58 protein-coding genes (1 of these 58 running past the window's edge) are annotated in these 55,253 nt (G+C 71.4%); 16 read left to right on the top strand and 42 right to left on the bottom strand.

The window, feature by feature from the left end; genetic code table 11:
* The 7 genes from FCN18_RS13135 to FCN18_RS13105 all read right to left on the bottom strand — a co-directional run.
* A protein-coding gene (locus FCN18_RS13135; protein WP_137095173.1) for a homogentisate 1,2-dioxygenase crosses the window boundary here: on the bottom strand, positions 1-1,000 show its 5' portion. It extends 200 nt beyond the left edge of the window; only the first 1,000 of its 1,200 coding nucleotides appear in the window; the start codon lies at positions 998-1,000; its stop codon lies beyond the left edge, outside the window.
* 93 nt (positions 1,001-1,093) lie between these two features.
* Positions 1,094-1,630, bottom strand: a complete 537-nt coding sequence (locus FCN18_RS13130; protein WP_112268702.1) for a MarR family winged helix-turn-helix transcriptional regulator — start codon at positions 1,628-1,630, stop codon at positions 1,094-1,096.
* A 41-nt stretch (positions 1,631-1,671) separates the two neighbouring features.
* Positions 1,672-3,015 (bottom strand): MFS transporter, encoded by a 1,344-nt coding sequence (locus FCN18_RS13125; protein WP_137095170.1) that lies wholly within the window; start codon positions 3,013-3,015, stop codon positions 1,672-1,674.
* A gap of 15 nt (positions 3,016-3,030) precedes the next feature.
* The gene (locus tag FCN18_RS13120; protein ID WP_137095168.1) at positions 3,031-4,449 is read right to left on the bottom strand and encodes an FAD-dependent oxidoreductase; all 1,419 of its coding nucleotides are present in this window, start codon (positions 4,447-4,449) and stop codon (positions 3,031-3,033) included.
* Positions 4,446-5,228, bottom strand: coding sequence for an SDR family NAD(P)-dependent oxidoreductase (locus FCN18_RS13115; RefSeq protein WP_112268696.1), 783 nt, complete (start codon positions 5,226-5,228; stop codon positions 4,446-4,448). Before FCN18_RS13115 ends, FCN18_RS13120 begins: the two co-directional genes overlap by 4 nt.
* Positions 5,221-6,057, bottom strand: coding sequence for an SDR family NAD(P)-dependent oxidoreductase (locus tag FCN18_RS13110; protein WP_112269568.1), 837 nt, complete (start codon positions 6,055-6,057; stop codon positions 5,221-5,223). Before FCN18_RS13110 ends, FCN18_RS13115 begins: the two co-directional genes overlap by 8 nt.
* An 86-nt stretch (positions 6,058-6,143) precedes the next feature.
* Positions 6,144-6,575, bottom strand: coding sequence for a nuclear transport factor 2 family protein (locus FCN18_RS13105; protein WP_137095166.1), 432 nt, complete (start codon positions 6,573-6,575; stop codon positions 6,144-6,146).
* A gap of 160 nt (positions 6,576-6,735) precedes the next feature.
* On the opposite strand from FCN18_RS13105, the gene FCN18_RS13100 reads away from it, so the two are divergent.
* A complete protein-coding gene (locus tag FCN18_RS13100) occupies positions 6,736-7,428 on the top strand; it encodes an IclR family transcriptional regulator (protein ID WP_228713919.1) in 693 nt (230 codons plus the stop codon).
* Here FCN18_RS13100 and FCN18_RS13095 read toward each other — a convergent pair.
* Positions 7,417-7,875, bottom strand: a complete 459-nt coding sequence (locus FCN18_RS13095) for a MarR family winged helix-turn-helix transcriptional regulator (protein WP_113644628.1) — start codon at positions 7,873-7,875, stop codon at positions 7,417-7,419. The genes FCN18_RS13100 and FCN18_RS13095 overlap by 12 nt on opposite strands.
* 162 nt (positions 7,876-8,037) lie before the next feature.
* Between FCN18_RS13095 and FCN18_RS13090 the strand changes: the two genes are divergently transcribed.
* A complete protein-coding gene (locus FCN18_RS13090; RefSeq protein ID WP_112268691.1) occupies positions 8,038-8,997 on the top strand; it encodes an alpha/beta hydrolase in 960 nt (319 codons plus the stop codon).
* 48 nt (positions 8,998-9,045) lie between these two features.
* On the opposite strand, the gene FCN18_RS13085 is transcribed toward FCN18_RS13090, so the two are convergent.
* The 10 genes from FCN18_RS13085 to FCN18_RS13035 form a co-directional block, all read right to left on the bottom strand.
* Positions 9,046-10,143 (bottom strand): ABC transporter substrate-binding protein, encoded by a 1,098-nt coding sequence (locus tag FCN18_RS13085; RefSeq protein ID WP_113644626.1) that lies wholly within the window; start codon positions 10,141-10,143, stop codon positions 9,046-9,048.
* Positions 10,144-10,175: 32 nt separating this feature from the next.
* Positions 10,176-10,988, bottom strand: coding sequence for an ABC transporter permease (locus FCN18_RS13080; protein WP_112268687.1), 813 nt, complete (start codon positions 10,986-10,988; stop codon positions 10,176-10,178).
* Positions 10,988-11,818 (bottom strand): ABC transporter ATP-binding protein, encoded by an 831-nt coding sequence (locus FCN18_RS13075; RefSeq protein ID WP_112268685.1) that lies wholly within the window; start codon positions 11,816-11,818, stop codon positions 10,988-10,990. Before FCN18_RS13075 ends, FCN18_RS13080 begins: the two co-directional genes overlap by 1 nt.
* Before the next feature lie 4 nt (positions 11,819-11,822).
* Complete coding sequence (locus tag FCN18_RS13070) at positions 11,823-12,821, bottom strand: dipeptidase (protein ID WP_113644625.1); 999 nt, start codon at positions 12,819-12,821, stop codon at positions 11,823-11,825.
* Between the two features lie 17 nt (positions 12,822-12,838).
* The gene (locus FCN18_RS13065) at positions 12,839-13,516 is read right to left on the bottom strand and encodes a hypothetical protein (RefSeq protein ID WP_137095164.1); all 678 of its coding nucleotides are present in this window, start codon (positions 13,514-13,516) and stop codon (positions 12,839-12,841) included.
* On the bottom strand, positions 13,513-14,259 hold the full coding sequence (locus FCN18_RS13060) for an IclR family transcriptional regulator (RefSeq protein WP_158303098.1): 747 nt from the start codon (positions 14,257-14,259) through the stop codon (positions 13,513-13,515). Before FCN18_RS13060 ends, FCN18_RS13065 begins: the two co-directional genes overlap by 4 nt.
* Complete coding sequence (locus FCN18_RS13055) at positions 14,256-16,001, bottom strand: hypothetical protein (protein ID WP_137095162.1); 1,746 nt, start codon at positions 15,999-16,001, stop codon at positions 14,256-14,258. Before FCN18_RS13055 ends, FCN18_RS13060 begins: the two co-directional genes overlap by 4 nt.
* 384 nt (positions 16,002-16,385) lie before the next feature.
* Entirely contained in the window at positions 16,386-17,336 is a 951-nt protein-coding gene (locus FCN18_RS13045) for a pirin family protein (RefSeq protein WP_112268674.1), read from the bottom strand.
* Positions 17,329-17,652, bottom strand: coding sequence for a GNAT family N-acetyltransferase (locus FCN18_RS13040; RefSeq protein ID WP_112268672.1), 324 nt, complete (start codon positions 17,650-17,652; stop codon positions 17,329-17,331). Before FCN18_RS13040 ends, FCN18_RS13045 begins: the two co-directional genes overlap by 8 nt.
* A 91-nt stretch (positions 17,653-17,743) precedes the next feature.
* The gene (locus tag FCN18_RS13035; protein WP_112268670.1) at positions 17,744-18,580 is read right to left on the bottom strand and encodes an oxygenase MpaB family protein; all 837 of its coding nucleotides are present in this window, start codon (positions 18,578-18,580) and stop codon (positions 17,744-17,746) included.
* 78 nt (positions 18,581-18,658) lie between these two features.
* On the opposite strand from FCN18_RS13035, the gene FCN18_RS13030 reads away from it, so the two are divergent.
* Complete coding sequence (locus FCN18_RS13030; protein ID WP_112269564.1) at positions 18,659-19,303, top strand: TetR/AcrR family transcriptional regulator; 645 nt, start codon at positions 18,659-18,661, stop codon at positions 19,301-19,303.
* Between the two features lie 135 nt (positions 19,304-19,438).
* Here FCN18_RS13030 and FCN18_RS13025 read toward each other — a convergent pair whose 3' ends face one another.
* The 7 genes from FCN18_RS13025 to FCN18_RS12995 form a co-directional block, all read right to left on the bottom strand.
* Entirely contained in the window at positions 19,439-19,972 is a 534-nt protein-coding gene (locus tag FCN18_RS13025) for a 3-hydroxyanthranilate 3,4-dioxygenase (protein WP_112268668.1), read from the bottom strand.
* Positions 19,973-19,981: 9 nt separating this feature from the next.
* Positions 19,982-20,425, bottom strand: coding sequence for a RidA family protein (locus FCN18_RS13020; protein WP_113644618.1), 444 nt, complete (start codon positions 20,423-20,425; stop codon positions 19,982-19,984).
* A gap of 10 nt (positions 20,426-20,435) precedes the next feature.
* Positions 20,436-21,896, bottom strand: a complete 1,461-nt coding sequence (locus FCN18_RS13015) for a 2-hydroxymuconic semialdehyde dehydrogenase (protein WP_206077883.1) — start codon at positions 21,894-21,896, stop codon at positions 20,436-20,438.
* Positions 21,893-23,215 (bottom strand): FAD-dependent oxidoreductase, encoded by a 1,323-nt coding sequence (locus FCN18_RS13010; protein ID WP_137095160.1) that lies wholly within the window; start codon positions 23,213-23,215, stop codon positions 21,893-21,895. The genes FCN18_RS13015 and FCN18_RS13010 overlap by 4 nt, the downstream gene beginning before the upstream one ends.
* A complete protein-coding gene (locus tag FCN18_RS13005; protein WP_137095158.1) occupies positions 23,212-23,820 on the bottom strand; it encodes a hypothetical protein in 609 nt (202 codons plus the stop codon). Before FCN18_RS13005 ends, FCN18_RS13010 begins: the two co-directional genes overlap by 4 nt.
* A gap of 153 nt (positions 23,821-23,973) precedes the next feature.
* Positions 23,974-24,555, bottom strand: coding sequence for a ClpP family protease (locus FCN18_RS13000; protein WP_137095156.1), 582 nt, complete (start codon positions 24,553-24,555; stop codon positions 23,974-23,976).
* Between the two features lie 102 nt (positions 24,556-24,657).
* Entirely contained in the window at positions 24,658-25,137 is a 480-nt protein-coding gene (locus FCN18_RS12995) for a DnaJ family domain-containing protein (protein WP_112268660.1), read from the bottom strand.
* Positions 25,138-25,197: 60 nt separating this feature from the next.
* Between FCN18_RS12995 and FCN18_RS12990 the strand changes: the two genes are divergently transcribed.
* From FCN18_RS12990 to rox, 3 genes are all read left to right on the top strand, one after another.
* Positions 25,198-25,806 (top strand): TetR/AcrR family transcriptional regulator, encoded by a 609-nt coding sequence (locus FCN18_RS12990; RefSeq protein ID WP_112268658.1) that lies wholly within the window; start codon positions 25,198-25,200, stop codon positions 25,804-25,806.
* Positions 25,807-25,880: 74 nt separating this feature from the next.
* The gene (locus FCN18_RS12985) at positions 25,881-26,591 is read left to right on the top strand and encodes a YwaF family protein (protein ID WP_228713917.1); all 711 of its coding nucleotides are present in this window, start codon (positions 25,881-25,883) and stop codon (positions 26,589-26,591) included.
* A gap of 192 nt (positions 26,592-26,783) precedes the next feature.
* Positions 26,784-28,208: a rifampin monooxygenase gene (gene rox, locus FCN18_RS12980; protein ID WP_137095151.1), complete on the top strand. Its 1,425-nt coding sequence runs from the start codon at positions 26,784-26,786 to the stop codon at positions 28,206-28,208.
* 21 nt (positions 28,209-28,229) lie between these two features.
* On the opposite strand, the gene FCN18_RS12975 is transcribed toward rox, so the two are convergent.
* The gene (locus FCN18_RS12975; protein ID WP_137095149.1) at positions 28,230-29,558 is read right to left on the bottom strand and encodes an MFS transporter; all 1,329 of its coding nucleotides are present in this window, start codon (positions 29,556-29,558) and stop codon (positions 28,230-28,232) included.
* Between the two features lie 135 nt (positions 29,559-29,693).
* Positions 29,694-30,971 (bottom strand): multidrug effflux MFS transporter, encoded by a 1,278-nt coding sequence (locus FCN18_RS12970; protein WP_137095147.1) that lies wholly within the window; start codon positions 30,969-30,971, stop codon positions 29,694-29,696.
* Positions 30,972-31,151: 180 nt separating this feature from the next.
* Here FCN18_RS12970 and FCN18_RS12965 point away from each other — a divergent pair, with 180 nt between their 5' ends.
* A complete protein-coding gene (locus FCN18_RS12965) occupies positions 31,152-31,865 on the top strand; it encodes a haloacid dehalogenase type II (protein WP_112268649.1) in 714 nt (237 codons plus the stop codon).
* Between the two features lie 10 nt (positions 31,866-31,875).
* Here the strand turns inward: FCN18_RS12965 and FCN18_RS40125 are convergent, their stop codons facing one another.
* From FCN18_RS40125 to FCN18_RS12945, 4 genes are all read right to left on the bottom strand, one after another.
* Positions 31,876-32,067, bottom strand: coding sequence for a response regulator transcription factor (locus FCN18_RS40125; protein ID WP_407675778.1), 192 nt, complete (start codon positions 32,065-32,067; stop codon positions 31,876-31,878).
* A 125-nt stretch (positions 32,068-32,192) separates the two neighbouring features.
* Positions 32,193-32,402 carry a DUF4177 domain-containing protein gene (locus tag FCN18_RS12955; RefSeq protein WP_112268645.1) on the bottom strand — a complete coding sequence of 70 codons (210 nt, stop codon included), beginning with the start codon at positions 32,400-32,402 and terminating at the stop codon, positions 32,193-32,195.
* Positions 32,403-32,407: 5 nt separating this feature from the next.
* On the bottom strand, positions 32,408-32,740 hold the full coding sequence (locus tag FCN18_RS12950; protein ID WP_112268643.1) for a putative quinol monooxygenase: 333 nt from the start codon (positions 32,738-32,740) through the stop codon (positions 32,408-32,410).
* Positions 32,741-32,804: 64 nt separating this feature from the next.
* On the bottom strand, positions 32,805-33,272 hold the full coding sequence (locus FCN18_RS12945) for a PPOX class F420-dependent oxidoreductase (RefSeq protein WP_112268641.1): 468 nt from the start codon (positions 33,270-33,272) through the stop codon (positions 32,805-32,807).
* A 100-nt stretch (positions 33,273-33,372) separates the two neighbouring features.
* On the opposite strand from FCN18_RS12945, the gene ligD reads away from it, so the two are divergent.
* The gene (gene ligD / locus FCN18_RS12940; protein ID WP_112268639.1) at positions 33,373-34,305 is read left to right on the top strand and encodes a non-homologous end-joining DNA ligase; all 933 of its coding nucleotides are present in this window, start codon (positions 33,373-33,375) and stop codon (positions 34,303-34,305) included.
* Positions 34,306-34,469: 164 nt separating this feature from the next.
* On the opposite strand, the gene FCN18_RS12935 is transcribed toward ligD, so the two are convergent.
* A complete protein-coding gene (locus tag FCN18_RS12935) occupies positions 34,470-35,303 on the bottom strand; it encodes an EamA family transporter (protein WP_112268635.1) in 834 nt (277 codons plus the stop codon).
* Between the two features lie 2 nt (positions 35,304-35,305).
* On the bottom strand, positions 35,306-35,830 hold the full coding sequence (locus tag FCN18_RS12930) for a MarR family winged helix-turn-helix transcriptional regulator (protein WP_137095145.1): 525 nt from the start codon (positions 35,828-35,830) through the stop codon (positions 35,306-35,308).
* A gap of 92 nt (positions 35,831-35,922) precedes the next feature.
* On the opposite strand from FCN18_RS12930, the gene FCN18_RS12925 reads away from it, so the two are divergent.
* Together FCN18_RS12925 and FCN18_RS12920 are read left to right on the top strand one after the other, a co-directional pair.
* A complete protein-coding gene (locus FCN18_RS12925; protein ID WP_137095143.1) occupies positions 35,923-36,117 on the top strand; it encodes a hypothetical protein in 195 nt (64 codons plus the stop codon).
* Positions 36,118-36,314: 197 nt separating this feature from the next.
* A complete protein-coding gene (locus tag FCN18_RS12920; protein WP_112268622.1) occupies positions 36,315-36,512 on the top strand; it encodes a PspC domain-containing protein in 198 nt (65 codons plus the stop codon).
* Positions 36,513-36,674: 162 nt separating this feature from the next.
* Here the strand turns inward: FCN18_RS12920 and FCN18_RS12915 are convergent, their stop codons facing one another.
* Positions 36,675-37,598 carry a LysR family transcriptional regulator gene (locus tag FCN18_RS12915; RefSeq protein WP_112268620.1) on the bottom strand — a complete coding sequence of 308 codons (924 nt, stop codon included), beginning with the start codon at positions 37,596-37,598 and terminating at the stop codon, positions 36,675-36,677.
* A 263-nt stretch (positions 37,599-37,861) separates the two neighbouring features.
* Here FCN18_RS12915 and FCN18_RS12910 point away from each other — a divergent pair, with 263 nt between their 5' ends.
* Positions 37,862-39,115, top strand: coding sequence for a Glu/Leu/Phe/Val dehydrogenase dimerization domain-containing protein (locus FCN18_RS12910; protein ID WP_407675775.1), 1,254 nt, complete (start codon positions 37,862-37,864; stop codon positions 39,113-39,115).
* Here the strand turns inward: FCN18_RS12910 and FCN18_RS12905 are convergent.
* The 5 genes from FCN18_RS12905 to ilvA all read right to left on the bottom strand — a co-directional run bounded on the left by FCN18_RS12905 (position 39,105) and on the right by ilvA (position 49,681).
* The gene (locus FCN18_RS12905) at positions 39,105-40,145 is read right to left on the bottom strand and encodes a ferric reductase-like transmembrane domain-containing protein (RefSeq protein ID WP_137095140.1); all 1,041 of its coding nucleotides are present in this window, start codon (positions 40,143-40,145) and stop codon (positions 39,105-39,107) included. The two genes, FCN18_RS12910 and FCN18_RS12905, sit on opposite strands and share 11 nt — an antisense overlap.
* Positions 40,146-40,207: 62 nt before the next feature.
* Positions 40,208-42,349, bottom strand: a complete 2,142-nt coding sequence (locus tag FCN18_RS12900) for an OmpL47-type beta-barrel domain-containing protein (protein WP_228713916.1) — start codon at positions 42,347-42,349, stop codon at positions 40,208-40,210.
* A gap of 111 nt (positions 42,350-42,460) precedes the next feature.
* On the bottom strand, positions 42,461-46,405 hold the full coding sequence (locus FCN18_RS12895) for a ThuA domain-containing protein (RefSeq protein WP_369973644.1): 3,945 nt from the start codon (positions 46,403-46,405) through the stop codon (positions 42,461-42,463).
* Positions 46,406-46,501: 96 nt separating this feature from the next.
* Complete coding sequence (locus tag FCN18_RS12890) at positions 46,502-47,563, bottom strand: multicopper oxidase domain-containing protein (protein ID WP_228713914.1); 1,062 nt, start codon at positions 47,561-47,563, stop codon at positions 46,502-46,504.
* A gap of 819 nt (positions 47,564-48,382) precedes the next feature.
* Positions 48,383-49,681 (bottom strand): threonine ammonia-lyase IlvA, encoded by a 1,299-nt coding sequence (gene ilvA, locus FCN18_RS12880; protein ID WP_206077882.1) that lies wholly within the window; start codon positions 49,679-49,681, stop codon positions 48,383-48,385.
* A gap of 69 nt (positions 49,682-49,750) precedes the next feature.
* Here ilvA and FCN18_RS12875 point away from each other — a divergent pair, with 69 nt between their 5' ends.
* Positions 49,751-50,488 carry an IclR family transcriptional regulator gene (locus FCN18_RS12875; protein WP_228713912.1) on the top strand — a complete coding sequence of 246 codons (738 nt, stop codon included), beginning with the start codon at positions 49,751-49,753 and terminating at the stop codon, positions 50,486-50,488.
* On the opposite strand, the gene FCN18_RS12870 is transcribed toward FCN18_RS12875, so the two are convergent.
* Together FCN18_RS12870 and FCN18_RS12865 are read right to left on the bottom strand one after the other, a co-directional pair.
* Positions 50,454-50,771: an NAD(P)-dependent oxidoreductase gene (locus FCN18_RS12870; RefSeq protein ID WP_228713910.1), complete on the bottom strand. Its 318-nt coding sequence runs from the start codon at positions 50,769-50,771 to the stop codon at positions 50,454-50,456. The two genes, FCN18_RS12875 and FCN18_RS12870, sit on opposite strands and share 35 nt — an antisense overlap.
* A 74-nt stretch (positions 50,772-50,845) precedes the next feature.
* A complete protein-coding gene (locus FCN18_RS12865) occupies positions 50,846-51,331 on the bottom strand; it encodes an AMIN-like domain-containing (lipo)protein (RefSeq protein WP_112268606.1) in 486 nt (161 codons plus the stop codon).
* A 160-nt stretch (positions 51,332-51,491) separates the two neighbouring features.
* On the opposite strand from FCN18_RS12865, the gene FCN18_RS12860 reads away from it, so the two are divergent.
* Positions 51,492-53,090: an alkaline phosphatase D family protein gene (locus tag FCN18_RS12860; RefSeq protein ID WP_137095131.1), complete on the top strand. Its 1,599-nt coding sequence runs from the start codon at positions 51,492-51,494 to the stop codon at positions 53,088-53,090.
* A 261-nt stretch (positions 53,091-53,351) separates the two neighbouring features.
* Positions 53,352-53,504 carry a response regulator transcription factor gene (locus FCN18_RS12855; RefSeq protein ID WP_137095325.1) on the top strand — a complete coding sequence of 51 codons (153 nt, stop codon included), beginning with the start codon at positions 53,352-53,354 and terminating at the stop codon, positions 53,502-53,504.
* A gap of 9 nt (positions 53,505-53,513) precedes the next feature.
* Here FCN18_RS12855 and FCN18_RS12850 read toward each other — a convergent pair whose 3' ends face one another.
* Positions 53,514-54,335 carry an IclR family transcriptional regulator domain-containing protein gene (locus FCN18_RS12850; RefSeq protein WP_112268600.1) on the bottom strand — a complete coding sequence of 274 codons (822 nt, stop codon included), beginning with the start codon at positions 54,333-54,335 and terminating at the stop codon, positions 53,514-53,516.
* A 117-nt stretch (positions 54,336-54,452) separates the two neighbouring features.
* On the opposite strand from FCN18_RS12850, the gene FCN18_RS12845 reads away from it, so the two are divergent.
* The gene (locus tag FCN18_RS12845; RefSeq protein ID WP_112268598.1) at positions 54,453-55,013 is read left to right on the top strand and encodes a flavin reductase family protein; all 561 of its coding nucleotides are present in this window, start codon (positions 54,453-54,455) and stop codon (positions 55,011-55,013) included.
* Between the two features lie 47 nt (positions 55,014-55,060).
* On the top strand, positions 55,061-55,253 hold a 193-nt coding region (locus tag FCN18_RS40120; protein WP_323808354.1), incomplete at its 3' end, for a 4-hydroxyphenylacetate 3-hydroxylase N-terminal domain-containing protein.

Genomic DNA, 55,253 nt, shown 5'->3' with positions numbered 1-55,253 from the left:
CCTGGCCGATGCCGGAGCCCTTGCGGGCCTCGTAGTCGCCGCCGCAGTAGAACATGATCTCGTCGGAGTCCACATTGGAGTGGTAATACGGCACCGGGATGGACAGCGGGTGGTAGTCCACCTTGCGCGGCACGAAGTTGCACACCACGAAGTTGCTGCCCTCGAACACCTGGTGCGCGGGCGGCGGCTGGTGCACGCGCCCGGTGATGGGCTCGTAGTCGTGGATGCTGAACGTGTACGGGTACAGGCAGCCGTCCCAGCCCACCACGTCGAACGGGTGCGTCGGGTAGACCATGCGCGTGCCCACGATCGCGCCGCCGGCGCGGTGTTTGACGAGCACCTCGACGTCGGCGCCCTCGCCGTGCACCAGCTCGGTGGGGCCGTGCAGGTCACGCTCGCAGTAGGGGGAGTGCTCCAGCAGCTGGCCGTAGCGCGAGAGGTAGCGCTTCGGCGGCGCGACGTGGCTGTTGGCCTCGATCGCGTAGGCGCGCAGCGGGCCCTCGCCGTGCGGCAGCCAGCGGTGCGTGGTGGACGTCGGGATGATCACGTAGTCGCCTGGCTTCGCCTCCAGCGTGCCGAACACGGTCTCCACCGTGGCCTGGCCGGATTCGATGTAGACGATCTCGTCGCCCACCGCGTTGCGGTAGAGCGGGGAGTCCTGTGTGGACACCACGTAGGAGATGCGCACGTCACCGTTACCGAGGATGAGCCTGCGGCCGGTGACCACGTCGGTCTCGGCCCATACCTCCTTGGGGAACAGCTCGTGCAGCTTGAGGTGCCTCGGCTTGAGCGGGTGGTTCGGCGTGGTCGTCTGGTCGGGCAGCTCCCAGACCTGCGAGTCGACGATCGCCGAGGGCAGGCCGCGGTGGTAGAGCAGCGACGAGTCCGACGAGAAGCCCTCCTCGCCCATCAGCTCCTCGTAGTAGAGGCCGCCCTCGTCGGTGCGGTGCTGGGTGTGGCGTTTCGGGGGCACGGTGCCGACCTGGCGGTAGTACGCCATGACTGCCTCCTCGCTGTCGGTCGTGGGCAGGAATCAGAAACCGCCCTGCCCATATAGTTCACGCATTTACTACCTCGCGTCAAGAGGTGGCCGTCAGTTGCGGCCGCGGACGTCGAACTGGTCCCGGTTGCTGACGAGCTTGTCCAGCAGCATGACGAGGATCCGCTGCTCGGCCTCGGTGAGCACGCTGGCCCACTCGTACTCGCGCTCGTTCTGCTCGCGGAAGAGCTCCACCATCTCCTCGGTGCCACGCTCGGTGAGCGACAGCAGCACCGAGCGTCCGTCGTGCTCGCCAGGGGTCCGGGCGAGCAGGCCGTCGGCGACGAGCGTCTTGGCGAGGTTCGACACGGCCGCCCTGCTCATGCCCGTGAGCTCGGCGGCCTTCTTCGCCTCCAGCGGCCCGGCCAGCCACGTGACGAACAGCAGCCGGAACCCGGACCACGACCGGCCGCGCGGCCGGTGGACCGACGCCTCGAGGTCGTAGGTGACGATGTTGGAGGCCCGGTTGAGGGTCAGCAGCAGCTCGGTGGCGAGCTGATGCCGGAATCCGTACTCGGTGGCGAGCCTGCGGTTGGCGAGCTCGACGAACGACCAGAAGTCCAGTTCGCCGTGCTCGCCGTCCGCCGTCATGGCCTCACCTTAACGTCGCCATCGAGTAGTACATATTGAAACTACTTTACCGCGGCAGTGGGAGCATCCGCGACATCCGCGACGCGGCGGTCCCGCGGCGCCTTGACGAACGCGAGCATCGCCGCGCACACCAGCAGGCAGCCGATCGGGAAGTACAGGCCCGCCGAGACGTTGTCGACGGTCGCGCTCTTGCCGATCACGTACGGGCCGAAGAATCCGCCCAGCGCGGCGATGGAGTTGATCGCGGCCAGCCCCACCGCCGTGTGCTCCTTCGACAGCACCCGCGACGCCATCGCCCAGTACGGGGCCATGTAGCCGAGCACACCGATGCCGACCATCGACAGGCAGCTCAGCGCGATCGCCGGCGAGTGCCGGAACTGGATGGTGCCGAACAGGCCGAGCGCCGCGAGCACCATCAGCGCGATGACGTGGCCCTTCCGCTCGCCGGTCCGGTCGGAGTTGCGGGCCACCAGCAGCATGCCCAGCGCGCCGACGAGGAACGGAATCGCGCCGAGCAGGCCGATGTTGGTCGCCGAGTACGACGGGTCCATCTGCTTGACGATCTGCGGCAAAAAGAACGTGAACCCGTACAGGCCGCACGCGGCGAACAGGTTGGCCACGGCCAGGTAGAGCACCTTGCGGTCCTTCATCACGCGCAGCTGCCCCAGGAAGGTCTCCTTCTCCTCGGGCCGGTACTCCCTGGCGATCTCGCCCTCCAGCCAGTCGCTCTCCTCCTTGCTGAGGAAGCGCGCCGTGCTCGGCACGTTCGGGAGGTAGAACAGCACGAGCACGCCGATGAGGACCGCGGGCGCGCCCTGCAGCACGAACACCCAGCGCCAGCTCGACAGGTCGAGCCAGTGCACGTGGTCCAGGATGAACCCGCCGGTGAGGCTGCCGAGGATCATCGCCACCGGCTGCGCCAGCGCGAGCGCCGCGATCGCGCGGCCGCGCTCCTTCGACCGGAACCACAGGGTCAGGTACAACAGCAGGCCAGGGAACAGGCCGGCCTCGGCGACACCAAGGACGATGCGGGCGATGTAGAGCTGCGTGACGTCGTGCACGAAGCCCGTCACCACGGTGACGATGCCCCACGAGATCGCGATCCGCGCGAGCCACAGCCGCGCGCCGACCCGCTTCATGATCATGTTGCTGGGGACCTCGAACACCACGTAGGCGAGGAAGAAGATCGCCGACGCGACACCGAACGTGGCCGCGGTGAGGCCGAGCTCGTGTTCCATGCCGAGCTGGGCGTAGCTGATGTTCGCCCGGTCCATGTAGTTGAACACGTACAACAGTCCGACGAGCGGCAGGATCCGCACCGACACCTTCCGGACGGTGCGGGCTCCCAGCTCGCCGCCCCCGGCGGCCGTGATGGGGTTGGGCATGCGTTCTCTTCTTTCTCAGCGTTGAGTCGTGGCTGCGTTGCGGCCGGCGATCCGGCCCATGGTGAGCGCGCCCGCGACGGCGTTGCCGCCGCCGACGTAGCGCTGCCCGAGCACGCCCGCGCCGGCCTCACCGGCGGCGAACAGCCCTGGGATGACCTCGCCCCGCTCGTCCAGCACCGCGGCGCCGGCGTCGATCTCCAGTCCCGCGTGCGTGCAGACCAGCTCGGCCGGGAGCACGCGCGCGGCGTAGAACGGGGCTTCGTCGATGGGCTCCGGGTTCTGCCGCGAGCCCTTGTTGGCCAGCGTGCGGTGCCGCTGGAAGTCGTCGTCACGCCCGTGCGGCAGCTGGTCGTTCCACCGCCGCACGGTGGCCTCGAGCGTCTCGCCCGGCACGCCGATCTCGGCTGCGAGACCGGCGAGCGTTGCCGCCCGCACGGTACGTCCCGCGTCGGCCTCGGCGGCCACGTGGTCGGCGTCCCAGTGCGCGTAGCCGGGCGGCAGCGAGCGCCGCGCCCGCTCGTCGAAGACGGCCCACACCGACCCGCCGTGTGCCTCGATGATGCCGGTGGACACGGCGTACGAGGCGTCCTCGTCCATGAACCGGCGCCCGCTCGCGTCGACGTACACGCGCGACTTCGGCGGGAAACCCGACTGCCAGTGGTGCAGCCGCTGGAAGTACGCAGTCGGCAGCATGAGGCCCCAGCCGTCGCCGGCCACCGACGCGCCCACGGCCTCAGCGAAGCGCAGGTGGTCGCCCCTGCTTCCCTCGGCGGCCACGACGAACAGGTCCTCGCCCGCGCGCAGCGCGGCCGGATAGTAGCGGGCCAGCAGCTCGCGGTCATGGGCGAACCCGCCGCTGGCCACCACCACGGCGCCCGCGCGCACCCCGAGGTCGTCGGCGACGACGCCGCACACGCGGCCGTCCTCGGTGAGCAGGCGCTGCACACGGGTGTTCAGCACCACCTCGACCCCGCGGTCGCGGGCGGCCTTGGCGAGCACCTGCACGAGCCCGTAGCCCTGGTCCTTGGGCACGTGCCCGCGCCAGACGTCCTCCACGCCCGCCTGGCACAGGCCCGGCATGTGCGCGTTGGCCGATACCTTGGCCGGGACCTCGACCCCGAGACCGATGAGCCACTCCAGGGTCGGGCCCGCGTGCTCGCAGAACGCCGAGATGAGCCCCGGGGCGAGCAGCCACTGGTTGAGGTCCATGTAGTGCTGGAAGAACCGCCCCGGGGTGTCCTCGATGCCGAGGGCGGCCTGCACGCTCGTACCCGCGGCGGTGAACAGCCCCGCCGAGAGCTGGGTCGAGCCGCCCAGCTCGCGCTCAGACTCGAAGAGCAGCACCGAGGCACCCTCCTCGGCGGCCGTGACCGCGGCGGCGAGCCCCGCTCCGCCGCCGCCGATCACGATCACGTCGAACCCGTCGCCGGTCACAGCCGTCCTCCCGCCTCGCTGGTGATCCGGTGGTAGAGGCCGTTCGACACCAGGCCGCCGTCCACGGTCAGCTCGCTGCCGGTGAGATAGGTGGAGCGGTCGGAGAGGAGGAACAGCACGGCGTCGGTGATCTCCTCCGGCGTGCCCACGCGGCCTGCCGGGATGCTGCGCACGGCGGACTCCACGAAGCCGCCGGAGCCTTCCAGCAGCGCGGTACCGACCAGCCCGGGGTGGACGGAGTTGACCCGGATGCCCCACGTGGCGAAGTTGCCCGCGGCCGATTTGGACAGTCCGGTGAGGCCCCACTTGCTGGAGGAGTACGCGGGCGAGAAGTAGCCGATCTGGCCGGAGATCGAGGAGATGTTGACGATCGAGCCGCCGCCGGAGTCACGCATGAGCCCCGCGACGGCCTTCATTCCGTAGAACGGGCCGTAGAGGTTGACGCGCAGCACGAGGTCCCAGATCTCGTCGCCGGTGTCGAGGAACTCCAGCCGCCGGGAGATGCCGGCGTTGTTGACGAGCCCGCCGAGCGTGCCCCGCTCTGACTCGATCTCGGAGACCACGCGCGCCCACGCCGGCGCGTCGGTGACGTCGAGCGCGTGCACCGACGCCGAGCCGCCCGCGTCACGGATGCGCTCCGCCACGGGTGCCGCGTCGGCGACGTCGGCGAGGCACACGTGCACGCCGCGCTCCCCCAGCGCCAGTGCGTGGCTGGCGCCCATGCCCGATGCCGCGCCGGTCACGAGCACCACCGAGGGGTAGCCGATCTCCTCAGACATGCCGCGAACCGCCGTCGACGGCGATGCTGTGCCCGGTCACGTAGCGGGCGCTGTCGGAGAGCAGGAACAGCAGCGGGCCCACGACCTCCTCGGGAGAACCGAGGCGGTGCAGGGGAACCGTGTCTAGCGCGTGCCGCAGCGCGGCCGGGTCCTCCCGCACCCAGCGGGTCATCTCGGTGTCGATGTAGCCGGGCGCGATGGCGTTCACGCGGATGCCCTTGTCGCCCAGCTCCACCGCGAGCGACTCGGTGAGGTGCGCGACGGCGGCCTTGGACGTGCAGTAGGCGCCGCGGCCCCGGCGCACGCGGATCGCCGACACCGAAGACATGTTCACGATCGCACCGCCGGGGCCCAGGTGCCGGGCCGCCGCCTGCGCTCCGAAGAGGACACCCTCGACGTTGACCGACAGCGTGGCGTTGATCTGTTCCGGCGTGATCTCCTCGACGAGCGCGAACGGGAAGATGCCGGCGTTGTTGACCCAGAAGTCCAGCCGCCCGAAGCGTTCCAGCGCGAGCCGGGCGAGCGCCTCGTGCTCGGCGGCCCTGGTGACGTCCACGCCCGCGCCCACGACCGTGCCCGGCTGCTCGTGCGACGCCAGCGTGGCGAGCGACGCGTTCAGCTCATCCGCCGTGGCGGTCATCTGCTCGGCGTTGAGGTCACCGCCGACGACGTGGACGCCACGGGCCGCCAGTGCCGCGGTGAAGCGGGAGCCCATCCCCCGTGCCGCGCCGGTGACCACCGCGACCTTGCCCGGGAACTCCGGGTAGACGGCGGTCATCGGCGTGTGCAGCACGCGCCCTTCTCCGGTGGGCTCGGCAGCGCTGGTCATGCGTGGGTACTCCTTGAGTGTCGTGGGGTTCTCGGTGGGCGCAGTGAAGGCCACCTTCACTGCGTCGAACGCAGTGAAGGTGGCCTTCACTGCGGCTGGTCGTCGCGGCGGACGACGCGGCGCCGGATGCGCCAGCCGTCGCCACACTGCACGAGGTCGTCGGTGATCGTCGTCTGGCGCACGAGCCGGGACGGCTCGCCGCCCGGGGTGGTGACGATCTGCAGGTAGGCCTGCACGGTCGCGTGCCGCTCCCCCGCCGAGCGGACGAACAGGTTGGTGAGCACGTGCCGGGTCACCTCGCCGCGGGCACGGGCGTCGGCCGCGAAGCGCTCCGCGAAGGCCGTGAGCGCGTCCGTGCCGGTGACCGGTGCGGGGTAACTGGGCGAGACGAACTCGCCGTCCGTAGTGAAGGTCAGCGCCCAGTCGCGCGCGTGGCCCTCGTCGATGAGGTGGCTCTGCTCGCCGTAGAGCTGCTGGACGGCGGCGAGCGTCTCGGGAGCCACGACGCTGGGTGACACGGGGAACCTCCGGTGCTGGGCACTGCCGGGCGGGTGGTGCCGCGCCGACTGGCGTGCTATTATCGCACGCAGCGTGCGATGTACGGAAACAGTAGGTTGGCCGCACGCGCCCTGTCAACGCCTGTTCATGCCCGCCCACGTCTGCCCAGGGGGAAGCCTCGTGTCCGCTGAGTCCGTGCCGCTCGACTCGGGAATGTCGAAGACGCTGCACAACGGGCTGCAGATCCTGGAGCTGCTCGTCCAGCACCCGCAGGGTCTCTCGCTCACCGATATCGCCGAGGGCATCGGCGTGCACCGCACGGTGGCCCACCGGCTCGTCCGCACGCTGGAGGCCCACCAGCTGTGCCGGCGTGACCGGTTCAAGCGGATCTCGCTCGCCGCGGGGCTGGTCCGGCTGGCCGAGCCGGTGGAGCAGGACCTGCGCACGCTGGCGAGGCCGCTGCTCGAGGAGCTGACCGACGCCACACAGGCGACGTCGCACCTCGTCGTCCGCGAGGGCCGGGATCGCGTGCGGATGCTGATGATCGTGGAGCCGAGGCAGGCGCGGATGCACGTGTCGTTCCGCGTGGGCCAGGTCGATCCGATAGACCGCGGCTCGGCCGGGCTCGCGCTGCTCGCGGCCGAGCCGCCGGTGGCGGGCGAGCGGGAGGAGATCGCACTCGCGCGCAAGCGCGGGTACGCCGTGTCCTACGGCGAGATCGCCTCGTCGGTCATCGGCATCACGGCGGTGGTGCCCCACCACGGCACCACGCAGGCCGGGCTCGGACTGTCCCTGTTCGAGGCACCCGACGAGGAGCGGCTGGGCGGGCTGGTGGTCGACGCCGCCCGCAGGCTCGGCGACCTACTGCGGTAGCGCGGCGCGGTAGGCGTTCACCGAGTCGGTGAGTTCGCGCAGCGTGGTGCGCAGCTCGTCCAGCCCGGCTCCGTCCAGGCCCATCGCGTCGCCGACCAGGCCGGGCAGCGGCACGGCCTTCGCGCGCAGGTCGTCGCCCTTCGCGGTGAGCGTGACCAGCACCGAGCGCTCGTCGTCGCTTCGCCGCTCCCTGCGCACCAGCTCCAGCTTCTCCAGCCGCTTGAGCAGTGGGGACAGCGTGCCCGAATCGAGTTGCAGGGCACGCCCGAGGTCCTTCACGGTCAGCTCGTCGCGCTCCCAGAGCGCGAGCAGCACGAGGTACTGCGGGTAGGTGAGGCCGAGGTCGTCGAGCAGCGGCCGGTACAGCGCGGTCACGGCGCGCGAGGCCGCGTAGAGCGCGAAGCAGACCTGGTCGTCGAGCACCGGTCCGGCCGGCTGTTCCGCCATGACACACCCTCCCTCCGGGCAGCCCCCCGATCCTTCCCCGGCAGCACCTGGCACGCAACCCGGCTGTGACAGATCCCATTTAGCCAAATTAAATTGCGCACAACTCAGTTATGCCCGATGAGCCTGGGGAGCCTCCCCGGCCGGACAGCACAGGAGCCAGCGATGACCGCCAACCCGCACGACCTCGCTCTCGAACCCGCCGCCCAGGCCTTCGCCGAGGCCACCGACAACCCGCCGTACCTGTACGAGCTCGCCCCCGAGGAGGGCCGCAAGACGGTCGACGAGGTCCAGGCGGGAGACATCGCCAAGCCCGGCACCGAACTGGAGGACCTCACCATCCCCGGCGGGCCGACCGGCGAGGTGCGCGTCAGGATCGTCCGCCCTCGGGGCGTCTCCGGCCCGCTCCCCGTGATCGTCTACCTGCATGGCGCGGGCTGGGTCTTCGGCAACGCGCACACCCACGACCGGCTCATCCGCGAGCTGGCCGCCGGAACCGGTGCCGCCGTGGTCTTTCCGGAGTACGACCGTTCCCCCGAGGCGCGCTACCCCGTGGCTGTCGAGCAGAACTACGCCACCGCGGTGTGGGTCGCCCGGCACGGCGCCGAGCGCGGCCTCGACCCGGCACGCATCGCGATCGCGGGTGACTCCGTGGGCGGCAACATGACCGCCGCCGTCACCCTGCTCGCGAAGCGGCGCGGCGACGTCGAGTTCCGGCAGCAGGTGCTCTTCTACCCGGTGACCGACGCGAACTTCGACACCGGCTCCTACGAGCAGTTCGCCACGGGCTACTTCCTCTCGCGCGAGGGCATGAGGTGGTTCTGGGACCAGTACACGACCGACGCCGCGCAGCGCGCCGAGATCACCGCCTCGCCGCTGCGGGCGAGCCTCGACGAGCTCGCCGGGCTGCCGCCCGCGCTCGTGATCACCGCCGAGGCCGACGTGCTCCGCGACGAGGGCGAGGCCTACGCCGCGAAGCTGCGCAGGGCGGGCGTCCCGGTCGTGGCCACGCGGTACCAGGGCGTGATCCACGACTTCGTGATGCTCAACGCCCTGCGCGAGACACACGCCGCCGGGGCAGCGATCGGCCAGGCGGTCGCGACCCTGAAGGCCGCGCTCGCCTGACCGCGGTGGGCAGGACCGGGCCGGCCGGGCCGGCCCGGTCCTCGCGCGTCAGCCCTTCCAGCTCAGCGCTTCCTGCTTCACGGCGTCCACGTCGAAGTCGTTGTAGCGGTCGGCGAGGCTGTAGTCGACGAGGCCGCTCGCCTCCAGGTCCACGGCCTTGTCGACCATGCCGTAGCGGGCGAGCTCGTCGACCGTGTGCTGCATCGCGGCCGCGTCCTGCACGCCGTACTCGCCCGACGGCCCCGGTCCGCCCGTGACGTCGAGCCGCATGCCGAGGATGCGCACCGCCTGCTCACGCGCCACCTTCTCGTCGGTCGCGGCCGGTTTGGACTGCGGGAACTCCGCCCAGTGCATCGCGATCGCCGCCTCGGGGTTCTCCTGTGCGAACACCATCGCCTTGAAGAACGCGCGCACCATGCCGACCACGCGCTCCGGCTCGTTCTCGATGCTCTGCTTGCGCACCACGAGCGCCGAGGTGCCGGTGAGGTCGTTGAGCGGGGTCTCCAGCTCGCGCAGCGGCGTGCCCAGCAGGTCGCCGATCACGACGTTGGGCCCGTCGTAGCCCGCGTAGGCCTGGACCTCGCCGCCGCGCAACGCCTCCGCGGCCTGCGCCCCATAGCCGACGGGCAGGTACTCCACATCTGCCTCGGGGTCCATACCTGCCTGCGCGAGCACGCCCTTGGCGTAGAGGTTGCTGATCGAGGTGAGCGTGCTCGACCCGATCGTCTTGCCCTTCAGGTCCCCCACCGTCCTGATCGGACTGTCCTCAGGCACGGCCACGCGGAAGATGTTGCCGTTGGTGAAGCCCACCACCGCGAGCCCGTCGTCCTTGCCCGCGGCCGACGCCACCGCGTTCATCGACGCGTACGTCATGAACGACTGCCCGGTGGCGACCGACTGCACGGCCGACAGGGCCGTGTCGACGGGCTGGATGGTGACGTCGAGCTTCTCGTCCTCGAAGTAGCCCGCCCGCAGCGGCACCGACGTGTACGACGCGGTGGTGGCGGTGAGGGACTTGTCGGCGACGGCGAAGATCAGGCTGTCGCCGCCCTGCGCGCCGGTGGTGCCGCAGCCGGCGAGCGTGACGGCGGTCAGCGCGGCGGTGGCGAGGCCGAGTAACCGCCTGCGCGGGATGTTGCTGGTCATCGGATCTCCTCGGGGTATGGGGACGGGGAGGGTCAGCGGTTGCGGCGCACGAGGCGCTCGAGGATCGTGAGGGCGCCGTAGAGCGCCAGGCCGAAGACGGACAACACGATGAGCGTGGCGTAGGTCGCGGCCACCTCACCGGTGGTGGTGAACTGCTGGATGGCGTAGCCGATGCCGGTGCGGGACGCCACGAACTCACCGACGATGGCGCCGATCAGCGCGAGCACGGCCGCGCTGTTGAGCGCCGGGAAGATGAACGCGAGCGCGTTGGGAATGCGCAGGTAGCGCAGTTCCTGCCACTTGCTCGCCCGCAGCGACCGGAAGAGGTTCACCTCGTCGTCACTGACCTCGGTGAGGCCCGCGATCGTGTTGGTGAGCACCGGGAAGAACGCCAGCAGCGCGGCCAGCACCACCTTCGGCGCGAGGTCGTAACCGAAGATCGCGACGATCAGCGGGGCGATGGCGACCTTCGGAAAGGTCTGCGAGATGAGGATGTACGGGTAGACGGCGTTGCGCACGATCGGCGAGAACGCGAACGCGGACCCCACCACGAGAGCGGCGACCACGGCGAGCACGAAGCCGAACAGGGTCTCCTGCACCGTGGCCGACAGATGAGGCCACAGGCTGCCGTCGGCGATCATCTGCCCGAGCGCCGCCAGCACGTCGCCGGGCGGGGCGAGCAGCAGCGGCGATACCGCGCCGGACGTGGCGAGCACGTGCCACGTGGTGACGATGGCGACGAAGATCAGCACGGCGAGCGCCGCCGACTTCGGACCGGCGCCGCCGCGCGGGCGGGGTGGTTTGGCCGTCTCGTCCGCGACGCTGGAGGCGAGCTGGGTGGCCATCAGTGTTCTCCCTTCCGCTCCCCGAGGCGCGCGTCGTCGAGCACCGCGCGCACGTGCCGGATCGCCTCGTAGAACTCGGGGGTGTTGCGCAACGCGCGCTCGCGCGGGCGCGGCAGCTCCACCGGGATGTTGGCGTGGACGCGGCCGGGCCGCGCGCTCATCACCACGACGCGGTCGGAAAGGAACACCGCCTCCGAGATGCTGTGGGTGACGAACACGACCGTCTTGGGCTCGTGCTGCCACACCCGCAGCAGCTCGTCGTTGAGGTCCTCGCGGGTGAACTCGTCGAGCGCGCCGAACGGCTCGTCCATGAGCAGCAGCGACGGCTGGGTGATCAGCGAGCGCGCGATCGCGACCCGCTGCTCCATGCCGCCGGAGAGCTCCTTGGGGTGGTGCTTCTCGAACCCGGCGAGCCCCATCAGGCCCAGCAGGTCCACCGCCCTCGCCTCGCCCTCGGCGTTCCGCGTGCCGTCGATGTCCAGCGGCAGGCAGATGTTGTCGAGCACATTGCGCCAGCGCAGCAGCGTGGGCTTCTGGAAAGCGACCCCGATCTGCGGCAACGGCTCGGTGACCGTGGCCCCGTCGATGGAGACCGTGCCGGTGGACGGTGTCAGCAGCCCGGCGATCATCTTGAGCAGCGTCGACTTGCCACAGCCGCTCGGGCCGATCAGCGAGACGAACTGGCCCGCCTCGATCTCCAGGTCCACATCGGACAACGCATGGACGAGCTTGCCCTTGCCCTCGAACGTCTTGGTCACGGCGCGAGCCGTGATGGCGGACGGCGCGGCGGTGGCGCGCGCGGGCCCGTCCGCCAGTGTGCGGGTGGCCATCGGATCACTCCTCTCGGCTGGGCTGGTCTGTGCCGCCACCGGGCAGCACCTCGGCGTAGAAGCGCAACCAGTTGCCGCCCATCACGGCGGCGACCGACGACTCGTCGAACCCGTGGCGGCGCAGTGCCTCCTCCTTGGCGGGGAACGCGCGGGTGTCGGGGAACCACGGCAGCGGCGGCTGCTTGCCCGGGTTGCTCGCGGAACCGGCGCCGTACTGCGGCTGCATGCTCCAGCGCCCCTGCCGCATCCACTGCAGGTGCTCGAAGGTCACCTTGCGGCCGAGGTCGGTGCCGATGCCGACGTGCTCGATGCCGATGAGGTCCACGGTCCGGGCGACCATCTCGGCCCACTTGTCGATACTCTCGGCATAAGGGCCGGAGATGTTGCGGTAACCGGATACTCCGAGCACGCCACCACGCGCGGCCAGTCCTTTGAGGACTTCGTCGGACTTGTTGCGGCGGTGAGGCACGAGCGACGCCGCGTTGGCGTGGGTGACGGCCACGGGCTTGGCCGAGTGCTCGATGGCCTCGATGCTGGTGCGGTCCCCCACGTGCGAGAGGTCGATGGCCATGCCCACGCGGTTCATCTCGGCCACGACCTCCCGGCCGAAGCGGGTGAGGCCGCTGTCGGGGTCGTCGTAGCAGCTGGCGCCGATGTCGTTCTGGATGTTGTAGGTCAGCTGCGCGACGCGCACGCCGAGGTCGGCGAACAGCTCCACGAACCGGATCCGGCCCGCGAGGAACGCGCTGTTCTGGAACCCGAGCAGGATCGCCGTCCTGCCCCCGGCCGCGATCCGCTCCACGTCGGCGGCGGTGCGCGCGATGGCGATCAGGTCGGCGTTCTCCCGCTCCAGCTGACGCCATGCGGCCAGGGAGTCCATCGACTCCAGCGCGTCGCCCCAGTATCCGCACGTCACCGTCACGCAGGCGAGCCCGCCCTCACGCAGTTCGGTGAACACCTCGCGGTCGAACTCGCTGCATTCGAGTCCGTCAACGTAATGCACTTGGTTCTCCTGTCGCTTCAGGACGCGGCCTCGGCCACGTAGTCGGGATCGGTCTCGGTGAGCCCCTCGCCGCCGGTGAGCAGGGCGGCCCCGGCGTGGTTGCGGGACAACGGCGTGTCGACGGTCAGCGCCTCGTTGGACCGGTGGTAGAGGCGCCACCACAGCGCGGCCGGGACGGTGAGCCCGTGCAGTGCGGCCTCGAGCAGGTGCTCGCCGCCCGCCATGGCCGCACGCGAGCCTGCCGGGACCGCGGCGGTGGCTTTCGTAGCCGCCAGCACCCGGACGCCGCCCGTACCGCTCACGCGCACCCTGGCGCCGAGCCGCGCGCCGAGTGGCTCGGCGGCTCGCAGGAGCTCGGCATCGGCCAGATCCGTCACGGTCACCGTCGCGGCATCGTGCTCGCTCACCGTCGCGACGGCCAGGTCGAGCAGGGCGGGCACGGCGAACGGCGCCGGGATTCCCCGTGCCGCCACGCTGATCCGGGGCCCGTCCTCCCCGGTGATCTCCGGGGTCGCCCAGCCGCCGGGGGCGCGCCCGTCGAGGAAGGCGAGACCTTCCAGCCCGAGCGCCTCGGCGGCGACGACGGCCTCCCTCACCGCGGCCCACGCGCCCTTGGGGACGCCGAGCAGCATCACGATCCGTTCGGTGACCAGGCGGGTCTCGCGCAGGCTCACCCGCAGCGTCTCCGCGCTCATCGAGCACCGCCCTTTCCGGAGAGCACCTCGTTGACCTCCTCGGCCCGCCGCAGCAGTGCGGTCGTGGCCTTCTCGACGTCGAGCCTGCTCGCCGGGCCCGCCAGGCTGAGCGCGCCGACGCAGCCGCCGTGCACGTCGAAGACGGGCGCGGCGATGCCGGTGACGCCGTCGAGCCAGCGCCCACTGGAGGTCGCGTAGCCCGCCTCGCGGATCGCCGCGAGGTCCTCGGCCGCGGGCACCTCGACACCGCGGTTGCGCAGGTCGTCGAGCTGACGCTCGGTGGCCCACGCCATGAGCACCTTCCCGGAAGCGCTGCGGCCCAGCGGCATCTGCGCCTCGGCGCGCAGGTCGACCTGCAGAGTGCGGCCGGGCTCGAGCCGCTGGATGATCGTGGCGGTGTCGCGTTCGAGAATCGCTAGCGAGACGGCCTCGCGGATCTCCTCGACGAGCCGTTCCATCGCGGGCAGCACGCGGTCGGCGAGTCCGGCCTGCCGCAGCGCCGACTGCCCGACCCACGCGGCGCGCAGGGTCAGCCGGTAGGCACCCTCGTCGGTCTGCTCCATCCACCCCGCGGCGGTCAGGGTCACCAGCTGCTGGTGCACGGCGGCCCGCGACCAGCCCAGCTCCCTGGCCAGCTCGGAAACGCGCACCGAGCGCTCCGCCTGCGCGACCGTCTCGAGCACGCCGAGGCTCTTCAGCGTGGTGGACAACGGCTGGGTGCGTGGCTTGCTCTCCTCGCTCACGCGCGGTCTCCTCCGTTCCGCCCGGCACCGGGCTCGGCCGGCCACCACCACACGCTCTCGTCGCCACGCGCGATGTCCTCGCGCGTGGGAGCGCCCTGGAAGATCAGGCCGCGCAGTGTCCGGTTGAGATAGTCCTTTGTCCGGTCCAAACCGTACAGTGCGCCGTTCATGAGCCGGATCAGCCTCGCTGGCACGAACTCCACGTCCAGTGCGTCCACATAGGGCTGTGCGTAGGGGTTGCCGCGCAACGCCTGGAAGCGCTCGATAGCGGCGAGCTGCTCGGGGTTGTCGAAGAGGAACCGTCCTACCCGGACCCGCGGATCATACGTGTCCAGCTGCGCGCGCAGCGCCCGCGCGAGCCCCGGCACGTCCACGGAGAGGTCGAACCCGCCGGGCACCTCCTCGCGGGGGCCTGACCTGGGTTCCTCCGACGACCGTGACTTGTACCAGATGCGCCTGCGGTCGTGCTCGCCCGCGATGGGCAACTCCAGCGCCCAGCGGTACTCCTCTTCGAGCAGGCGGCGCAGCTCGCCGATGGTCATCCCGGGCTCGCGCACCAGCTGCTCGTCCACGAGCAGCTCCTCGGTGAGCCGCGTGCACTCCTGCGGCACGAACTCGATCAGCAGCGCGTCGAGCGTCTCCTCGGTCTCCGCGGTGACCGTCCCGGCGATCTCCCCGCGCAGCTGCTCGAAAGCGGGCACCTCGGGACCCGCGAACCGTTCCCCGGCCTTCAGCCGGGTGACGAGGCCTCGGACCTTCTCCAGCTCCGCGGCGACGTGCTCGCTGGCCGGAAAGACGTTGTAGCTCATGGGATCCTGGCGCCGGTAGGTGATCGCGCGGTCCAGCAGCCCGAGCAGCGTGTCCCAGCGTCCGTCGGCTTCGGACGGATCGAGTCTGCGCGCCGCGAGCAGCGCGCGTTCGCGCAGGGTGAGCCAACGGTCGACGAGCCGGGGGTGGTTGGCGACGAAGAGCACGAGCCCGAGCGCGGAGCCGTTGCCGAGCCCCAGGTAGCGGCGGTACTCGGTCGCGAGGGGCACCGCACGCGACGACACGCCCCGCGCGAGGCGTTCGCACAGGTCGGCGCTGAACTCTCGCATGAGGTAGGCCGTGAGCATCTGCGCGTGGTAGGGCACGCGCAACGGGTGACGGTCGCCGTAGGAGATGAAGGTGCGGGTGCCGAACGTGCCGTTCGCGTCGAGACCGGTGTTGCGCATGAGGTAACCGATGCCCCGCAGCACGTGCGGGTCGGGCTGCCGGCCGTCGGCCAGCGCGCGGACGCTGTGCTCGAACGCCCTCAGGCTCCGGTTGGAGCGGCACCAGACGAGCGTGCCCGGCGCGGCGCGGCCGGCGTAGAGCTTCGGCAGCTCACGGCGGGTCTGCTCGATGCGCGCCTCGTCGGCCTCGCCCTCCCACAGGGCGCCGACCATGTCCCAGCTCTGGCCGATGATGCGCGGGGTGCGGTCGACCATCCTCGGCTCGGAACTGAAGGCGGCGAAGGAGAACACGTCGCTTCCGGTGTCCACCCGGTACACCGCGACGCCGTCGCCGGCGTCGGACACGTCCATCGTGGACAGTTCGATGTTCCAGCGTTCCCGGGTCATCTTCTCGATCAGTGACCGGCTCGCACTGAGCCGGGTCGGCTGCATGGCCGCCAGTCGCCGCGGATCCATCAGCTCGGCGGGATCGCGGAACGCGAGCCCCTCCGCCGTGGCCGCGGGGGCGGGTCTGCCGGCAGTACGCATCCACCCAACCTTCGCTTCGATGTGTGTCATGAATATCTTGACAGCGTTCGCTTTTACATGACACTATGTGCTCGAGGTTCCCCGCACAAGAGTTCCCGCGCAGTTGATCTGCTCGTAACCGATGCGCGAGTCGCGCACTCAGGACCGCGAGTTGCGCACTCAGGACCGCGAGTTGCGCACTCAGGACCGCGAGTTGCGCACTCAGGACCGCGAGTTGCGCGTTCGCGGCGGCGCGCCGGGAGCGGCGGGGCTACGGGAACAGGGAACCCGCGGTCGCGAACGCGGAACTCACCGTCGGGAATGCAGAACTCGCGGTCGGGAACGCGGAACTCGCCGTCGGGAATGCAGAACTCGCCGTCGGGAGCGCAGGACTCGCGCGGCGCGTCAGCGGCGGCGGCGCGGCGTCAGCCGGACGCCCGGGAGCCCGGGCGCGGGAATGCGCGCGTCACCGTGGCCGGCCACACGGCCGAACCGGGACGTGTCGCCGGCCTCCCAGCCGGCGCGGGCCTCGGCGATCTCGTCGTGGCCGCGGCCGACGAAGTTCCACCACATCACGAGCTCGTCGGGAAAGGGCTCGCCGCCGAGCAGCACCGCCCGGGCGCCACGCGCCGAGGACACCGGCAGCGACGTGCGCCCGGTACCGAGGTACAGCAACGGACCCACCGCGAGCGGGGTGTCCGCGACCACCGCCTCACCCTGCACCAGGAGCACCGCGTACTCGAAGTCCGGGCGCAGCGGCACCTCCGCCCCGGCGCCCGGCTCCACCGTGAGCTCGGCGCCGACGATCGGCGTGTACACCGTCGCCGGCGAAACCGCCTCCCCCAGCGAGCCGACCAGCACCGTCGCCCGCAGCCCGCCGTTCTCGTACGACGGCAGCGACACGTGCTGCTCGAACGCGGGCGCGACGCCGGTGCTCTCCCTCGGCAGCGCGACCCACAGCTGCAGGCCGTGCAGCATCGGCTCGGAGCCGAGCGAGAACTCCGAGTGCACCACCCCTCGCCCGCCGGTCATGAGGTTGAGCTGACCTGGCCGCACCACCACGTCGCTGCCAATGCTGTCGCGGTGCCGGATCTCGCCCGCGATCGGCCAGGTGACCGTCTGCAGCCCGATGTGCGGATGCGGCAGCACGCGCATGTCGGAACGTGCGGGACCGAACTGGTCGAGGAAGCACCAGGCGCCGACGGTCGGCAGTGCCCGCTGCGGCAGGACCCGGTCGACCTGGATCCCCCGCACGCCGCCGAGCGGCACCGTCCTCGCCCGCAGCAGCTCGGTCACCGCGCCGTGTTCCGCCGTGCGGCACGGCGTCACCTCCGGGCTGGCGTCGAGGTTACTCATCGGCCTTGCCGTTGCCGCGCCAGTGGACGTGCTCCTCGTACCGGTCGGAGTTCTTGCGCACGTAGCTCGCGATGAACGGGCACACCGGCACGATCACCCGGCCCCGCGCCACGGCGTCGTCGAGCGCACCGGCGGCGAGCACCTTCCCGAGCCCCTGCCCCGCGAAGGCGTCGTCCACCTCGGTGTGCAGGTACACCGTGCGCTCGCCCTGTTCGCGGTACTCGGAGAAGCCGGCGAGCCGCTCACCCGACCACACCTCGTAGCGGCTGAGCTCGTCGTTGCGGACCACCCGCGGCTGGGTCACCTGCTCGGTCATGTGCCTCATCCTTCCCGCGTCGCCTGTCCCTGCAACACGCTAGCCACCCGGGATCTTCCCCGCGAGCGGCGGCGGACGGCGAAGGCCGGGCTCAGACGAGGGGGCGGCCGGTGCGCAGCCTGCGCCGCAGGTCCCAGAGGTAGGCGTTGTAGGGGAACTCGCGCAGGGGCTTCGGCAGCGGTCTGATGACCCGCGCGATGGTCCGCATGAGCCGGTCCCAGCGGCGTTGCCGGCGCGGCGTCCAGGGCAGCCGCATCTCGTCACGGAACCGCTGCGGCAGGAAGCCCGTGGTGACGAACCGGTTGAACGGCCCGAGCAGCAGGCTCACGATGCGCGGCATGAAGCGCAGGGTCGCGATGCCGTAGAGGTACTCGCGCACGGTGTCGTCGATGTGGACCTGCTCGAGCGAGGAGTTCCAGTACTTCTCGAACGCGGCCCGGTCGGCGGGCCACATGTCCTCGCGAACCTGCAGCGTGGTGCCCAGCGGCGCGGCGGCGCGGTAGACCGCCTCCAGCTCGCCGGGCTCCAGCCTGCCCGCGAAGACGTGGTAGATGTCCTCGAAACCCTTGTAAAGGCAGGCGGCCACCCAGAGCTGCAGGCGAGGGTCCATCGCGCTGTACTTCACCGGGCTGTCCTTGGTCGAGCGCACCTGCATGTGCTGCTTGTCGACGGCACGCCGGTAGGCCAGCCGCTCCTCCTCGGTGCCCAGCGTGGCCACGGCGAGGTAGGTCAGCGTGGTCCGCGTCCGCTTGACCGGGTGCTTGAAGACGTTGCCGTCGTCGACTCTGCTCTCCACCACGCCGTACCCGACCCCGGGTCGCGCCAGCTGCATGATGATGTTCGCCGCGCCGGCCATCAGCCCCGCACCGATGACCATGTCGTCACGGACTTCCAGCATCGTCTCCGGCTTCTTCGCGGTGGTGTCCATCGGCGACCCCCTTCATCTGCTCACGCCCGTTAGCAGATATGCAACCGCGTCCTCCCCGGAGGTGTCAAGATGGTCGGCATGGACTCCACACCTCTGCGGACCTATGGCGGTGTCACGGGTAGTGACCGGCAAGCCGAGCGCAGGGCCCAGCTCATCGAAGCGGGTCTGGAGCTGCTCGGCGCGCGCGACGGCGAGCAGAACCTCAGCGTGCGCGGGGTCTGCAGGCAGGCCGGACTCGCGGCGAGGTACTTCTACGAGAGCTTCCCCGATCGCGACGCGTTCGCGATCGCGGTCTACGACCACGTGGTGGAGAACATCGCGGCGACCACCCTGGAGGCGGTCAACGCGGCTCCGCGGGACGCGCGCGCGAAGATCCGGGCCGGACTGGGCACGCTCGTGCGGACAGTCGCCGAGGACCCGCGGCGCGGGCGGCTGCTGTTCTCCCCCGCGCTGAGCGGCACCGTCCTCGGCGAGCGCCGCGTCGAGTCGACCCGCCTGTTCGTGCGGCTGCTCGGCCTGCAGGCGCGCGAGTTCTACGGCGTGCACACCAGCACGCAGCTCGAGATCACCGCCGAGCTGCTGGTCGGCGGCCTCGCCCAGACCCTCACGTCGTGGCTGGACGGCACGCTCTCGGCGAGCCAGGAGGAGATCGTCGAGTACTGCGGCGAGATCTTCCGCACGGTCGCGGAGCACACCGATCTCGATGCGTCCGCTGCGGACTGATCCGGCCGGAACGCGCAACTCGCCGTCCTGAGTGCGCAACTCGCCGTCCTGAGTGCGCAACTCGCCGTCCTGAGTGCGCAACTCGCCGTCCTGAGCGGGGGACTCGCGGGCTGGAGCGGGGGACTCGCGACGGCATCAGCCCTTGCCCGGGTGCTTGGTGCCGCACGCACGGCACACGCGCGCCTGCTCGTCGGCGTAGAACGCCTCGAACACCGGCGGCAGGTCGGCCACGATGTCGCGCACCTGCAGCTCGACCTCGTACACGAGCGCAGAGCAGTTCGGGCAGTACCACTGGAACTTCTCCAGCGTTCCCTCCTTGCGGACGCGCTCGATGACGATGCCGATGGAGCCGGCCTCGGGCCGCTGCGGCGAATGGGGCACGTTCGGGGGCAGCACCCACATCTCGCCCTCGCGGATGTGCACGGGCTCCACGCCGTTCTCGGTGACGATGTCGACGTGGATGTTCCCCTTGATCTGGTAGAAGAACTCCTCGTACGGGTCGACGTGGAAGTCGGTGCGCGCGTTGGGCCCGCCAACCACCATCACGATGAAGTCCTGCGACCCCGGGAACAGCTGCTTGTTGCCGACCGGCGGTTTCAGCAGCGCCTGGTTCTGCTCGAGCCAGCCGGGAAAGTGGACGGGAGCGGTGATGCCGGTCGTCTCGGTCATGTCGTCCTCCTACTCCATTGTGGACCGCGGCAGCACGGCCACGGCGGACATCTCGATCAGCAGGTGCGGATGCGGCAGCTGGTGCACCGCGACGGTGGTCCTGGCGGGCCCGTTCTCGTCGAAGAACTCGCCGTAGACGGCGTTGTAGCCGCCGAAGTCGTTCATCGAGACCAGATAGGTCGTGACCGACACCAGGTCCTCCAGCCCGGCGCCGACCTCGGCGAGCACATCGCGGAGGTTGCCGATGACGGCGCGGGTCTGCTCGCGGATGTCGAGCGCGGTGGTGCCCAGCTCGTCCACGTCGGCGCCCGCGATGGTGTTGTCGGCCCTGCGGCTGCTGGTGCCGGAGAGGAACGCGAACCCGTTCGCGACCTTCACGTGCGGGTACCGGCCGCGGGGCCTTGCCTTGCCCGCGACCGTGCGCGCGGCGCGTGTGCCGCCGTTGCCGTCCATGGGTCCCCTTTCAGCCGAGGTCGACGCAGACGTTGGTGGTCTCGGTGTAGAAGTCGAGCGAGCGCAGCCCGCCCTCGCGCCCGATGCCGGAGGCCTTGGTGCCGCCGAAGGGGCTGCGCAGGTCACGCAGGAACCACGTGTTGACCCACACCAGCCCGACGTCGAGCGCGGACCCGGCGCGGTGGGCCCTGCCGACGTCGCGGGTCCACACCGCCGCGGCGAGGCCGTAGTCGCTGTCGTTGGCCAGCGCATAGGCCTCGTCCTCGTCGTCGAAGGGCGCCACGTGGCACACCGGGCCGAAGATCTCCTCGCGGTTGGTCCTGGTGTGCTCGCCGAGCCCGGTGAGCACGGTCGGGCGCACGTACGCGCCGCCGTCGCGGGCGTCGCCGAACACCGGATGGTCGCCGCCCACGTGCACCTCGGCGCCCTCGTCGCGGGCGAGCCGGTAGTAGCCGAGCACCTTCTCCCGGTGGTCCCTGGAGATCAGCGGCATCGTGGTGAGCCCGGGGTCCGTGGGCCAGCCGAACACGGCTTCCCTCGCGCGGGCGGCGAGCCGCTCGGTGAACTCCTCGAACACGGGGCGCTGCACGTAGAGCCGCTCGGTGCACAGGCACACCTGGCCGCCGTTGGTGAACGCCGAGCGGACGGTGCCGGCCACGGCGGCGTCGAGGTCGGCGTCGGCGAACACGATGCCCGCGTTCTTGCCGCCCAGCTCGAACGACACGGCCTTGACGCCGTCGGCGGCCGAGCGGCCGATCGTGGCGCCCGTGGCGGACTCGCCGGTGAACGTGATCGCGTCGACACCGGGGTGCCGCACGAGGTACTCCCCCGCCGAATCCGGCCCGAATCCGTGCACGAGGTTGAACACGCCCGGCGGCAACCCGGCGTCGCGCACGATCTCCGCGAGCACCGCCGCGGAGGACGGCGTCTCCTCGGAGGGTTTCACCACCACGGTGTCGCCACACGCGAGCGCGGGAGCGACCTTCCACGTGAGCAGCAGCAGCGGCAGATTCCACGGCACGATCACGGCGACCACACCGACCGGTTTGCGCACGGCGTAGTTGAGGGCCCGGCCGCCGCCCGCGGTGCCGGTGAGGAACGACTCCCCCGCCGCCGCGCTGACGATGTCGGCGAACGCGCGGAAGTTCGCCGCCGCGCGCGGGACGTCGAGCGTCCGGGCCTGATCCACGGGCTTGCCGGTGTCGGCCACCTCCGCCGCCACGAGGTCGTCGAAGCGGCGCTCGGCCTCGTCGGCGACGCGGCGCAGCACCGCCGCACGCTCCAGCTCCGTGGTGCGCGCCCACGGCCCGCGCAGCGCCTGCCTCGCCGCCGCGACCGCATCGTCCACATCGGACTCACCGGCCTCGGCGACCCGGCACAGCATCTCGCCGGTGACGGGGCTGAGTTTGGGGAAGTCCTTGGCGGAGCCGGTGAACTCCCCGTCGATGAAGTGCCGCAGCGTGTCAGTCACGATCGCCTCCGGAGTGCGGTCACGGCGCCCGCGAGGCCGAGCGCGCCGGCCACCGCTGCGCCGAGCAGACGGTGTTGGGTGTGTACCCGGCGGCACACCGCCGAGTACGGGACGGTCGAGAACGACACGAGCTCGTAGCGGGAAGCGTAGCGTCCCGGCAGTGCCCGCTCCAGAGCGTGCTCGACGCGCTTGCCGAGTTTGAACAGCGGCGAGGCGACCTTGTCGCGCATCTCGACGAAGTTGGCCAATGCCATCTCCGCGATCGCCTCGGTGTCGGCGCGGCGTTCCCGGTCGAAGAGCGGCAGCGCCGCGCTCCAGTCGCCGCCGGTGTCGTCGAGGCACCGTTCGAGCACCACGACATCCTCGAACGCGCAGTTGGCACCCTGCCCGTAGAACGGCACGATGGCGTGCGCGGCGTCGCCGATCAGGCACACCCGGCCACTCGCGTGCCACGGCGCGCAGCGCACGGTGCCGAGCAGTCCGACGGGATTCTCGCGGTACTCGGTGACCAGGTGCGGCAGCAGCGGCACGACATCGGGGTAGTGCGCGGTGAAGTACCGCTCAACGGCGGCAGGGCTGCTCAGCGAGGCGAACGACTCGGTGCCGCTGGTGGGCCAGAACAGCGTGCACGTGAACGAGCGGTCCGGGTTGGGCAGCGCGATCATCATCGAACGGCCCCTCGGCCAGATGTGCAGGGCGCCCGGATCGAGCGCGAACTCGCCGCCCACGGCCGGGATGGTGAGCTCCTTGTAGCCGTAGTCGAGGAAGTCGAGCGTCTCAGCGGTCGCGGCGTGGCGCAGCAGCTCGCCACGCACGGCCGAGCCGGCCCCGTCGGCGCCGAGCACCACGGCGGCACCGGCGCGTAGCGGCCCGTCGGGCGTATCGAACGTCAATGCGCCCGTGGCGGGGTCGAGCCCGGTCAGCCGGTGCTCGAATCGCACCTCCACCTCCGGCAGCGCCTGCGCGGCGTCGAGCAGGACGTTGTTGAGCGCGCCGCGGCCGATCGAGTTGATCGCCCGCCGACCGTCGGCGCTGTAGGGCTGGAAGTCCAGTACGCCGTCAGCGGAGTGGACCATCCGGCCGCGCATGGGGAGTGCGTCGGCGAGCACCTTCCCGTCGAGCCCGACCCGGCGCAGGGCGTCGATGCCCCGTTCGGACAGCGCGAGGTTGATGGATCGCCCGCGTTCGGCCCCGGTCAGCCGAGGGTCGGGGCGACGCTCGTAGAGCACCACACGCTCGCCCCGGCGCGCGAGGTACCCGGCGAGCAGGCAGCCCGTCAGCCCCGCGCCGACGATCGCGACGTCTCCGCTCGCCGTCATGGTTCCTCCGCGACGAGCCGGGCGAGCGCGCCGGTGACCACGCCGCACTCCAGGCGCGTCCGCCGGGACGGCTCGTCAGCGCCCACCCGCTCGGCGCGCGGCGATGGCCGGGCGCCGAACCGGAGCGGCTCCCGCGGGGCGAGCGGGCGGGTCGCGGTGACGGCGTCGAGCAGCCCGGCCAGGTACCCGGTCGGCCGCAAGCCGCGCGCCCGGAGCGCTGGCATGCCGATCTGCTCGAAGGTCGAGAGCGACGTCCGCACCGGACCCATCGCGAGGATCGGCGGGCCGGAAACCCGCCACGCCTCCGCGGTGGCCACCGGGTGGCCCTCGCGGGCGAGCGGGTCGAGCACCTCCCCGCAATGGCCCAGGCGCGCGACGGTGGCGTCCGGGTCGAGGCCGTGGAAGCGGGCCTGACTGCGCACGGCGTGGCTGTCGAGGTCCTCCAGCGGCTCGGCCCTGGTCGCGGAAGGCCGCAGGCCCAGCGAGTTGCCCGCGAGAAAGGCGGCCTCGGGGTACTCGCCGCCCTGCGCGGTCGGGGCCGGGAACGGGTCGGCCGCGTCCCGGCGCGGCGTCCCGGCCCCGGTGTCGTCGAGCGTCGTCGTCATCGCCGTCAGCCCATCAGCGTCGTTGCCGTCGCCTCCATAGTGCGCGCGTCGGAGCCCGGATGGTGATACCCCTGGCCGGCGAAGTTTCCGGCTGTCCCGCTGTGACCCGACGGGTCGAGCTCAAGGCCGCTTCGAGGCGTGAGCGCCTTCTGCCTACGATTCGACGGCCGCGCGGGTCGCGACCACCCGGTCGATGAAGCCGTATTCCCGTGCCTCGCTCGCGGTGAACCACCGGTCGCGGTCGGAGTCGGCGACGATCCGCTCGACGGGCTGCCCGGTGTGGGTGGCGATGAGCCCGGCCAGCTCGCGCTTGCTCGCGCGCAGCATCTCCGCCTGGATGCGGATGTCGGACTCGGTCCCACCGACCCCGGCGGAGGGCTGGTGCATGAGGATCTGGCAGTGCGGAAGGGCGTGCCGTTTGCCGGGGGTGCCCGCCGAGAGGAGGAACTGACCCATCGAGGCGGCGAGGCCGAGCCCGAACGTCGCCACGTCGCAGCGGACGAGCTCCATGGTGTCGAAGATGGCCATCCCGGCCGGCACCGAACCGCCGGGCGAGTTGATGTAGAGGGAGATGTCGGCCTCCGGGTCGTCGGCGGCGAGCAGCAGCAGCTGCGCCGTGACGCGGTTGGCCACGTCGTCGTCCACCTCCTGCCCGAGCACGATGATCCGCTGTCGCAGGAGCCGGTCGTAGACCGCGTCGGAGAGCGTCGCCGGAGATTGGTGTGCCTGTGTCATGCCGCGGACGCTAGAGCAGCGAGCCGATCGTCCACAGTGCATGGACACCGGATTCGCTTGCGGCGAAACGGCTTCCTGGGACTTTCGCCGACGGCGTAATGCTCAGCGCCTTCGGCGCCACCACCGTGCGCGCCGTGGCCGCTCCTCCGCCTCCGGCGCCGAGGGCGCGGCCGGAGGCGGAGTCCGCGCCGCCTGCCAGCCTGCGACGATCTCGTCGGCGTCCACGGGCGCGACGTGCACGCGCGGACCCGTGCCCGCGCGCAGCCAGTCCACGATGCGCCGGTTCAGCGCGCTGACCGCCTCGCGCACGGCCTCCTCCGAGCGCAGGGACGCGACCGTCTCCGGCAGCCGCTCGGCCTCCTTGCGCAGTTGCAGCGGGGTGGGCAGCAACGCGTCCGAGGGCAGGCCCTCGCGCCGCAGGTAGTCCCGCAGCCACCACTGCTCCTCGACGGGCCGGTCGCGTCCGGGCAGCGGTTTGCCCGCTCCCGGCAGGTCGTCGAACTCGCCCCGTTCCTGCGCTTCCCGGATCTGCTTCTCTACCCACGACTCGAAGCTGACGCCGGGCGGCTTGCGTTCCGTCATGTCCGCACCTCGGTCTCGCCGGTCCCGTTATGATACATCGGTATCACAAAGGAGGCGAGTATGCCGAGGACCGTCGACCACGCTCAGCGGCGTGCCACGATCGCCGAGGCGCTGGTCCGGCTCGCGGCGCGCGAGGGCCTGCACGCCGTGACGATGCGGGCGGTGGCGGCCGAGGCAGGGGTGTCGCTGCGGCTCGTGCAGTACTACTTCGAGACCAAGGCCGCCCTGCTGCACGCGACGCTGCTGCACCTGGAGGAGGCGAGCCACGCACGGTGGCGGGAACGCCTCGCCGGCCTATCCGGCCCCGTGCCCGCGCGGCGGTTCGTCGAGGCCCTGCTCGCCGAGGCGCTGCCGACCGACGAGCGCAGCCGCGCGTTCCACCTGGTCTGGACGTCGTACGCGGTGCTCGCGATGACCGAGCCGGACCTGGCCGCGCAGCCGTTCGTCGCCGGGCCGAGGCGGCTCGAACAACAGCTGACGGCGACACTGCGCGAGGCGGCCGGAGAGCTGGCCGAGGACACGGATCCCGCGGCGGAGGCCGCGCGCCTGCTGGCGCTGACCCACGGGCTGGGCACCAGCGTGCTCGTCGGCCAGCGAACGGCGGCCTCAGCGGAGGCGGTGCTGCGCTACCACGTGGACCGCCTCTTCACCCATCGGGACCACGCCTGACGGTCCGCGCGAGAGTTCCAGTCACATCACCGCCGTGGCACCATCGACAGTGAACGACCCGGCTGGAGGAACCGGTGGCTGACGGCGAGTTCTCCGCGTACGGCCTGTCGCACTGGCTGGTCCTCGCCGTGTTCGCGGCGGGGGCCGCGGCGTTGGTCCTCGCCGGCCGCAGGCAGCGCGGCACCCCGGCGGAACGCCGCCTGAGCCGTGCCTTCGCCGTCGCCGTGGTGGCCGCGGTGCTGGTGGTGCAGACCTACACGGTGATCACCGTCCGCGAGGTGGTGAACTGGATCCCGCTGCACCTGTCCGACCTCGCGGGCCCGGTCGCCGCCTACGCGCTGTGGACCCGCAGGCCATGGCCGTGCGCGCTGACGTACTTCTGGTGCCTGACCTTGAGCACGCAGGCCCTGTTCTTCCCCGTGCTGACCGGGCCGGACTTCCCGTCACGCACGTTCGTGGCGTTCTGGGGAGTGCATCTGCTCGTCATCTGGGCCGCGGTCTACCTCACCTGGGGCGTGGGCCGGGTTCCGGACTGGCGCGGCTACTGGTTCTCCGTGACCGTCACGGCGGGCTGGGCCGCGGTCGCCATGGTGTTCAACGCGTTCGCGGGTACCAACTACGGCTACCTGAACCGCGCACCCGAGTCGGTGTCGCTCGTGGACGTGCTCGGCCCGTGGCCGTGGTACGTACTCTCGATCGTCGTACTCGTGCTCGGGGTGTGGGCGCTCATGACGTGGCCGTGGACGCGAGGCGCCCGCCAGCACGCCGCCGCGACACGCGCGTAGCGCCGCCCGCGAGTCGTGCGTTCGCGTGACGCCGGAGTGTTCCCGTCGTCCACACCGGACGAAAAAGGCAGGGGTCTCGTCGACTCCCTGCCACTATCAACATATAGCGCACCCAGGGTCTTGCGGCAAGGCCCGGTCCGTGGCGCAGAATCTCCGGCCGACAGGCGATCGCAGGGACGATCAGGGGGCCACATGTACGACGTGATCATCGCCGGAGGCGGGCCGACCGGCCTGATGCTGGCCGGTGAGCTGCGGCTGCGGGGCGTGCACGTGCTCGTGCTCGACAAGGAGACGGAGCCGACCCCCGTGGTCCGCGCACTCGGCCTGCACGTGCGCAGCATCGAGGTGCTGGCCCAGCGAGGGCTGCTGGAACGGTTCCTCGCCCGCGGCACGCGGTACCCGGTCGGAGGGTTCTTCGCCGGCATCGACAAGCCCTCGCCCGAACGGCTGGACACCGCGCACGGCTACGTGCTCGGCCTCCCGCAGACGGTCACCGATCGCCTGCTGGAGGAGTACGCAACCGAGGTCGGTGCCGAGATCCGGCGCGGTTGCGAGCTGACCGGGCTGAGCCAGGACGACGAAGGGGTGACCGCGGAGCTGGCGGACGGCACGCGGCTGCGCTCGCGCTACCTCGTCGGCTGCGACGGAGGCCGCAGCACGGTGCGGAAGCTGCTCGGGGTCGGCTTTCCCGGTGAGCCGGCCAGGGTCGAGACGCTGCTGGGTGAGCTGGAGGTGGGCGTGCCGCCGGAGACGGTGGCGGAAGTGGTGGCCGAGGTCCGCAGGACCCAGAAGCGGTTCGGTGTCGGACCGCTCGGGAACGGGGCGTACCGCGTCGTCGTGCCCGCCGAGGGGGTGGCCGAGGACCGCTCGGTCCCGCCGACACTCGACGAGGTGAGGCACCAGCTGAGGGCGATCGCCGGCACCGACTTCGGCGTGCACTCGCCGCGCTGGCTGTCCCGCTTCGGCGACGCCACGCGGCAGGCCGAGCGCTACCGGGCCGGCCGGGCGTTCCTGGCGGGCGACGCCGCGCACATCCATCCACCGGTCGGCGGGCAGGGCCTCAACCTCGGCCTCCAGGACGCGTTCAACCTCGGCTGGAAGCTGGCCGCAGCGGTGGCGGGCTGGGCGCCGGAAGGGCTGCTCGACAGTTACCACGCCGAACGGCACCCGGTGGCCGAGGACGTCCTCGACAACACCCGCGCGCAGATGGAGCTGATGTCCACCGCGCCCGGCCCACAGGCCGTGCGCAGGCTGGTGGCGGAGCTGATGGACTTCGAGGAGGTGAACCGGCACCTGATCGAGAAGATCACCGCGATCGGCGTCCGCTACGACTTCGGCGAGGGACACGAGCTGCTCGGCGGGCGGCTGCGGGACGTGGAACTGAAGCGGGGCCGCCTCTACGAGCTGATGCACGGTGGTCGCGGGCTGCTGCTCGACCAGACCGGCCGGCTCTCGGTGGCCGGCTGGGCGGACCGCGTCGACCACGTCGTCGACGTCAGCGAGGAGCTGAACGCACCGGCCGTGCTCCTGCGGCCCGACGGCCACGTGGCCTGGGCCGGAGAGGACCAGCGGGACCTGCTCGACCACCTGCCGAGGTGGTTCGGCGCCGCAGCCTGAGGCCGGTCCGCGCCACGGCGCTCACCCCGCCGTGGCGCGCCGGCCCGCGGAGTCCGGCACCGGCTCGTCCCGCAGGCTCGCCGTATGGGTCTCCCCGACCGCGAGCACACACACCACGGTGAGCAGGCAGCAGGCGCCGATCACGGCCGAGACCGCCAGCGTGCCCGCCCCCGCCATGCTCGCGAACACCACGGGGCCGATCCCCGCGCCGAGGCCGGCCAGCTGGTATCCCAGTGACGCGCCCGTGTAGCGGGTCCGGGTGCCGAACAGCTCGGTGTAGAGCGCCGCGAGCGGACCGTACATCGCGGGGTGCGCGACCGACTGGCCGAGCACGACGGCCAGCGTGAGCATCGCGGCCGAACCGGTGTCGATCATGGGGAACAGCAGGAAGCACACCCCCGCCGTGGCGATCGCACCGGCGAGCACCACGGGCCGCCTGCCGATCCGGTCCGAAAGCGCCGAGTAGCCGACGACGCCGAGCACCGCTCCGACGGACGAGAGCGTCAGTGCGTTGAGGACCGTCTGCCGTTCGAAACCCTGGCCGACGGCGTAGGAGACGACGTACGTCGTGAGCGTGCCCTGCGCGACGAACGCGCCGAAGCCCACCCCCACCGCGAGCAGGAGGTTCCTCGGGTACCGGCGGAGCACCTCCAGCAGCGGCGGCGACCCGCGTTCCCCGCGAGCCGACGTCTCGGCGAAGACTGGTGTCTCCTCGACCTTCAGCCGCACGAACAGTCCGATCGCGAGCAGCACGACGCTGAGCAGGAACGGCACCCGCCAGCCCCAGGACAGGAACTGCTCGTCGGTGGTGAGGTTCGCCGCGAGAGTGAGCGCGAGGGTCGACACGACCATGCCGCTGGGCGCACCCGCGTTGGTGAAGCTCGCCCAGAGCCCCCGCCGGGTGGTGGCGTGCTCGGCGGACATGAGCACCGCGCCGCCCCACTCGCCGCCGACCGCGATGCCCTGCAGCACGCGCAGCACCACGAGCAGGATCGGCGCCCACACCCCGATCTGCGCGTAGGTGGGCAGCAGGCCGATGAGCGTGCTGGCCACGCCCATCATCGTCATCGTGATCACGAGCATCCGCTTGCGGCCGAGCAGGTCGCCGAAGTGCCCGAAGATCACCCCGCCGAGCGGCCGGGCCAGGTACCCGGTGGTGAACGTGCCCAGGCTGGCGATGGTCCCGACCACCGGGTCCAGGCTGGAGAAGAAGACCTTGTTGAACACCACCGCCGCGGCGGTGGCGTAGAGCAGGAAATCGTAGTACTCGATCACGCTGCCGAGGTAGCTCGACAGCACGGCCCTCCTGAGCTGGGTCGCGGACCTCGGGGACGCGGGTGTCTGTGCCATCGCGGTGTCCTGCCTCTGTGCCGGCCGCTGACAGTCGGGGCGCGGGAGTGGCCTGAGTCACTCCCGCGCCCCGAAGTTAAACACCTTCGTTACGCCAGTCAATCCGCTGCCCAACGTAATCCGGAAACCGCCAGGTCACACTGCCGGGGCCGCCTCGGGCACCCGGCGACGGCCACGCACCACCACGGCCCCCAGCGCGCCGAGCGCGACCGCCGCGCCGCCCGTCATCGTGATCGCCATGGCGGGGCCGTCGTTGCCCAGGACGCCGACCAGCGGGGCGATCAGGGCACCGAGACCGAACTGCACGGCCCCGAGTACCGCCGCGGCGGTGCCGGCGGCCTCGCCGTGGCGCGACAGCGCGAGGGCCGGCGCGTTCGGCAGTACGAAGCCGACGGCGGCCATCACGAACCACAGCGGTACGACGAATCCGGCGAGCCCGCCGACATCGCCAAGTGCGAGCACGGTCAGCACGGCACCCGACGCCGTGGCCGCCGCCAGAGCGCCGAGCACGATGCGCTTCGGGCCGTACCGCTTGAGCAGTACGACGTTGAACTGGGACGCCCCGATGATGGCGACCGCGCCCGCGCCGAACACGAGCGCGAACTCCTGCTGGTTGAGCCCGAACTGCTCCTGCAGCACGAACGACGAGCCGGAGATGTAGGCGAACAGCGCCGACATCCCGAGTGCGGCCACCAGCGCCAGCACCACGAACTCGCGGTCGGTGAGCAGCGTCCGGTACATCCGCAGCACCGGGCGGACCTCGCGAGCCCTGCGGTGCTCGGGTGGCAGGGTCTCCTTCAGCGCGAACACGGCCACGACGAGCAACAGCACGCCGAGCACGGCCAGCGCACCGAAGACACCGCGCCAGGAACCGGTGAGCAGGATGGCCCCGCCCAGCGTCGGCGCCAGGATCGGCGCGGCGCCCATGACGAGCATGAGCCGGGACAGCACGGTGGCGGCTGCGTTACCGGAGAAAAGGTCCCGCACCACCGCGAGCGCGACGACCATCGCGGCGGCCGCGCCCACGCCCTGCAACGTGCGGAAGATCCCCAGGACCCCGACGTTGGGGGCGATCAGGCACAGCAGCGATGCGGCGATGTGCAGTACGGTGCCCGCGATGAGCGGAACCCTGCGCCCGACCGCGTCGGAGAACGGACCCACCAGCAGCTGGCCGAGGCCGAGCCCCAGCAGCGTGCCGGTGAGCGTGAGCTGCACGGTCGACGACGAGGCGTCCAGATCCTCGCCGATCGCGGGCAGCGCGGGAAGGTACATGTCGATGGTCAACGGGCCCAGCGCGATGAGCGCGCCCAGCACGAGGATCACGCGGATCCGCTCGGCCCGTCCTGGTTCGGGTGTGGTCGCATCCCCGGCGGGTGATTCCGCCGGGCGGCTCTGCAACGCGACTCTGTCCATCACTACCTTTCGGATCAGGGGCAAGCGAGGAAGGTCGGCTCTGACGCGATCTTCAGCACGGCGCGAGCCCCCTTTGTTCCCCGGAAGCGCCTTCGGAGAGTGTGGCGCGGGTTACATCGACGCAGTGTCACGAGGGAGCGCCGACAGTGACTCCACTGTGGACTTCCAGGAGGGTGAGGAATGGTTGAAACAGCAAAAACATTCGGTGAGTACGACGCGCTGAGCTTCGACTGCTACGGCACGCTCATCGACTGGGAGGCCGGCATCGCCGCCGTCATCGGCCCGTGGGCACGCCGGTTCGACGCCGCGTTGACCGACGAGCGACTCCTCGTGGCCTACGCCGCCGAGGAGGCCAGGGTCGCGAGGGAGCAGCCCGCCCTGCCCTATCCGGACGTGCTGGCGGAGGCCTTCCGCGCCGTCGGCGAGCGGCTCGGCCACCCCGTCGGCGACGAGGACGCGGAGCGACTGGGCGCCTCGGTGCCGGACTGGCCCGCGTTCGGCGACTCGCACGACGCGCTCGTGGCGCTGGGCCGCCGGTTCCGGCTCATCATTCTGTCCAATGTCGACCGCGCGAGCTTCGAGGGCAGTCGCGAGCGGCTCGGTGTCGAGTTCGACCACGTCATCACGGCGCAGGATGTGGGCAGCTACAAGCCGGCCCAGCGCAACTTCGACGTGCTGACGGACTACGCGCGCGGCGAAGGGCTCCGGCTGCTGCACGTCGCGCAGAGCCTCTTCCACGACCATGTCCCGGCGAGGAAGGCCGGGCTGCCCGGGGTGTGGATCAACCGGCGGCACGACCGGCCGGGCTGGGGAGCCACGCCCGACCCCGGCCAGCCCGTCACCCCGGACTGGGAGTTCCCCTCGCTCGCGGCGTTCGCCGCCGCGGCGACGTGACCGCGCACGCTCAGGGCCGGGCCAGCCCGGACTGGTAGGCCGCGACCACCAGCCGGGCCCGGTCATGCGCGCCAGGCTTGGCGAGCAGGCGGCCGACGTGGGTTTTCGCGGTGCGCAGGCCGATCCCGAGCCCCGTCGCGGTGTCCTGGTTGGACAAACCGCGCGCGACCAGCGCGAGCACCTCCCGCCCCCGGCCCGTCAGCCCGTCGAGCGACGGCGCCGGGCCGGGACGCTCGCGCGCGGCGAAACACCGGCACGTGGAGAAACCGCCGGGCGAGGAACAAGCATCTCCGCTCGGCGGTTCCGGTGAATCGTCGTCGCGGCGGCTCAGCCCACTTTGCGCTCGAAGGTGACGAGCACTCCCTCCACGCCGCCCGGACCGAGGCGGCCCTTCACCTCCGCGGTGGTGATCGCCTTGAGCCGCCAGCCCTCGGCGGCGTGGTCGTTGAGCACGTTCTCGAGCCGCGCCCCCGACATCTTGCCGCCGATCATCTTCTCGCGGATCTCCACGACCTTGTACTCGTACCGATCGGCCATCGCATTCAGTCCTTCGAGGGCACGGCCATCTCGCCGAGCTCGGACCAGTCGTCCTGCGGCACGGTGGTGTTGACGACGCGAGGAGTCTCCGCCAGGTACTGGGGCAGCGTCCGCTGCGCGGTCTTGAAGTGCTCGGACTGGACGTGCGCCACGCCGGCGTCGGGGTCGCGGAACGCCTCCACGAGCACGTACTCGTTCGGGTCGCCGATGCTGCGCGACCAGTCGAACCACAGGTTGCCGGGCTCGTTCCGGGTCGCCTCGGTGAACTCGGCCGCGATCTCGGGCCAGCGGTCCGCGTGCTCGGGCAGGACTCGGAACTTGGCGGTGATGAAGATCATCGGGTACCCCTTCTCCCCTCGGTGGTGGTCGGACGGCTCACGATGCCAGGCGCGGGGTGCCGTGTCAGTCCCGCGCCAGGCCAGGGGGGAACCCGCCGGTGGCGACCGGGCCCCAGCGGTCGAGGGTGATCCGGATCAGCGACTTGTTCTGCCGCGCCATCGCCTCGCGGTACTCGGCCCAGTCCGGATGCTCGCCGGAGATGCACCGGAAGTACTCCACCAGGCCGTCGAGCGCGTCGGGCATGTCGAGGACCTCGGCCGTCCCGTCGACCTGGACGTACGGCCCGTTCCACTCGTCGGACAGCACGCACATCGACACGCGGGGCTCGCGGCGCGCGTTCGTCGCCTTCGCCCGCATGGGGTACGTCGACACCACGATCCGGCCGCTCTCGTCAACCCCGCACGTCACCGGCGAGAGCTGCGGCGAGCCGTCCGAGCGGGTGGTCATCAGCACGCCGCGGTGTCGCGGTCGCAGGAACTCCAGCAGGGCGGCACGGTCGACGCGCTGCGCGGTCGCGATGGCGGGTGCCATGGAGCGGTTCTCCTTCGCTCGGGTCTGGGCTCGCTCACCGTAACCGCTGGAGTGCGCTCCAGGTCAACCGGAAAGCGCCGGTTCGGGCTAGCGTCTCCCTATGGCGAAGGATTCCGCGGTGGAACTCGAGGTGGGCGACCGCACGGTGCGAATCTCCAGTCCGGACCGGGTGTACTTCCCCGCCAGGGGCGAGACGAAGCTCGATCTCGCCCGGTACTACCTGTCCGTGGGCGACGGGATCGTGCGCGCGCTGCGGGAGCGGCCGTGCATGATGCACCGGTTCCCGTCGGGGGTGGCTGGCGAGAAGGTGCACCAGAAGCGCGTGCCGCACGGCGCGCCGCCATGGCTGGAGACCGTGCGGGTGCACTTCCCGCGCTACAACCGGCACGCCGACGAACTGTGCGTCACCGAGCTGGCCTCCGTGATCTGGGCGGTCCAGATGTCGACCGTGGAGTTCCATCCCTGGAACTCCCGCCGGGCCGACACCGAACGGCCCGACGAGTGGCGCATCGACCTCGACCCGATGCCGGAGTGCGGGTTCGACCGCGTCCGGCGGGTCGCGCACGTCGCCCACGAGGTGCTGGACGAGCTCGGCATCACCGGCTACCCGAAGACCTCCGGCGGTCAGGGACTGCACGTCTACGTCCGGATCGAACCGAGATGGGGGTTCGGAGAGGTCCGCCGTGCGGCGCTGGCGTTCGCGAGGGAGGTGGAACGGCGGGCGCCGGACGATGTGACCACGGCGTGGTGGCGCAAGGACCGCGACCCGCGGCTCCTCTTCGTCGACTACAACCAGAACGCGCGCGACCACACGATCGCGAGTGCCTACTCGGTGCGCGGTGTGCCGGAGGCGACCGTGTCGGCTCCCATCACGTGGGAGGAGATCGACGACGTGGAACCGGGCGACTGCACGATCGCGACCATGCCCGCCCGTTTCGCGAAGCTCGGGGACCTCCACGAGGGCATCGACGACACCGCGTACTCACTGGAGACGCTCCTCGACTGGGCCGACCGCGACGGGCTTGACGCGTGAGCGGTCACGCCGGTCCGCCCGTGCCGAACGGGTTGTCGAGCACGTGGCGCCACTAGCCGTCGGCCCCCCTGCGCGCGACATCTGGTGCGGTGCCGCGAATGGACCAGTCCCACGGTTCCGGCACCGCCCGTTTCGAAGGCGGCACCGAGCACTCCGCGACGGCCTCAGCCGAGGGTGAGCAGCGCGATGGCGGCACCGGCCGCCACGAGGCCGAGCGTCTGCCGCCACCCCAGGCGTTCGCGGAGGACGGTGATGCCGAGCAGCACGGGGATCACGGGGTAGAGCGAGGAAAGCACCACGGCGATCACCACCAGCTGTTGCCGGGTGGCCAGCAGGTAGCAGACCAGCGCGAGCGCGGCGAGCGCGCCGGTCACCGCCGCCCACCCGACGGTAGCGGCGGACGGTCTGGCGCGGACGTGTGTGGCGCGCAGCAGCGGCAGGATCGTGAGGATCGCGGCGACTCGACCGGTGACCACGGGCCAGATGCCGGATGCCGGGTCGGCCTGGGCGAGTGCGAGGTACTGCAGCGCGATGCCCACGCTCGCGACCAGCCCGTCCGCGGTGGCCGCCGCCGCGCCGCGCCCGGTGCCGTCGCGGGTGCGCGAGACGAGCCAGAGCGCCGGGACCGCCACGGCGATTCCCAGCCACGACGGGACGGAGGGCCGTTCCTCGAGGAACAACACGCCGACCAGCACGGGCAGCGCCACTCCCCCGACCGCGCTGACGGGCACGACCACGCTCATGGCACCGCGGCTGAGTCCCCGGAACAGGAACAGCATGCCGATGCCGGTGCCGACTCCGGAGAGCGCGCCCCACGCGACGCTCTCCGGTCGTGGCGTCGACGGGAACGCGGGCGCCGCGAGCAGTGCGACCACGAGCCCGCCGGCCTGGCCGAGCAGGGCGACCGTGACGAAATGCGCGCGTCTGGCCAGCAGGCCGCCCGCGAAGTCGGAAAGGCCGTAGGCGGCGGCCGAGGCGAGGGCGAGCACCGGGCCCATGGTCACGAGCGGCCGTCCCGATCCCGTTCAGCCTGGCCGACGGGGCACGGCGCGCCTTCCGTGCACGACCCGCGATCGCACAGACGGCACAAGAGCTGCGCGTCGCCGACCTCGCCGTAGAGACCGGTGAGCAGCTTCTCCAGCAACCCGGTGAGCACGGCGCGCTCATCGTCGTCGAGCACGGCGAGCGCCCCGGCGAGGCGCGTGCCCCGCGCGGCCAGCAGCTCACCCGTGGCGCGCCGGCCTGCCCGCGTGAGCCGGATGGACACTTCCCTGCCCTGACCGGGACGGCGCTCCACGAGCCCCCGCCCCTCGAGCGCGTCGACCATCCGCGCCGCCGCGGACTGGCTCAGCCCGACTCTCCTGCCGAGCTCCGTGCCGCTCAGGCCCGGCGAGGCGGACAGCACCACGAGCGCCGCCGCTCCGCTCGCGCTGACGCCGGTGGCCCCGGTCGCGCCCGCGAGCACCAGGTCGGTCACCGTCAACGCGGCGGCTCCGAGCAGGTTCGCGGTTCGTTCTTCATGCATGACTCATGCATAACACGGCGGGCGGGACCGCGCTGGACACAGGTCCCTGACCTGCGACGACGCGCGCACCGAGCCGATGGACGACCTCGCTGGTGCGCGGTCCGTCGACGATCGCGCCGGCACCGAGCCGGGCCGCTTCCCGCCTCGGTGCCGAGATCGCGGACCGCGAGGGCCCACCCTCCGGTCTCGATCCGCTCGCCGACGAGCAGCCCGCGGTCGGCTCCGCCGACCAGGCCGTGCGGGAAGCCGGGGCGCGGGTGCCGGTCGCGATGCCCCAGCGCGGGTGAGCGGCCACCGGCCGGCAAGGCCGGCGGCGTCGGCGCGGTCTCGCCGCCACGCGACCGCGGGGGCCGGCTCGTCGCGCAGTGACACGGCGGGAGGTCATGTTCGACTGCGGATGTCCCGGAGGGCGGGCGGGGAACTCCGGGGACGCCTCCGGGTCATCACCGATGCGGACGGCCCTGGGCCGGGGCAGGGTGGAGGCATGGCGACAACAACGTTGACGAGGTCACGCGACAACAAGGTCATCGCAGGCGTGTGCGCGGGGCTCGCTCGCCGGGCCGGCTGGGAGCCGCGCACGATGCGATGGGTGTTCGTGCTCTCGTGCCTGCTGCCGGGGCCGCAGTTCCTGATCTACCTGGTGCTCTGGGTGATCATGCCGAAGGAAGAACGGCGCTACTGAGCCCGCCCGCGTGGCTCGGCAGCTCCGAAGAGCGCGCCGGGCGCCCGCCGGGCCAATGTCCTGCCCGCTGAGGCCGGTCGAGCCGCCCGGGCTGCGTTGATGGTGATCAACGTAAGGGATCATCGGGTCGGGTCAGGGACGCGTGCCCGAGCGGGCCCTTCGCTACGGGATCGGCGAGCTGGCGCCGAGGCCCTTCTCCGCCGCGGCGGAGCGGACGGCCTCGATCACGAGCTGCAGCGACGGCCTGCGCGTCGCCGTCAGCCGGTGGGCGATGGAGACCGTGCGCATCACGGGGTCGGTGAGCGCGACGATGTCCACCCCCGGCGGCAGCAGTGACAGCCCGAGATCCGACACGAGCGTGACGCCCAGCCCCGCGCCGACCATGGCGAGCGCGGTGGCCTGCTCGCCCACCTCGTGGTTGATCTTCGGCTCGAACCCGTTGCGCTGGCAGGCGATCCGCACCGCACGGCCGAAGTGCGACCGCGGCCCCGCCAGGATCCACGGGTGCTCGGCCAGCTCCGTCAACGCCATCGTGCCCGAGGGCACCACGCCCGTGGGCACGGCGGCGTGCAACCGCTCCACCGCGATCACCACCCGCGCGAGCGACGGGTCCCAGGGCATCGGGTAGTCCGAGTAGTCGATGACGAAGGAGAAGTCGAGGTTGCCGTCGCGCACCGCGCCCGCGGTGTCCTCGGGGGCGAGCTCCTTCGTCCGCACCTGGATCCCCGGGTGCTCGGCGGCCAGCGCCGTGAGCGCGGCGGGCAGCAGCCCGGAGGCGACCGAGGCCCACACGCCCGCCGTGAGCCGGGCGGACACTGCGTCCTGCGCCTCCTCCAGCGCCATGGTGGCGCGTTCCACCGACCCGAGGATCTCCTCCGCGTGCTCGGTGAGCAGCATCCCGAGCTCGGTCAGCTGCACGCGGCGGCCAAGCCGCTCGAAGAGCTTCGCGCCGACATCGCGTTCCAGCTGGGCGAGTTGCTGCGAGACGGCCGACGCGGTGTAGTGCAGCGAGGTCGCCGCCGCCGTGACCGTGCCCCGGCGATGCAACTCTCGAAGCATTCGCAACCTGTGCAACGAAAGCTCCATGCCGCTCAGCGTAGGCAACGATCTCGCGCTGTGCAGGAAGCCTGAACGCAACCGTGCATGATCCTTAACTAGACGTGGCCCGCGACACTCACGCACAGTGGAGGTACCGGCACAAGGGGGGCACCGCCCGCGAACTCGGCAGTTCAGACAAGCCGTCCATCGTCAGGCAGATGAGGCGGCACGCTGTCCTGCGCCCGCGTCAGTGCACCACACGAGCCCGGAGCAGGAGACGCCGTCGAGAGAACTTTGGAGGTGGGTTGCAGGTGACCACGATGCACGACCCGTGGGGACAGACGAGCACCGGAACGCCCGACGCCGCGACCGGCGCGGCCAAGCCCCGGCGCGGCGAGCCACTGCTGCGCCTGACGTGGACCGACCCGGTCACCGGCGCCCACGGTTACCTCGTCGTCCACACGCTCGTGTCCGGACTGGCCACCGGCGGCACCCGCATGCGGGCCGGCTGCACGATGTCGGAGGTCGAGGACCTCGCGTTCGGCATGGCGGCCAAGACCGCGACCTTCGAGCTGCCCGTCGGCGGCGCCAAGGGCGGGATCGACTTCGACCCGAAGGACCCCCGCGCCGTCGAGGTGCTGGAGCGGTTCTGCCAGGCCATGCGCCCGTGGCTGGACGCGCACTGGGTGACCGCCGAGGACCTCGGGGTGCCGCAGCACCTCATCGACGAGGTCTTCGCCAGGCTCGGCCTCGGCCAGTCCTACCACGCCGCCATCAGCCGCGCGGCCAACCCGGAGCGGACGCTGCGGCGCGTGACGGCGGGGCTGAACGCGCCCGTGCCCGGCGGGCTGCTGCTCGGGGACGTCATCGGTGGCTACGGCGTGGCACAGGCGTGCCTCGGCGCGGCGCGCGCGTGGGGCTGGGAGACCGGCGAGACCACGGTCGCGATCCAGGGCATCGGCACGATGGGCGGCGGCGCGGCCTGGTACCTGCACGAGTCGGGCATGCGCGTGGTCGCCGTCGCCGACGCCGCGGGCACGCTGTATCACCCGGACGGGCTCGACATTCCGGCCCTGCTCGACCTGCGCGACGCCTACGGCGAGATCGACCGCGACCGCGTGCCCGCCGAGGTGCAGCGGCTGCCGAGGAACGCGGTGATCTCCACCGCCGCCGACATCCTCGTGCCCGCCGCCATCTCCTACGCGATCACGCCGGACAACACGGTGGACGTCGCCGCGAAGGTCGTGGTGGAGGCGGCCAACGCCGCGACCACGCCGGAGGCCGAGGCCATGCTCGCCGCCAACGGCATCCCGGTGATCCCGGACTTCGTCGCCAACGCGGGCGCCGCGGCCTGGGCGTGGTGGCTGCTGCTCGGGCAGGTCGGCGCCGACCCGGCGGACTCGTTCCTGCGCCTGCGCACTGAGATGCAGGCCAAGGTCGCGCTGCTGCTCGGGCAGTGGATCGTCGACGGGGTGCCGCCCCGGCAGACGGCCCACGACCTCGCGGCCGCCAACCGGCAGGCCGTGGCGGAGGCGTGCGAGGAGACCCCGCTCGTCATCCCGTAGCGGTGCGGTCCCCGGTGCGCCGCGGCGGGCGCACCGGGGACCGGCGCACCACCAGGATCGTGGCGGCCACGCCGACCGCGAAGACGGCCAGCCCGGCCCACACCATTCCCTGCGTGACCGACAGCGGCGCGCTCGGCACGTCCGGCGTCCGCCCGCCGTCCCGGCCCGTGACGACCACGGCCACGACGACGGCGATCGCGCCGAGCACCGCGGTCACCGCGCCGCCCCACAACACCCGTGCCCACGCCGGCCTGCTCGCGTCCCGCGCCCGTTCCGCGCGCCGCGCCGGCGCCAGCAGCCGGGCGAGCAGCACCAGCGCGACGGGCAGCTGGAGCAGCCACAGGGTGGTGCGCGGCCAGCCGTCGAACCACACGTTGGTTCCGTAGAGCAACGTGTGCCAGACGCTCAGGACGTACACGACGATCACGAAGCGGTGCAGCGCCCGCCACAGCCGCGCGCCCGTGCCGCCGCGGAAGTAGTACAGCAGGCCGAGTGGGATCGCCAGGTACAGCGCGAGCAGCCCCAGCAGGATCGCGACCACGCCGGTGCCCGAGCCGTACCCGCCGGGCACGAACGTCTCGACGAACGCGCTCCACACGCGCCCGAGCGGCCCGAGGCCGTCGGAGTTGGCCCGCACCAGCTCCGCGAAGAACAGGGCCGCGTGGGCGAACATCAGTCCGATCGTGGTGAGGCTCGTCGAGCGGTGCCAGCGCTCCAGCCGCACCGCGGACACCGGCCGCCGCCGCGGCCCCGGCCCCGACCGCAAAAGGCCCAGCATCGTGGTCAGCCACGCCCACAGCAGCGCGGACCAGCCGAACGCCTGGCAGGCCCAGTACATCCAGTACTCGTTGGCGTCTGCGAGGAACGGCATGACGGCGACGGTCGCCGACGTTTCGGCCCGCACACGTTCGTACAGCCAGCCGAAGATCGCGACCGTGATCCCGAGCGCGATGGTCGCGTCGGGTACCGCCGCGCGGAGGTCCGCCCTGAGCGCGGCCCGGTCCAGCCCGGTGCGGCTCGGTGCCGGCATACCGTGAGCCCCTTTCGCCTGGCCGTCCGGGCCCGCGGCGAGGCGGGCCCGGACGACGTCGGTCAGACGCCGATCTCGGCGTTCCTCGCGGCCTGCACGATGCGCTGCCGCTCCTGTTTGGTGATGATGCCGTCCGCCAGCAGGCCGGCGGTGACCTCACGGACGTGCGTGACGAACGCGGTGTGGTCCGGGTACTCGGCCTCCTCGTCGATCAGATCGTTGATTGTGCACCCGTTGCCGGTGTCGGCGTTGGCGACGCCGGTGTCCTCGGCGCCCACGAACACGGTCGCCCGCGTGTCGGACACCGAGCAGGCCGGCTCCGGGTCGACGATCGTGAACGTCGCCTTGCCCGTCTCCGAGACGTTGCCCGCCTTGTCCGTGGCGCGGTAGGAAACCGTGTACACGCCCGCGTCGGCGATCGTCAGCGGAATGCGGTACGGCCGGAAGCTCCCTTCGCTGAAGCTGTACTCGACGGAGGCCACGCCCGACTGCTCGTCGGTGGCCGTGAGGGTGAGCTTCGCCGACTCGAGGTAGTTCCAGCCGGCGTCCATCTCACCGGTGAGCTGCGCCGTGACCACGGGAGGCGTGGTGTCCTCCTGCTGGCCGGGCACGACCGTGAACGTCACCGACCCCGGCTGGGACGTGTTGCCTGCGTGGTCGGTGGCGCGGAACCGCACGGTGTGCTCGCCCTCCGCGGCGACCTCGACGGGCTCGGTGTAAGCGGTGAACTCGCCGCCGTCGAGCGCGTACTCCACGCCGTGCACGCCGGACCCCTCGTCCACCGCGGTCACGGACACGGTCGCCGAGCCGACGTAGTTGCCGTCGCCGTCCTGCTCGCCGGTCACCTCGGCCGAGACCTCCGGCGGCGTGGTGTCCTCCTGGCCGTTCTCGACGACGGTGAACGTCACCGAGCCCGGTTCGGACGTGTTGCCGGAGTTGTCGGTCGCCCGGTAGCTCACGGTGTGCTCACCCGGCGCCGACACCACGACCGGACCCGTGTAGGCGGTGAACTCGCCGCCGTCGAGCGAGTACTCGACGCTGTCCACACCGGACTCCGCGTCGTGCGCGGTCAGCTCCACGCTCGCCGAACCGAGGTAGTGGCCGTCGGTGTTCTGCTCCCCGGTCACCTCGGCCATCACGTGCGGCGGCGTGGTGTCGCCCTCCGGGGGCTCGACCACGCGGAACGTCACGAAACCGGTCTCGGAGAGATTGCCGGCGTTGTCCGTGGCCCGGAACTGCACCGAGTGGTCGCCGAGCTCGGTGACCTCCACCGGACCCGTGTAGGGCTGGAACCCGGTGTCGTCCACCTCGTACTCCACCGAGGCGATGCCCGACTGCGTGTCCTGCGCGGTGACCGTGACCGTGGCCTTGGCGAGGTAGTTGCCGTCGGCGTCCTGGGTGCCGCTCAGCTGGCCCGTGACCGTCGGCGGAGTCGTGTCCTCCGGCGCCTGCTCGACGACCGTGAACGTCACCGACCCGGTCTGCGACACGTTGCCCGCGTTGTCGGTCGCCCTGAACTCCACGATGTGCTCACCGGGCTCGCTCACCGCCACCGGCTCCGTGTACGGCTGGAACCCTCCACCGTCCAGCTGGTACTCGACGGACGCGACGCCGGACTCGGTGTCCTGCGCCGAGACGGCGACCGTCGCCGTGCCGACGTAGTTGCCGTCGGCGTCCTGCTCGCCGGTGACCTCGCCCGCGACCGAGGGCGCGGTGGTGTCCTCGCCGCCGCCGTCGGTGACCGTGAGCACGCCGGCCATCTGGCCGTGCCCGGGCAGGGCGCAGTAGTAGCGGTACTGGCCCGGCGTGAGGTTGACGTCCACCTCGTAGCGGCCCTGGTTCGCGTCGAAGGGGCTCGCCGTGATGTTGACGTTGACGTCGTGGTTGTAGCCGGGCGTGGAGGTGTCGAACGTCAGGGTGTGCGGCATCCCCGTGGTGTTGCCCGTCGCGGTGCTGTTCTCGAAGACGAGCGTCGCCGCGCCCGCCGTGGCCGTGGCCGGCGCCGAGGCGTACTCGGTGATGCTGTCGTCGGCCGTCCAGGTCAGGATCTGCTGCTGTGCCTGGGTTTGCCGGGAGGTCTCCGTTTGCGTCTGCGCCGCCTGCCGGGCCTGCTGGACCTGCTCGCCGGCGAGCGAGGCGGGCACCACCCACAACGCCACCAGGAGAACGCCCAGCAACCCCACGGTGCCCCGCCGGGCGGCCACGCCCAGCGATGTGCGTAATCGTTGGTACATAAGCGTGCTGCACCTCTCGTGAAGTGGTACCGGCCGGTGCGGACGTCCGGAAGAGCGCCCGCACCGGCCGGCTGCCTCGGTTTACAGCTCCCGCACGCGGATGTTGCGGAACTCGGTCAGGTCGTTGTCCCCGTGGTTCTGCAACCCGATGAACCCGTTGCGGAACTGCCGCAGATCGGTCGGCGGGTCACCGGCACGGGACGACTCCTTGCCGGGCAGGTTGTCGAACTCGTTGATCACCACGCCGTTGCGCAGGATCGTGTAGTGCTGCCCGACCACGCGGATCTCGTAGGTGTTCCACTCACCCTTGGGAGTCGCGCCGGCCTGGTCGAGCCCGACCGGGTCGAAGTTGTAGATCGATCCGGTCTTCTGTGGCTCACCGGACTCCCCGTCGTAGATCTGCACCTCGTGTCCACAGTAGATCGCCACCCAGGCCTGCGAGTCCCTTGCGGAGCCGACGGTGCCGCAGCTGCCCGCGGGCCGCTGCTCGAGCGGCGTTCTCGGGTCGGGGAAGCGGACGAACACGCCGCTGTTGGCACGGCCCTGCCCCGGTGCGATGTCCTTGTACTCCAGCTTCAGCGAGAAATCGGCGTACGGTTTCGCCGCGTACCACAGCATTCCGAGCCCACCGGAGCTGCGCAGCGACCCGTCCGGCTGGATGTCGAACCGGCCCGACGGCGCCATCTCCCAGCCGCGCAGCGACTCGGCCGTGCCGTTGAAGATCGGTTCCCAGCCCGAGTCACCCACCTTGCCGATGGGGGACTGCTTGGCCGCGCTGATCAGCGCGTCGCGCTCGGCGCGGACGAGCACGCCCTTGCGCATGAGGTCGCGGGCGACCTTCGAGACGTGGTCGACGAACTTCTTGTGCGTCGGCCACGTGCTCTCGTCGTCGATGAGGTCGTTGACCGTGCAGCCGTTGCCGACCTCGTGGTTCTCGACACCCGTGTCGGTGTCCCGCAGCCACACCGTCTCCCGCGTGTCGGGCACCGCGCAGCCGACGTCGACCCTGGTGGTGGTCGTCGCCTTCTCGCCGTCGGCGTAGGTCACCGTCAGCGTGGCCGTGTAGGTCCCGATGCTGCCGTAGGTGTGCACGGGGTTGGCCTCGGTGGACCTGGCTCCGTCACCGAACCGCCACTCGTACGACACGCCACCGGACCTGGACCCGTTGAACGCCATCGTCAGCGGCTTGTTCTGCAGCGCGGTCGCCCTCGCGGCCGGAGCCGGGGTGGCCGGCCCGCCCTCGTAGGTGACCCGCAGCAGCTTCTGGTTGGGGGCGAGGCTGAAGAAGCCGCTGCCGTAGTCGATCAGGTACAGCGCACCGTCGGGGCCGAACTGCGCACCCATCCAGCTCTGCAGCTGGGTGTCGGCACCGCCCGCCTTGATGATGTCGCGCAGGTCCTCCGCGAACGCGGGCGGGCCCTGCTGCTGCACCGTGGCGGGGTCCAGGGTCACGGCGACGCGGTTGTTCGGGTTGCACTCGTCACCGATGAACCACTTGTCGTCCCAGTAGGACGGCCAGGCCACGTCGCTCTCCGGGTCCACCAGCGAGCTGTGGTACGTCGGACCCGACATCACGGCCTGGCAGCCGCCGCTCACGAACGGCAGCGTGTAGGTGCTGTCCTCCTCCTTGTACGTGGGGATGCCGCTGCCGTCCGGCCGCTCCGGGAACACCGGTCCGCCGCCCTGCGGCGAGTACCAGATCATGTTGTCACGCGCGGGCGGGATGTCCACCAGTCCCGTGTTGCGCGGCGAGGTGTTCTTCAGGTTGTCGCAGTCGTACCAGCCGGTGAGCACCGACGCGTCCGTGTCGCTGCGGTCGCGGTAGGGTTGCTTGTTGCCCATGCAGTAGGGCCAGCCCTGGTTGCCCGCCGACGTGAGCACGGTCGCCGTCTCGTACTTGGCCGGGCCCAGCTCCGGGCTCGGCGCGCCGGCGTCGGGACCGACCCACGCGGTGGTGACCCAGTCGTGCACGGGGTCCACGTCGAGGCGCGCCGGGTTGCGCACGCCCATCACGTAGATCTCCGGGCGTGTCTTGTCACCGGGATCCTCCGCCTCGGGGAAGAGGTTGCCCTCCGGGATCGTGTACGTCCCGTCGTCCTCGGGGTGGATGCGCAGGATCTTGCCGTTCAGGTCGTTGGTGCTGCCCGACGTCCTGCGCGCGTCCTGGAAGGACACACCGGCGTACTCCTGGGTCCAGTTGTTGCCGGAGTAGCCCTGCGACCCCTGCGAGGAGTTGCTGTCGCCGACGGCGATGTAGAGGTTGCCTGCCTTGTCGAAGTCCATGCCGCCACCGGCGTGGCAGCAGCTGTGGATCTGCGTGTCCCACTGCAGGATGTCCTTGCGGCTGCTCAGGTCGAGCGTGTCGGTCGCGGCGTCGTAGGTGAACCTGGACACCGTGCGCTGGCCGATCCGCTTCTCCTTGTCGATCGACTCGTACGGCATCCAGTAGACGTAGATCCAGCCGTTGTCGGCGAACTCCGGGTCGAGGGTCATGCCGAGCAGACCCTCCTCGCTCTTGACGAGCTCGTCCCCGCTGCCCCGGTTGCCGAACACCTCGAGCGTGGTGATCAGCTTGACCTTGCGGGTCTCCGGGTCCCACTGGTGGATCGTGCCGCAGCCGAGACCCACGTTCTCCTGGTCCCAGTTGGGCACGGGGCCGGTGGGGCAGGCCGCCTTGCCGACGTAGAACACCGTGCCGTCCGGCGCGACCGTGACGCCGTGCATCTCGCCGTACTGGTCGAGCTGACCCGGCTGGTTCTGCCCGGTGAGCCGCTCTGTCTTGTAGTTCGCGGCGATCGTGGCCTGGCAGTCGCCCCTGACCACACCGGTCGTCCACTTCAGCGCGCCCAGCAGGTGACCGCGGAACTTGGCCTCGCCGTAGCTGCCGACGGTGCCGCCCATCCCGGTGTAGAAGGACCGGCCGCCATCGTAGTCCCGGCACCACGAGATCGGGTGGAACGCGCCGTTTCCGTTCGCCCCCGCGTCATAGGTGTGCTCCTGCACCTGGGCGACCGTGTGCACCTCCCCCACCGGGTTGGTCTCCCAGTTGAGCCACTTGTCCGAGCGCTTCCACGTCAGCGGCAGGCCCTCGTTGGCGGGGTGCTGCCGGTCGACCACACTCACCACGGCCTGCTGCGGCTCGGGCTCGGCGCCCGGCGGCGGGGTCGCGTCGGCGGTGTAGAGCTCGATCTCGGCGAGCTGCGTCGCCGACTCGCCCGCGTTGGCGGTGATGTCGAGCCGGTAGTGCGCGTACGCCTGCGTGTTCTCGAAGCGGTACTCCTTGGGCTGGAACCTCTCCGGGAAGTCCTCGCCGGTGCGCCGGTCGAGATCGGTCCACGTCTGCCCGTCCTGGGAGCCCTGCAGGGTCCAGTCCAGCGGGTCGCGGCCGGGGAAGTCGTTGGCCGAGGTCAGCGCGTAGTGCGAGATGGCGGCGGGTTCGGCAAGCTCCAGCGCGGCCCAGCCGGTGCGCGCGAACGTCAGCCACTTGCTGTTGGCGTTGCCGTCCACGAGCTTCGCGCCGGTCTCGTTGGGCGGGTTCTCGCCGCTCACCGTGACGCCGGCGACCTCCTCCGGCACGGGCCGGTTGCCCGCGGGGCGGGCGCCGATGAGGCCGCCGAACCACTCGGAGCGGGCCTGCGCCTTCGCGGCGTCGCGGATGCCGAGGAAGCCGCCGCCCTCCTCGATGTAACGCCGCAGCGCCGACTCCTGCCCGGCGTTCAGCTCGTTGCCCTCGGCGGAGAGGAAGACGATGCCGCGGTAGCGAGCGAGGTTCTCGGTCGTGAACGACGCGGGATCGGTGGAGATGTCCACCGTGAACCCGTTGCTCTCCCCCAGCTCCTCGATCGCCCGCGCGGCACGGACTACCGGGTCGGCCTGTTCGGCCGCGACACCGCGGAACACCAGTACGTTGACCTGGCTCGCCGCCGCGGCGGCCTGGTTCTGCGCCGCCACGGGCTCTGCGGGCGCGCCGGTGGCGGGCAGCGCGGTCAGCCCCAGTGTCAGTACCGCGCTCGTCAGCAGGATCATGCCACGCCGCAACGGTCTCGGCCGTAATCGGCCGCCGCGGGGCGGGAGCGCCAATCTTCTTCGACCCATCCCTACTCCATTCACTCGTGGTGCGCCCTAGTGGCCTTCGTGGGTGGTGCCGGGCTGCTGCTGTTCGAGCTGCTGTGGTTCCCGCGTCACGTGGTGGTGCTGGTGGTAGCGGTCGAGCGTCTCCTGCGCGCCCTCGGGCATCGAGCCGTCCGCGTTGCGGATCAGCCAGACGCCCGCCATGCCACCGTCGGAGTGGAACTGCACGTGGCAGTGGTACATCCACACGCCTGGACCCACGCCCTCCCCTGCGATCACCTGGAACCCGAAGGAGTCGCCGGGGTTGAGGTCCCGGTTGTCGATCACCTGCGTCGGGTCATCGGGGCCGCTGAGCATGCCGGTGCGGTTGTCGGCCCAGCGGTGGGCGTGCAGGTGGAAGGTGTGGAAGAAGTCGCCGTGGCCGATGGCGATGAACTCCACGCGCTCGCCGAGATTGGCCTCGATCACGGGGATGTCGGGCGCGACGCGGTTGTTGATGGTCATGCCGTTGAACACCACGGTGTACTGGCGCTTCGGCAGGAGGTCGCCCTCGCGGCGCACGATGAGCGCGCCGTAGAGCCCGGCGCGGAGACCGTCCGTGCCGTGGTCGCCGCCCATCGCGTGGTCGTGGTAGTGCCAGTATCCCGCGCTGCCCGGCATCCAGCGACCGTCCTTTTGGTACGGTGCCCTGGTTTTCCAGATGTACTTGCGCCGCTGGCCCGGCTCGTTGAACGACGCGTTGAGCGGGCTGCCGTCGGAGTCGACGTCGTAGTCCACGCCGTGCGGGTGGATGGACAGCCGCCGGTCGGTGTTGTTGACCAGGTCGATCTCGAGGGTGTCGCCCTCCCAGATCTCGAGGATGGGTCCCGGCACGGTCGCGGTGCCCGGTGAGAGCCCGTAGCCGAACAGGCCGCCGCCGATCTCCTCGGCGTAGACGGTGATCCGCCGCGTCACGCCCGCGCGCGCGGGGCGTGCCGTCTCCGGCGCCGCCGCGGCCGAGCCGAGACCGGCGGCGACGACGGGAACGGTGACGCCCGCCGCCGCGGCACCGGCCAGCATGGAACGCCGGGACATCGCCCGCGCGAGGCGCGGGCGGGCGGGTTTCTCAGCCATGGGGTCTCCATTCGCGTACCCGGGCGGCACGTGCGGGCCCGGGGTCGGGGTGGGGAACGAGCGGGGTGAATCCTTGCCGTGCGCGTGTGTCGCTTGTGGACAGAGTGGGTTCGCCGCGGCACGGCGCGCCGCCGGGCGAGCGTGGCTCGCCCGGGTGGAGACGGTTGGACCGCGGGGTTCGGGGTTCTTCGGAAGGGCTTCTGCGGGCTTCTGCGCGGTGGCGGGGTCCGGTCAGGGCGGGGCTGGGCCGGGCGGGAAGCCGGTCACCGGACCGCCGACGGAACGGCGGAGGAGCGCATGCCGTAGTGCTTGCGGCATCCGCGCGTATCCCGCCTGTCGCGACGTTCGACTCACGCCTGCCTCGCCTTCAGCGCCGAGGGTTCCAGGGGGAAAGTTAATTACTTCCGGTGCTCCCGTAAATATCTACGGTCAAAATAGGCGAACTTATGCTGCGTTGAGACAGAAGTGGTACGACGAACGGAGCAACGGCGCGGAGCCGAAGCGCCTACGCCGGTCGCGAGTCCCCCACTCAGACGCGCGAGTCCCCCGCCCAGGCACGCGAGTCCCCCGCTCCGGCGCGCGAATGCCCCGCTCCGGTCCGCGAATGGCGCGCTCCCGCGCACGACCGGAACGAATGACTCGCGGTCGGGAACGCACAACTCGCGGGCCGGAGCGAGGGACTCGCGGTCCCAAGCGGGCAACTCGCGGTCCCAAGCGGGGGACTCGCGGGCCCAAGCGGGCAACTCGCGGGCTCGAGCGGGGGACTCGCGGGCCGGAGCGGGGGACTCGCGGGCCCGAGCGGGGGACTCGCGGAAAGGGTCAGACCAGGAAGGTGAACAGGGGGCTGTCCGGCGACACCTGCTCGATGCGGTGCGGGGCGGCGTCCATCCGCTTGAGCATGGGCTCCAGGTTCTCCGGGGATCCCAGCTCGACGCCGACCAGCGCGGGGCCGGTCTCCCGGTTGTTGCGCTTGACGTACTCGAAGAGCGTGATGTCGTCGTCGGGACCGAGGATGTCGTCGAGGAACCGGCGCAGCGCGCCCGGCTCCTGCGGGAACTCGACCAGGAAATAGTGCTTACGGCCCTCGAAGACGAGCGCCCGCTCGACGATCTCGTTGTACCGGCTGACGTCGTTGTTGCCGCCGGAGAGGATGCACACCACGGTCGCGCCCTCGGGCAGCCCCAGGTCGAGATGCAGCGCCGCCGACGCGAGCGCCCCCGCCGGCTCCGCGATGATCCCGTCGGACTGGTACAGGTCGAGCATCTCGACGCAGATCTGCCCCTCCGGCACGGCCACGAGACGCGGCCGGCCCTGCGCCGCCACGGCGAACGTGTGCCGCCCGACCTGCCGCACCGCGGCGCCGTCGACGAACGGGTCGACGTGCTCCAGCGCCACCGGCTGCCCCTCGGCGAGTGCGCGCGCCATGCTCGCCGCGCCCTGCGGCTCGGCGCCGACGACCCGCACCCCTGGGTGCGTCTCCCGGAGCCAGGTCAGAGTCCCGGCGAGCAGCCCGCCGCCGCCGACCGGCACCACGACCACGTCGGGAACCCGCCCGAGCTGCTCGATGATCTCCTTGACGACGGTGCCCTGGCCCGCGATGGTGCGCGGGTCGTCGAAGGCCGGGATGAGGACCGCGCCGGTGTGCTCGGCGTGCTCGCGCGCGGCCGCCGCGCAGTCGTCGTAGGTCTCGCCCTCGACGACGATCTGCACGTACTGGCCGCCGAACCGGGCGACGCGGTCGCGCTTCTGCCTCGGCGTCGTCCTCGGCAGATACACCCGCGCGCTGACCCCGAGAGCCGCGCAAGCGAACGCGACACCCTGCCCGTGGTTGCCCGCGCTGGCGCACACGACGCCCCGCGAGCGTTCCCCGTCGCTGAGCGAGGCGATGAGATTGTAGGCGCCGCGGCCCTTGTACGAGCGGACCGTGTTGAGGTCCTCGCGCTTGAGCCACACGTCGAGGTCGTGCCGCTGGGAAAGCCGCTCGTTGCGCTGCAGCGGGCTCGGCTCGATCACGTCGGCGAACCGGACGGCCGCCTCAGTGACGTCCGCCGCGCTCACCACACCCGCGTCCGGGGCGTTCTCAGACAACACGGTCCTCCTGTCGCATGTTCGTGCCATGAGTAGCCGCGACGAGCATGGGCGGGACCCCGCCAGGGCGACCGACGGGCCACGCACACGCCGCTGCTCGTGCTCGGCAAGATCACGGAGATCCTGAACGCCTTCACACTGAAGCGGCCGTCGCTGACGTTGCGCGAGATACAGCAATCTACCGGCCTGCCCGCGTCGACCGTGCAGCGGCTGGTGACCAACCTGGTAGCGAACGGGTTCCTGGACCGCGCCGACGACGGTTTCCGCATCGGTGTCCGAATGGCCTACTGGGCGGCCGCGGCCGCCAAGGACTTCGACGTGCTCGCCGTGGTCAACCCGGTGCTCAAGGACCGGCGCGACGTCACCGGCGAGACGGCGTGCTTCTTCCGCGCCGAGGGCGAGCACCGCGTGTGCATCGCCGTCGCCGGGACCCACCACGCCCTGCGCCGCGAGATGTCCGTCGGGCGGATCGCGCCGATCACGGTCGGCTCCTCGGGCCGCGTGCTGCTCGCCTGGAACCCGGACCTCGCCGAAAAGGTCCCCCAGCACGAGCCGCCGCAGCTCACCGACAGCACCGTGACCGACCGCGGCGAGCTGCGCAGGCTCATCAAACAGACCGTCGCCGACGGCTACGCCATCACGGTGGGTGACGCGTCGACGGCGCCTCGGGCCTCGCGGCCCCCGGTGTTCGACTCGGCCGCCGACGTGGTCGGCGCGCTGATGATCCAGGGCCCGGCGCTGCGGATGCCGTACGAGAAGTGCGTCGAGCGGGTCGACGTGCTGGTCGAACAGGCGGAACGGATCACCCGGGCCCTTGGCGGCCGGTTCCCCGCGTGACCTCCCCCGCCGGGTTCACCGGGCGCGGCGGCCGACGGCCCTCCGCCATCGCGACGGCGTTGCGCGCGCACAGCTCGGCCACTCGCACGCGCACGGACCTGGTCGCGCTGCCGACGTGCGGCAGCAGGGTGGTGTTGGGCAGCTCCGCGAGGCCGTCCGCGAGCTCCGGCTCCAGCTCGTAGGCATCCAGACCGGCGCCCGCGATCACGCCGTCGCGCAGCGCGCCGGCCAGCGCCTTCTCGTCCACGATCGGCCCACGCGCCGTGTTGATGAGGGAACGCACGACTCGCGAGCGGGTGGTAGTCCACTGTGGAGCGGCTGTGGGGGCCGTGGCGGGACACGGCCCCCGGTCCGTCCTCAGTGGCCGATGTCGATGACGACGCGGGTCGGCGAACCGAGGGTGAACACGCGCACCCACGACCGGTACCGGGTGCCGAGCCCGACCGAGAGGACGCCCTCGAAGTCGCCGGTGACCGCAACCGCCATCACGTTGCGCAGGCTGCGGGTGCGGAACTTCACCGGGCCCGGATACGTCGGTGCACCGCTGGCGCCGTGTGCGGCCGCGGGTGTCGCGGTGACGGCGACGAAGTGCTCACCGGTGAGCCAGACGATCTCACCGGAGCCGTCGGCGATCAACTCGTCGACGAGCCGGTGGGCGACGGCCGGCCGCGGCCCGCTCAGGTCGAGCACGACGCGGTCGAAGCCGGTGTTGAGGCCGGTGCGGATGCCGGTCAGCACCGGGGTGGTCGGCTGCGCGGCCGACGACGCCGACACCGCGAGACCGCCGAGCAACAGAAGGGTGGCGGCGAGCGCCGCGAGCGCGCGCCGCGTGAGGGTGGTCATCGTTGACCTCCTGCCGGGAGAATGGCGAACGGGAGTCCCAGCGCCGGGTATCAGGCAGACGCGCGGCGCGGGTCCCGGTTGCTCCCGCACCGGGACGAGACGAAGTCGTGACCGTGAACGAAGCACTGCCGGGAACCTTTGCCACGGCTAGGATCCAGCCGTGGACGACGTCGAGCTCGTACTCGGTCCCCTGCTTCGGCATGTCGACGAGTCGTCGGCGACGGTGTGGGTGGAGACCAGCGGGCCGTGCGAGGTCACGGTGCTCCACGCTGGCGCCCCGACGTTCGAGGTGTGCGGCCACCACTACGCGCTCGTGGTGCTCACGGGCCTGGCTCCCGGCACCAGCACGCCGTACGAGGTGCGGCTCGACGGCCGAACGGTGTGGCCGCAACCGGAGAGCCCCTTCCCGGAGAGCCGCATCCGCACGCTGCCCGAGGACGGCGCGCCGTTCCGGCTGGTCTTCGGGTCCTGCCGCAAGCCGCACGAGCACGACTCGCTCGGCACCGACGCGCTGGTGTCCTATGCGGAGCGGATGCGCGGGCTGCCCGAGTCCGAATGGCCACGGTCGCTGCTCCTGCTCGGCGACCAGGTCTACGCCGACGAGACCACGGCCGAGACGCAGGCCTGGCTCGCCACGAGGCGGGACCTGAGCGAACCGCCCGGCACCGAGGTGACGGACTTCGACGAGTACGCCCATCTCTACCGCGAGACGTGGTGCGATCCCCCGGTGCGCTGGCTGCTCTCCACCGTGCCCGTGTCGATGATCTTCGACGACCACGACGTGCGCGACGACTGGAACACCTCCGACGTGTGGCGCGAGCGGATGCGGCGCCATCCGTGGTGGACCGGACGGCTGCGCGGCGCGTTCATGTCGTACTGGGTGTACCAGCACCTCGGCAACCTCGGCCCCGGCGAGCTCGCCGAGGACCCCACCGCGGCCGCCGTGCTGGACGGGCCCGGCGACCGCACCGAGCTGCTCCGCAGGCTCGCCGACGAGGCCGACGACGAACTGGGCGCGGTGAAACACGCGCGGTGGAGCTACCGTCGCCGGTTCGGCCGCGTCCGGCTGCTGGTGATCGACAGCAGGGCGGGGCGCATCCTCGGCGGCGGGCGGCGGTCGATGCTCGACGAGGAGGAGTTCCGCTGGGTGGAGCAGAGCGCCGAGGGCGAGCACGACCACCTTCTGATCGGGACTTCACTGCCGTGGCTGCTGCCGCCGGCGTTCTCGCACCTGGAGTCGCTCAACGAGGCCGCGTGCCGCAGACCCGGCCGGCGAGGCCGCGTCGCGGAGTGGGTCCGGCAGACCGGCGACTTCGAGCACTGGGCCGCGTTCCGGTCCTCGTTCGACCGGCTCGCGCGGCTGGTCGAGCGCACCGGCTCGGCCGACGGCGCACCGGCGACGATCTGCGTGCTGTCCGGGGACGTGCACCACAGCTATTTCGCCCGCGCTCGGTTCCCCCGGCGGCTGCGCTCGGCGGTCTACCAGCTGACGTGCTCGCCGGTGCACAACACCGCGCCGTCGTACCTGCGGCTGGCGTTCCGCGCGGGCTGGTGGCGGCCGCTGGCCTGGCTGGCGGGCCGGTGGGCGCGGCTGTCCGGGGTGGAGCCGCCGCCGCTGGACTGGTCGTGCGTGCTCGGACCGCGGTTCACCAACGCCATCGCGACACTGGAGCTGACGGGACGCCGCGCGGAGGCGTGGCTGGAGCTGAGCGAACCGGACGGGCTCGTGGTGCACGCCCGGCTCCCGCTCACCCCGTAGCGGGAGCCGGCGCACGGCAGCGCAGGTGCTCGCGCAGGAACGACACGCCCGGTGAAATGCCGCGTCCCGAACCACGCGAGCGCCGGCGTGCGGAGCTAACGGCGGCGGCCCAGCTGGCGATGGCGCAGGCGCACGCGGGCCGGGAGCACGAGGCGCTCCGGACGTGCCGGGAGGTGCGGGAACTCAGCGGGCGGCCCGGCGAGCTGCGGGAGCGACCCGGCGGCGCCGCTCACCCGGCGCGAGCAGGAGGTCGCCACGCTCATCGCGGACGGACTGTCCAGCAAGGAGGTCGCCGAGCGGCTCACGATCTCACCGCGCACGGTTGACGGTCTCGTGGAGCGGATCCTGCGCAAGCTCGACTTCTCGTCGCGCACCCAGGTCGCGTCGTGGGTCACCGCGAGCGCGGTGAGCTGAACGGGCGCCTCAGAAGAAGCCCTCGTGCTCGCGGTGCACGGTGGAGGTCGCCTTGCCCGAGGCGCGGTGGCCGTAGTCGGCGCTGATGGCGTCGGCGGTGCGCACGACGAGCGGCGCGATCTCGGAGCGCAGCTCCTCGACGGTCGCCCGGCCGCTCGAGGTCGACGACGCCAGCGCGGCGATCACCGTGCCCGACTGGTCGCGGACGGGGGCCGAGACCGACAGCAGGCCCTCCTCCAGCTCACCGGCGACGATCGAGTAGCCCTCGGCGCGCACCGTGCGCAGCTCACGGCGGAACTCGTCGGGGTCGGTAACGGTGTTCCTGGTGAGCGGGCGCAGGCCCGCGTCGATGACCTCGTCGACGTGTTTCGGCGGAGCCCACGCCAGCAGGACCCGGCCCATCGACGTGGCGTACGCGGGCACGCGGGAGCCGATCGCGATGTTGATGCTCATGATGCGCCGCACCGGAACGCGTCCGATGTAGACGACGTCGGTGCCGTCGAGCGCGGCGAGTGACGCTGACTCGCTCGTCTGCTCCGCGAGCCGCATGAGGTGCGGCTGGGAGAGCTCGATCATCGCGTGCGAGGCCGAGTAGTGCTGGCCGATGCTGAGCACGCGCGGGGTCAGCGACCAGTGCCCGCCCTCCCCCTTCACATAGCCAAGGCTCTGCAGCGTGATGAGGATCCGCCGCACCGCGGGCCGGGAGAGCCCGGTGGCGGAGGCGAGCTCGGCGAGCGAGGGGTTGGGCCGGTCGGCGTCAAAGGCCAGGAGCACCTGGAAGCCCCGCTCGAGGCTCTGGATGTGATCGCGCGAGTTCTCGTCCTTGGTCATCGCCCGCCATCTTCCCGCAGTCCCGGCCTTGACTTCCAAGCCGTCCGCGGTGCACCCTTCCACGTGTTGAACGCATAGCGGTCAGACTGTACGCATAGCGTACCGGAGGTGTCGACGATGACCCTGGACCAGCGCGAGATCCGCAACGGCTTCGGCCGGTTCGCCACCGGCGTGACGGTGGTGACCTGCGAGAACGATGCGGGTGAGCCCCACGGGGCGACCGTCAACGCGTTCACGGCGGTCTCGCTCGAGCCCGCGTTGTGTCAGGTGACGCTGACCCGCAGGTCCAAGGCCTGTGGCTACCTCGACGGCGCGCCGTTCGCCGTGAACGTGCTCGCCGCCGAGCAGCAGGACATCGCGTGGCACTTCGCGGGCAAGCCGCAGGAGCCCGGTCCCCTCTGGGCACAGGGGCCCACCGCCCCCGTGCTCCTCGGCAACGCGGCGACCATCTCGTGCCGGCCCTGGCGCACCTACGACGGCGGCGACCACCTGATCGTCCTCGGCGAGGTCGTCGACCTGCAGCTCACCGACGCCGAACCCCTGCTGTTCTTCGCGGGCCGGTTCCGCTCCCTGCGCGCGCTCGACAGCGGCCACCACTGGGCCGCGTCCGTCGACTGCCCGGAGAGCAGCTGGTTCGGCATGCCCGCCGCGGGCGCCTACCAGCGCGTGCCCGCCTGAACCGCGACGCGGTCAACGATCCCCATCAATGGAGAAGGGAACTACTGATGACAGTCGAGCAGCGTGACGAAGCCATCGGCAGCGCCGCGAACGGAGCGAGCACTCCGCGGAACACGCGCCCGATGACCGGCGACGAGTACATCGAGAGCATCCGCGACGGCCGGGAGGTGTTCATCTACGGCGACAGGGTCGCCGACGTCACCACCCACCCGGCGTTCCGCAACTCGGTGCGGATGACCG

The sequence above is a fragment of the Prauserella endophytica genome (genome assembly GCF_005146945.1).
Lineage (GTDB): Bacteria > Actinomycetota > Actinomycetes > Mycobacteriales > Pseudonocardiaceae > Prauserella_A > Prauserella_A endophytica.
Note: the sequence above shows the minus strand (reverse complement) of the source record. Positions and strands in the feature narration are given on the sequence as shown.

Excerpts from the sequence above, each read along its gene's own strand:
- FCN18_RS12970 (WP_137095147.1), bottom strand. The coding sequence starts at position 30,971 with ATGGACAGAGTCGCGTTGCAGAGCCGCCCGGCGGAATCACCCGCCGGG.
- FCN18_RS12965 (WP_112268649.1), top strand. The coding sequence starts at position 31,152 with ATGGTTGAAACAGCAAAAACATTCGGTGAGTACGACGCGCTGAGCTTC.
- FCN18_RS12945 (WP_112268641.1), bottom strand. The coding sequence starts at position 33,272 with ATGGCACCCGCCATCGCGACCGCGCAGCGCGTCGACCGTGCCGCCCTG.
- FCN18_RS12890 (WP_228713914.1), bottom strand. The coding sequence starts at position 47,563 with ATGGCTGAGAAACCCGCCCGCCCGCGCCTCGCGCGGGCGATGTCCCGG.
- FCN18_RS13000 (WP_137095156.1), bottom strand. The coding sequence starts at position 24,555 with ATGACACAGGCACACCAATCTCCGGCGACGCTCTCCGACGCGGTCTAC.
- FCN18_RS12930 (WP_137095145.1), bottom strand. The coding sequence starts at position 35,830 with ATGCATGAAGAACGAACCGCGAACCTGCTCGGAGCCGCCGCGTTGACG.
- FCN18_RS13085 (WP_113644626.1), bottom strand. The coding sequence starts at position 10,143 with ATGACCAGCAACATCCCGCGCAGGCGGTTACTCGGCCTCGCCACCGCC.
- FCN18_RS13130 (WP_112268702.1), bottom strand. The coding sequence starts at position 1,630 with ATGACGGCGGACGGCGAGCACGGCGAACTGGACTTCTGGTCGTTCGTC.
- FCN18_RS12905 (WP_137095140.1), bottom strand. The coding sequence starts at position 40,145 with ATGCCGGCACCGAGCCGCACCGGGCTGGACCGGGCCGCGCTCAGGGCG.
- rox (WP_137095151.1), top strand. The coding sequence starts at position 26,784 with ATGTACGACGTGATCATCGCCGGAGGCGGGCCGACCGGCCTGATGCTG.
- FCN18_RS12950 (WP_112268643.1), bottom strand. The coding sequence starts at position 32,740 with ATGATCTTCATCACCGCCAAGTTCCGAGTCCTGCCCGAGCACGCGGAC.
- FCN18_RS13045 (WP_112268674.1), bottom strand. The coding sequence starts at position 17,336 with ATGAGTAACCTCGACGCCAGCCCGGAGGTGACGCCGTGCCGCACGGCG.
- FCN18_RS13025 (WP_112268668.1), bottom strand. The coding sequence starts at position 19,972 with ATGACCGAGACGACCGGCATCACCGCTCCCGTCCACTTTCCCGGCTGG.
- FCN18_RS12865 (WP_112268606.1), bottom strand. The coding sequence starts at position 51,331 with ATGACCACCCTCACGCGGCGCGCGCTCGCGGCGCTCGCCGCCACCCTT.
- FCN18_RS13035 (WP_112268670.1), bottom strand. The coding sequence starts at position 18,580 with ATGGACACCACCGCGAAGAAGCCGGAGACGATGCTGGAAGTCCGTGAC.
- FCN18_RS12920 (WP_112268622.1), top strand. The coding sequence starts at position 36,315 with ATGGCGACAACAACGTTGACGAGGTCACGCGACAACAAGGTCATCGCA.
- FCN18_RS12935 (WP_112268635.1), bottom strand. The coding sequence starts at position 35,303 with ATGGGCCCGGTGCTCGCCCTCGCCTCGGCCGCCGCCTACGGCCTTTCC.
- FCN18_RS13125 (WP_137095170.1), bottom strand. The coding sequence starts at position 3,015 with ATGCCCAACCCCATCACGGCCGCCGGGGGCGGCGAGCTGGGAGCCCGC.
- FCN18_RS13005 (WP_137095158.1), bottom strand. The coding sequence starts at position 23,820 with ATGACGACGACGCTCGACGACACCGGGGCCGGGACGCCGCGCCGGGAC.
- ilvA (WP_206077882.1), bottom strand. The coding sequence starts at position 49,681 with ATGGCACGAACATGCGACAGGAGGACCGTGTTGTCTGAGAACGCCCCG.
- FCN18_RS13080 (WP_112268687.1), bottom strand. The coding sequence starts at position 10,988 with ATGGCCACCCAGCTCGCCTCCAGCGTCGCGGACGAGACGGCCAAACCA.
- ligD (WP_112268639.1), top strand. The coding sequence starts at position 33,373 with ATGGCGAAGGATTCCGCGGTGGAACTCGAGGTGGGCGACCGCACGGTG.
- FCN18_RS12955 (WP_112268645.1), bottom strand. The coding sequence starts at position 32,402 with ATGGCCGATCGGTACGAGTACAAGGTCGTGGAGATCCGCGAGAAGATG.
- FCN18_RS13095 (WP_113644628.1), bottom strand. The coding sequence starts at position 7,875 with ATGGCGGAACAGCCGGCCGGACCGGTGCTCGACGACCAGGTCTGCTTC.
- FCN18_RS13020 (WP_113644618.1), bottom strand. The coding sequence starts at position 20,425 with ATGGACGGCAACGGCGGCACACGCGCCGCGCGCACGGTCGCGGGCAAG.
- FCN18_RS12845 (WP_112268598.1), top strand. The coding sequence starts at position 54,453 with ATGACCCTGGACCAGCGCGAGATCCGCAACGGCTTCGGCCGGTTCGCC.
- FCN18_RS13075 (WP_112268685.1), bottom strand. The coding sequence starts at position 11,818 with ATGGCCACCCGCACACTGGCGGACGGGCCCGCGCGCGCCACCGCCGCG.
- FCN18_RS12995 (WP_112268660.1), bottom strand. The coding sequence starts at position 25,137 with ATGACGGAACGCAAGCCGCCCGGCGTCAGCTTCGAGTCGTGGGTAGAG.
- FCN18_RS12895 (WP_369973644.1), bottom strand. The coding sequence starts at position 46,405 with ATGATCCTGCTGACGAGCGCGGTACTGACACTGGGGCTGACCGCGCTG.
- FCN18_RS13055 (WP_137095162.1), bottom strand. The coding sequence starts at position 16,001 with ATGCGTACTGCCGGCAGACCCGCCCCCGCGGCCACGGCGGAGGGGCTC.
- FCN18_RS12915 (WP_112268620.1), bottom strand. The coding sequence starts at position 37,598 with ATGGAGCTTTCGTTGCACAGGTTGCGAATGCTTCGAGAGTTGCATCGC.
- FCN18_RS13090 (WP_112268691.1), top strand. The coding sequence starts at position 8,038 with ATGACCGCCAACCCGCACGACCTCGCTCTCGAACCCGCCGCCCAGGCC.
- FCN18_RS13110 (WP_112269568.1), bottom strand. The coding sequence starts at position 6,057 with ATGACCAGCGCTGCCGAGCCCACCGGAGAAGGGCGCGTGCTGCACACG.
- FCN18_RS13065 (WP_137095164.1), bottom strand. The coding sequence starts at position 13,516 with ATGAGCGCGGAGACGCTGCGGGTGAGCCTGCGCGAGACCCGCCTGGTC.
- FCN18_RS12850 (WP_112268600.1), bottom strand. The coding sequence starts at position 54,335 with ATGACCAAGGACGAGAACTCGCGCGATCACATCCAGAGCCTCGAGCGG.
- FCN18_RS13030 (WP_112269564.1), top strand. The coding sequence starts at position 18,659 with ATGGACTCCACACCTCTGCGGACCTATGGCGGTGTCACGGGTAGTGAC.
- FCN18_RS12990 (WP_112268658.1), top strand. The coding sequence starts at position 25,198 with ATGCCGAGGACCGTCGACCACGCTCAGCGGCGTGCCACGATCGCCGAG.
- FCN18_RS13010 (WP_137095160.1), bottom strand. The coding sequence starts at position 23,215 with ATGACGGCGAGCGGAGACGTCGCGATCGTCGGCGCGGGGCTGACGGGC.
- FCN18_RS13040 (WP_112268672.1), bottom strand. The coding sequence starts at position 17,652 with ATGACCGAGCAGGTGACCCAGCCGCGGGTGGTCCGCAACGACGAGCTC.
- FCN18_RS13115 (WP_112268696.1), bottom strand. The coding sequence starts at position 5,228 with ATGTCTGAGGAGATCGGCTACCCCTCGGTGGTGCTCGTGACCGGCGCG.
- FCN18_RS12975 (WP_137095149.1), bottom strand. The coding sequence starts at position 29,558 with ATGGCACAGACACCCGCGTCCCCGAGGTCCGCGACCCAGCTCAGGAGG.